At 64.7% G+C, this 56292-nt stretch carries 55 protein-coding genes and 1 pseudogene (2 of these 56 only partly in view); 18 read left to right on the forward strand and 38 right to left on the reverse strand.

Annotation, left to right across the window (positions count from 1 at the left end; genetic code table 11):
* Positions 1-651: the 3' portion of a SapC family protein gene (locus tag AC5P5W_RS16870; protein ID WP_032961063.1), read on the forward strand. Its footprint begins 105 nt before the window's first position; the window shows 651 of its 756 coding nt (coding positions 106-756); its start codon lies off the left edge, out of view; the stop codon is at positions 649-651.
* Here the strand turns inward: AC5P5W_RS16870 and AC5P5W_RS16875 are convergent, their stop codons facing one another.
* The 12 genes from AC5P5W_RS16875 to AC5P5W_RS16930 form a co-directional block, all read right to left on the reverse strand.
* Positions 652-2979 (reverse strand): ATP-binding protein, encoded by a 2328-nt coding sequence (locus tag AC5P5W_RS16875; RefSeq protein ID WP_495221292.1) that lies wholly within the window; start codon positions 2977-2979, stop codon positions 652-654.
* A complete protein-coding gene (locus tag AC5P5W_RS16880; RefSeq protein WP_495221293.1) occupies positions 2976-3626 on the reverse strand; it encodes a response regulator transcription factor in 651 nt (216 codons plus the stop codon). Before AC5P5W_RS16880 ends, AC5P5W_RS16875 begins: the two co-directional genes overlap by 4 nt.
* Positions 3627-3863: 237 nt before the next feature.
* Entirely contained in the window at positions 3864-7337 is a 3474-nt protein-coding gene (locus tag AC5P5W_RS16885) for a DEAD/DEAH box helicase (RefSeq protein WP_495221294.1), read from the reverse strand.
* A 310-nt stretch (positions 7338-7647) separates the two neighbouring features.
* Positions 7648-8181 (reverse strand): lipocalin family protein, encoded by a 534-nt coding sequence (locus AC5P5W_RS16890; protein WP_111206860.1) that lies wholly within the window; start codon positions 8179-8181, stop codon positions 7648-7650.
* An 8-nt stretch (positions 8182-8189) separates the two neighbouring features.
* On the reverse strand, positions 8190-9263 hold the full coding sequence (locus AC5P5W_RS16895) for an SAM-dependent methyltransferase (RefSeq protein WP_014647123.1): 1074 nt from the start codon (positions 9261-9263) through the stop codon (positions 8190-8192).
* Complete coding sequence (locus tag AC5P5W_RS16900) at positions 9260-10045, reverse strand: DUF1295 domain-containing protein (protein WP_126412147.1); 786 nt, start codon at positions 10043-10045, stop codon at positions 9260-9262. Before AC5P5W_RS16900 ends, AC5P5W_RS16895 begins: the two co-directional genes overlap by 4 nt.
* Positions 10042-10587: a DUF2878 family protein gene (locus AC5P5W_RS16905; RefSeq protein ID WP_197574268.1), complete on the reverse strand. Its 546-nt coding sequence runs from the start codon at positions 10585-10587 to the stop codon at positions 10042-10044. Before AC5P5W_RS16905 ends, AC5P5W_RS16900 begins: the two co-directional genes overlap by 4 nt.
* A 1-nt stretch (position 10588) precedes the next feature.
* On the reverse strand, positions 10589-11848 hold the full coding sequence (locus tag AC5P5W_RS16910) for an SAM-dependent methyltransferase (protein ID WP_041863424.1): 1260 nt from the start codon (positions 11846-11848) through the stop codon (positions 10589-10591).
* Complete coding sequence (locus AC5P5W_RS16915; RefSeq protein ID WP_197574267.1) at positions 11845-12612, reverse strand: DUF1365 family protein; 768 nt, start codon at positions 12610-12612, stop codon at positions 11845-11847. Before AC5P5W_RS16915 ends, AC5P5W_RS16910 begins: the two co-directional genes overlap by 4 nt.
* A complete protein-coding gene (locus tag AC5P5W_RS16920) occupies positions 12609-13886 on the reverse strand; it encodes an FAD-dependent oxidoreductase (protein WP_197574266.1) in 1278 nt (425 codons plus the stop codon). Before AC5P5W_RS16920 ends, AC5P5W_RS16915 begins: the two co-directional genes overlap by 4 nt.
* A gap of 1 nt (position 13887) precedes the next feature.
* Complete coding sequence (locus AC5P5W_RS16925) at positions 13888-14838, reverse strand: fatty acid desaturase (protein WP_197574265.1); 951 nt, start codon at positions 14836-14838, stop codon at positions 13888-13890.
* Positions 14839-14919: 81 nt separating this feature from the next.
* Positions 14920-15687, reverse strand: coding sequence for a hypothetical protein (locus AC5P5W_RS16930; RefSeq protein WP_069116848.1), 768 nt, complete (start codon positions 15685-15687; stop codon positions 14920-14922).
* A 134-nt stretch (positions 15688-15821) separates the two neighbouring features.
* On the opposite strand from AC5P5W_RS16930, the gene AC5P5W_RS16935 reads away from it, so the two are divergent.
* Genes AC5P5W_RS16935 through AC5P5W_RS16945 form a run of 3 tightly spaced genes read left to right on the forward strand, consistent with a single transcriptional unit; the run spans position 15822 to position 17822 of the window.
* Positions 15822-16445 (forward strand): sigma-70 family RNA polymerase sigma factor, encoded by a 624-nt coding sequence (locus AC5P5W_RS16935; RefSeq protein ID WP_142234702.1) that lies wholly within the window; start codon positions 15822-15824, stop codon positions 16443-16445.
* Entirely contained in the window at positions 16442-17116 is a 675-nt protein-coding gene (locus AC5P5W_RS16940) for a ChrR family anti-sigma-E factor (protein WP_075075968.1), read from the forward strand. The genes AC5P5W_RS16935 and AC5P5W_RS16940 overlap by 4 nt, the downstream gene beginning before the upstream one ends.
* Before the next feature lie 13 nt (positions 17117-17129).
* Positions 17130-17822: a Rossmann-fold NAD(P)-binding domain-containing protein gene (locus AC5P5W_RS16945; protein ID WP_032961090.1), complete on the forward strand. Its 693-nt coding sequence runs from the start codon at positions 17130-17132 to the stop codon at positions 17820-17822.
* Between the two features lie 2 nt (positions 17823-17824).
* Here the strand turns inward: AC5P5W_RS16945 and AC5P5W_RS16950 are convergent, their stop codons facing one another.
* The 3 genes from AC5P5W_RS16950 to AC5P5W_RS16960 are packed head-to-tail and all read right to left on the reverse strand — an operon-like array spanning position 17825 to position 22918.
* The gene (locus AC5P5W_RS16950; RefSeq protein ID WP_197574264.1) at positions 17825-20224 is read right to left on the reverse strand and encodes a response regulator; all 2400 of its coding nucleotides are present in this window, start codon (positions 20222-20224) and stop codon (positions 17825-17827) included.
* Positions 20217-20684, reverse strand: a complete 468-nt coding sequence (locus AC5P5W_RS16955; protein WP_014647135.1) for a response regulator — start codon at positions 20682-20684, stop codon at positions 20217-20219. The genes AC5P5W_RS16950 and AC5P5W_RS16955 overlap by 8 nt, the downstream gene beginning before the upstream one ends.
* Positions 20681-22918, reverse strand: a complete 2238-nt coding sequence (locus tag AC5P5W_RS16960; RefSeq protein WP_197574263.1) for an ATP-binding protein — start codon at positions 22916-22918, stop codon at positions 20681-20683. The genes AC5P5W_RS16955 and AC5P5W_RS16960 overlap by 4 nt, the downstream gene beginning before the upstream one ends.
* A 263-nt stretch (positions 22919-23181) precedes the next feature.
* Here AC5P5W_RS16960 and AC5P5W_RS16965 point away from each other — a divergent pair, with 263 nt between their 5' ends.
* Positions 23182-23475, forward strand: a complete 294-nt coding sequence (locus tag AC5P5W_RS16965; protein ID WP_197574262.1) for a hypothetical protein — start codon at positions 23182-23184, stop codon at positions 23473-23475.
* Between the two features lie 16 nt (positions 23476-23491).
* On the opposite strand, the gene AC5P5W_RS16970 is transcribed toward AC5P5W_RS16965, so the two are convergent.
* Positions 23492-23977, reverse strand: a complete 486-nt coding sequence (locus AC5P5W_RS16970; RefSeq protein WP_197574261.1) for a TspO/MBR family protein — start codon at positions 23975-23977, stop codon at positions 23492-23494.
* Between the two features lie 71 nt (positions 23978-24048).
* A complete protein-coding gene (locus AC5P5W_RS16975) occupies positions 24049-26244 on the reverse strand; it encodes a hypothetical protein (protein WP_197574260.1) in 2196 nt (731 codons plus the stop codon).
* Positions 26245-26377: 133 nt separating this feature from the next.
* On the opposite strand from AC5P5W_RS16975, the gene AC5P5W_RS16980 reads away from it, so the two are divergent.
* Complete coding sequence (locus AC5P5W_RS16980) at positions 26378-26857, forward strand: GNAT family N-acetyltransferase (RefSeq protein WP_197574259.1); 480 nt, start codon at positions 26378-26380, stop codon at positions 26855-26857.
* Between the two features lie 22 nt (positions 26858-26879).
* Here the strand turns inward: AC5P5W_RS16980 and AC5P5W_RS16985 are convergent, their stop codons facing one another.
* Complete coding sequence (locus AC5P5W_RS16985) at positions 26880-27998, reverse strand: ATP-binding protein (RefSeq protein WP_197574258.1); 1119 nt, start codon at positions 27996-27998, stop codon at positions 26880-26882.
* A 306-nt stretch (positions 27999-28304) separates the two neighbouring features.
* On the opposite strand from AC5P5W_RS16985, the gene AC5P5W_RS16990 reads away from it, so the two are divergent.
* Complete coding sequence (locus AC5P5W_RS16990; RefSeq protein ID WP_197574182.1) at positions 28305-28661, forward strand: DUF3653 domain-containing protein; 357 nt, start codon at positions 28305-28307, stop codon at positions 28659-28661.
* A 58-nt stretch (positions 28662-28719) separates the two neighbouring features.
* Here the strand turns inward: AC5P5W_RS16990 and AC5P5W_RS16995 are convergent, their stop codons facing one another.
* Positions 28720-29037 carry a hypothetical protein gene (locus AC5P5W_RS16995; protein WP_057495029.1) on the reverse strand — a complete coding sequence of 106 codons (318 nt, stop codon included), beginning with the start codon at positions 29035-29037 and terminating at the stop codon, positions 28720-28722.
* Positions 29038-29607: 570 nt separating this feature from the next.
* On the opposite strand from AC5P5W_RS16995, the gene AC5P5W_RS17000 reads away from it, so the two are divergent.
* Together AC5P5W_RS17000 and AC5P5W_RS17005 are read left to right on the forward strand one after the other, a co-directional pair.
* Positions 29608-29877 (forward strand): hypothetical protein, encoded by a 270-nt coding sequence (locus AC5P5W_RS17000; protein WP_495221296.1) that lies wholly within the window; start codon positions 29608-29610, stop codon positions 29875-29877.
* A 363-nt stretch (positions 29878-30240) separates the two neighbouring features.
* Complete coding sequence (locus tag AC5P5W_RS17005; RefSeq protein ID WP_057495028.1) at positions 30241-30900, forward strand: hypothetical protein; 660 nt, start codon at positions 30241-30243, stop codon at positions 30898-30900.
* Positions 30901-30976: 76 nt separating this feature from the next.
* Here AC5P5W_RS17005 and AC5P5W_RS17010 read toward each other — a convergent pair whose 3' ends face one another.
* Together AC5P5W_RS17010 and AC5P5W_RS17015 are read right to left on the reverse strand one after the other, a co-directional pair.
* Complete coding sequence (locus AC5P5W_RS17010) at positions 30977-31672, reverse strand: DUF4145 domain-containing protein (RefSeq protein ID WP_152983912.1); 696 nt, start codon at positions 31670-31672, stop codon at positions 30977-30979.
* Between the two features lie 157 nt (positions 31673-31829).
* Complete coding sequence (locus tag AC5P5W_RS17015) at positions 31830-32951, reverse strand: hypothetical protein (RefSeq protein ID WP_197574183.1); 1122 nt, start codon at positions 32949-32951, stop codon at positions 31830-31832.
* Positions 32952-33381: 430 nt separating this feature from the next.
* On the opposite strand from AC5P5W_RS17015, the gene AC5P5W_RS17020 reads away from it, so the two are divergent.
* From AC5P5W_RS17020 to AC5P5W_RS17030, 3 genes are all read left to right on the forward strand, one after another.
* Positions 33382-34137: a tetratricopeptide repeat protein gene (locus tag AC5P5W_RS17020; RefSeq protein ID WP_197574184.1), complete on the forward strand. Its 756-nt coding sequence runs from the start codon at positions 33382-33384 to the stop codon at positions 34135-34137.
* A gap of 457 nt (positions 34138-34594) precedes the next feature.
* The gene (locus AC5P5W_RS17025; RefSeq protein ID WP_075076887.1) at positions 34595-34951 is read left to right on the forward strand and encodes a hypothetical protein; all 357 of its coding nucleotides are present in this window, start codon (positions 34595-34597) and stop codon (positions 34949-34951) included.
* The gene (locus AC5P5W_RS17030; protein WP_197574185.1) at positions 34952-35422 is read left to right on the forward strand and encodes a hypothetical protein; all 471 of its coding nucleotides are present in this window, start codon (positions 34952-34954) and stop codon (positions 35420-35422) included.
* Positions 35423-35461: 39 nt separating this feature from the next.
* On the opposite strand, the gene AC5P5W_RS17035 is transcribed toward AC5P5W_RS17030, so the two are convergent.
* The 5 genes from AC5P5W_RS17035 to paoA are packed head-to-tail and all read right to left on the reverse strand — an operon-like array spanning position 35462 to position 40932.
* Positions 35462-36088: a nucleotidyltransferase family protein gene (locus AC5P5W_RS17035; RefSeq protein WP_046430646.1), complete on the reverse strand. Its 627-nt coding sequence runs from the start codon at positions 36086-36088 to the stop codon at positions 35462-35464.
* Positions 36064-37125, reverse strand: a complete 1062-nt coding sequence (locus AC5P5W_RS17040; protein ID WP_197574186.1) for an XdhC family protein — start codon at positions 37123-37125, stop codon at positions 36064-36066. The genes AC5P5W_RS17035 and AC5P5W_RS17040 overlap by 25 nt, the downstream gene beginning before the upstream one ends.
* An 8-nt stretch (positions 37126-37133) precedes the next feature.
* Positions 37134-39338, reverse strand: coding sequence for an aldehyde oxidoreductase molybdenum-binding subunit PaoC (gene paoC / locus AC5P5W_RS17045; RefSeq protein WP_197574187.1), 2205 nt, complete (start codon positions 39336-39338; stop codon positions 37134-37136).
* Positions 39338-40288: an FAD binding domain-containing protein gene (locus tag AC5P5W_RS17050; protein WP_197574188.1), complete on the reverse strand. Its 951-nt coding sequence runs from the start codon at positions 40286-40288 to the stop codon at positions 39338-39340. The genes paoC and AC5P5W_RS17050 overlap by 1 nt, the downstream gene beginning before the upstream one ends.
* Positions 40285-40932 (reverse strand): aldehyde dehydrogenase iron-sulfur subunit PaoA, encoded by a 648-nt coding sequence (gene paoA, locus AC5P5W_RS17055; RefSeq protein ID WP_046430654.1) that lies wholly within the window; start codon positions 40930-40932, stop codon positions 40285-40287. Before paoA ends, AC5P5W_RS17050 begins: the two co-directional genes overlap by 4 nt.
* Positions 40933-41166: 234 nt before the next feature.
* On the opposite strand from paoA, the gene AC5P5W_RS17060 reads away from it, so the two are divergent.
* Positions 41167-41409 carry a type 2 periplasmic-binding domain-containing protein gene (locus AC5P5W_RS17060; RefSeq protein ID WP_227863785.1) on the forward strand — a complete coding sequence of 81 codons (243 nt, stop codon included), beginning with the start codon at positions 41167-41169 and terminating at the stop codon, positions 41407-41409.
* Here the strand turns inward: AC5P5W_RS17060 and AC5P5W_RS17065 are convergent.
* The 4 genes from AC5P5W_RS17065 to AC5P5W_RS17080 form a co-directional block, all read right to left on the reverse strand.
* On the reverse strand, positions 41385-42053 hold the full coding sequence (locus tag AC5P5W_RS17065; RefSeq protein WP_169411876.1) for a carboxymuconolactone decarboxylase family protein: 669 nt from the start codon (positions 42051-42053) through the stop codon (positions 41385-41387). The genes AC5P5W_RS17060 and AC5P5W_RS17065 overlap by 25 nt on opposite strands.
* Before the next feature lie 106 nt (positions 42054-42159).
* Positions 42160-42507 carry a cyclophilin-like fold protein gene (locus AC5P5W_RS17070; protein WP_227863783.1) on the reverse strand — a complete coding sequence of 116 codons (348 nt, stop codon included), beginning with the start codon at positions 42505-42507 and terminating at the stop codon, positions 42160-42162.
* A gap of 134 nt (positions 42508-42641) precedes the next feature.
* Positions 42642-43853 carry an MFS transporter gene (locus AC5P5W_RS17075; RefSeq protein WP_180834670.1) on the reverse strand — a complete coding sequence of 404 codons (1212 nt, stop codon included), beginning with the start codon at positions 43851-43853 and terminating at the stop codon, positions 42642-42644.
* On the reverse strand, positions 43850-44908 hold the full coding sequence (locus AC5P5W_RS17080) for an alpha/beta hydrolase (protein ID WP_169411882.1): 1059 nt from the start codon (positions 44906-44908) through the stop codon (positions 43850-43852). Before AC5P5W_RS17080 ends, AC5P5W_RS17075 begins: the two co-directional genes overlap by 4 nt.
* Before the next feature lie 110 nt (positions 44909-45018).
* On the opposite strand from AC5P5W_RS17080, the gene AC5P5W_RS17085 reads away from it, so the two are divergent.
* The 3 genes from AC5P5W_RS17085 (at position 45019) to AC5P5W_RS17095 (ending at position 48354) form a co-directional block, all read left to right on the forward strand.
* A complete protein-coding gene (locus tag AC5P5W_RS17085; protein ID WP_197574189.1) occupies positions 45019-45912 on the forward strand; it encodes a LysR family transcriptional regulator in 894 nt (297 codons plus the stop codon).
* 250 nt (positions 45913-46162) lie between these two features.
* A complete protein-coding gene (locus AC5P5W_RS17090) occupies positions 46163-46324 on the forward strand; it encodes a hypothetical protein (RefSeq protein WP_197574190.1) in 162 nt (53 codons plus the stop codon).
* A gap of 701 nt (positions 46325-47025) precedes the next feature.
* Positions 47026-48354, forward strand: a complete 1329-nt coding sequence (locus AC5P5W_RS17095; protein WP_495221300.1) for a S9 family peptidase — start codon at positions 47026-47028, stop codon at positions 48352-48354.
* A gap of 84 nt (positions 48355-48438) precedes the next feature.
* Here AC5P5W_RS17095 and ku read toward each other — a convergent pair.
* The 6 genes and pseudogenes from ku to AC5P5W_RS17125 form a co-directional block, all read right to left on the reverse strand.
* Positions 48439-48950, reverse strand: a pseudogene (ku, locus tag AC5P5W_RS17100) (non-homologous end joining protein Ku); the annotation flags it as partial.
* An 85-nt stretch (positions 48951-49035) separates the two neighbouring features.
* Positions 49036-49545: a DUF892 family protein gene (locus AC5P5W_RS17105; RefSeq protein WP_197574192.1), complete on the reverse strand. Its 510-nt coding sequence runs from the start codon at positions 49543-49545 to the stop codon at positions 49036-49038.
* Between the two features lie 96 nt (positions 49546-49641).
* The gene (locus tag AC5P5W_RS17110; protein WP_197574193.1) at positions 49642-50559 is read right to left on the reverse strand and encodes an FAD-dependent oxidoreductase; all 918 of its coding nucleotides are present in this window, start codon (positions 50557-50559) and stop codon (positions 49642-49644) included.
* Between the two features lie 323 nt (positions 50560-50882).
* Positions 50883-51614: a hypothetical protein gene (locus AC5P5W_RS17115; RefSeq protein ID WP_197574194.1), complete on the reverse strand. Its 732-nt coding sequence runs from the start codon at positions 51612-51614 to the stop codon at positions 50883-50885.
* A 79-nt stretch (positions 51615-51693) separates the two neighbouring features.
* Positions 51694-52116 (reverse strand): nuclear transport factor 2 family protein, encoded by a 423-nt coding sequence (locus AC5P5W_RS17120; protein ID WP_495221338.1) that lies wholly within the window; start codon positions 52114-52116, stop codon positions 51694-51696.
* A gap of 116 nt (positions 52117-52232) precedes the next feature.
* Positions 52233-52802, reverse strand: a complete 570-nt coding sequence (locus AC5P5W_RS17125; protein ID WP_180834668.1) for a TetR family transcriptional regulator — start codon at positions 52800-52802, stop codon at positions 52233-52235.
* A gap of 168 nt (positions 52803-52970) precedes the next feature.
* Here AC5P5W_RS17125 and AC5P5W_RS17130 point away from each other — a divergent pair, with 168 nt between their 5' ends.
* Positions 52971-53924, forward strand: coding sequence for an alpha/beta fold hydrolase (locus AC5P5W_RS17130; protein ID WP_197574196.1), 954 nt, complete (start codon positions 52971-52973; stop codon positions 53922-53924).
* A 54-nt stretch (positions 53925-53978) separates the two neighbouring features.
* On the opposite strand, the gene AC5P5W_RS17135 is transcribed toward AC5P5W_RS17130, so the two are convergent.
* Complete coding sequence (locus AC5P5W_RS17135; protein ID WP_197574197.1) at positions 53979-55175, reverse strand: ATP-binding protein; 1197 nt, start codon at positions 55173-55175, stop codon at positions 53979-53981.
* Positions 55176-55229: 54 nt separating this feature from the next.
* Positions 55230-56129, reverse strand: coding sequence for a GlxA family transcriptional regulator (locus AC5P5W_RS17140; protein ID WP_229653766.1), 900 nt, complete (start codon positions 56127-56129; stop codon positions 55230-55232).
* 155 nt (positions 56130-56284) lie between these two features.
* On the opposite strand from AC5P5W_RS17140, the gene AC5P5W_RS17145 reads away from it, so the two are divergent.
* Positions 56285-56292, forward strand: the beginning of a protein-coding gene (locus AC5P5W_RS17145) for an SDR family NAD(P)-dependent oxidoreductase (RefSeq protein ID WP_032962419.1). Its footprint extends 796 nt past the window's final position; only the first 8 of its 804 coding nucleotides appear in the window; the start codon lies at positions 56285-56287; its stop codon lies beyond the right edge, outside the window.

Raw genomic sequence — 56292 nt, forward strand, 5'->3', positions numbered from 1 at the left:
ATCCTGCCGGGCAAGCTCGAGTTCGCCGCCGGCAACAACGCCATTCCGCTGGTGCTGGGCGAGTTCTCGCTGGCGCTGCATCATTTCCCGATCCTGTTCGCCGGCCCCGGTGCGGTTCCGATGGCTGCCGTCGGCGTGTCCGACCAGAACCTGTTCATCAAGGACGGCCTGTGGGAAGACGAGGCCTATATTCCGGCCTACCTGCGCCGCCACCCCTTCATCTTCATCGACACCGGCGCGGAGAATGACTTCCTGCTGGGCATCGACGAAGAGAGCCCGCGCGTGGTCAAGGGCGGCGAGGAAGGCCAGCCGCTGTTCGTTGACGGCAAGGCCACCGAAATGGTGCAGCAGGCGCTGGAGTTCTGCGGCCAGTACACCCGCGAGCACGAACAGACCTTGGCCTTCTCCAAGGCCCTGACCGACAACGGCCTGCTGGTCGAGCGTAACGCCACCGTGCGTACCCCGGATGGCCGCGAGTTCAACCTCAATGGCTTCCTGGTGGTGGACGTCGAGAAGTTCGTTGCGCTGCCGGAAGCCACCGTGGTCGAGTGGCACCGCAGCGGCTGGCTGGCACTGATCCACCAGCACCTGATGTCGCTGGGTCGCTTCAATGACCTGACCCGTCGCCAGGTCGAGCGCCTGGCCGCCTGATCAAGGCATTGGCAGGGTTCCCGCTGGGCGGGAGCCCTGTCCGGCCTTCAGCACGTCCAGCAGGCGCCGCGCATCGGCCCAGTCCGGCGCGGCGTCATGCGCCAGGTCGACCAGCTCCGCCGCGATGGCCGCATGCTCGCATTGGCCCAGCATCTGCAGCGTGCCCTGCAATCGGTGCGCGTGATGGCCCAGTGCCGATGCATCCGCTCGATCAATAACCCGCTCCATGTTGCCGAGCTCATCGTGGATGTCGGCGATGTAGGCCGCGTCCATGTCAATCGTCTGCGCGGCTGCGCCCAGGCCCTCTGGTCGCGCAATGTCGAGCGCAGGCAGCAGCTGGGCGGCGCGCAGCGGCTTGGCCAGCACCGCGTCGAAGCCCGAGCGGTGGCAGCGTGCGCGATGACGCCGTCCGGTGCGGGCAGACAATGCGATCAGGCGAACGGTGCGCCCGGCAGACCCGCGTAGCTCGCGCGCCAGCACGTGACCATCGGCGCCAGGCAACCCAATGTCGATCAGAGCAACGGAGCGGGGCTGTCGTGCCTGTTCGGCCAGGGCGCTGGCCGCATATTTCACGGCGCACACCTCTGCGCCCCAGCGCCGCAGCTGTTCGGCGATCACGTGGCGATTGAGCTCGTGGTCCTCGACCAGCAGCAGGTGCAGTCCGGCCAGTGGCGTATCGCCCACGGGCATGTCCTGGGCATCCACGCCGGTGCCAGCCGGGCACACCGGCAGGCGCAGGATGAAGCGACTGCCACGGCCCAGCACGCTGTGCACGGTGAGGTCGCCGCCCATTGCGCGGGCCAGCTCGCGCGCGATGGAAAGCCCCAGCCCACTTCCGCCACGCCGCTGTCCGCTGCTGCCTTGCTGGAAAGGCTGGAACAGGGTGGCTACCTGCGCCGGCGCGATGCCGATGCCGCTGTCGATCACCTCCAGCAGCAGCGCCCGAGGACGCGCCGCCGGCATCAGTTGCAGGCGCAGCTCGATGCGGCCGGAATCGCTGAACTTCACTGCGTTCGCCAACAGATTGCTGGCAATCTGGCGTAGCGCATCGGCGTCCACCAGGATGTTCGACGGGGATGCGCCCTGGGCATCGAGATGCAGCTGCAGGCCTTTCCGCTGGGCCTGTGGCCGGATCGCCTCCAGAGCCTGCCGGCACAGCTGGGTTGCATCGCAGGGTTGCGCATGCGGCTTGAAAGCGCCGCTCGCAAGGCGCGAAAAATCCAGTGCGCGATTCAACAGGCTGCGCAGGGATTGGCTGGCGCTGCTGGCAGCGGCGAGCAGGTCACGCTCGCCCTTGGGCAATGTCGATTGCCCCAGCAGCTCGATCGAGGTCAGCACGGCCTGCGCCGAGTTGCGCATCTCGTGGCTGATCACGCCGATGGCATGCGCGCTGCTTCGGTCACCGCGCGCCCGCAGGTGGCGCATTGCGAGCCACAGCAGCGGCAGGGCAATCAGCAGTGGGCCCAGCAGCAGCCACCCGCGCGGGGGCGACGCCTGCATCCAGTCCAGTGCATTCCCGGCCGCGGCAGGCAGGGTCTGGCCTGCCCATAGGTGGAGCAGGCCTGCGTGCTCTTCCAGTGTGATCTCCCGCAATGCCTGTTCGATGCGCCCAAGCAGTTGCTGGTCTTCCCGGCGAACCAGCAGGTAAAGGTCGGTGGAGAAACCGCTATCGAACGGCTGCAGGCGCAGGCTGCCATTGAAATGGCGTCGAACCAGGGGGCGCAGCGTGGGCTCCAGGCCAATCGCCACGTCCGCCAGCCCGCTTTCGACTGCCGCCAGTGCTGCATGCCGGTCTGGCAGCTGCCGCAGCCGGACCTGCGGGTGATGCGCGTGCAGCCAGCTGGCGTAGGGCCCGCCTTCAACGACGGCGATGACCCGGCCGTCGAGTTCGCGCATCTCCCGTGGCAGCCACTCGCCGGCGCGTCCGGCCAACAGGGTGGCGCCGCCACGGAATGCGGTGGACGCGGCAAGGCCGGGGCAGGGCAGCGGCTGGTGCCTTGCGCCGCCAAACACCATGACCAGGTCAGCCTCGTGATGGCATACAGCGAGGATTGATGCGGCGGTTGTCGGGTAGGGGTGTTCCAGGAAACGGAATTGGGCGTGCCGCGCCACCAGGTTGGCATAGCCATGGGCGAGCGTTGGCGGTGATGACGGATCGGCCAGGGCCGCGGGCAGGGGGCGCAGGGAGGGAGTCGTGGCGACCCGTACAGTGCTGCCCGGCAGCCAGCGTGGCGAGCGGATATCTTCGGCCGAGGCAGCCGGCAGGAGAAGGAGCGCCAGCAGCCCCGTGGACAGGAAGCGGCGGCGCAACGGCGGCTGGCGCCTCACGGTGTCTCCAGTCGTTCGCGCAGTGCGTAGATTTCCACGTCGCTGCGCAATCCCAGCTTGCGCAGCACAGCAACCTTCTGCGTGCTGACAGTCTTGATGCTGCGGTGCCGCCGCAATGTGATCTCGGAGACCGTCAAGCCTTCCAACAGCAGGCCGAGTACTTCGCGCTCGTTGCGGCTGAGCTCGCCGCGATCGCCGGCCAGCCTGACGTCCGGTGGAACCCGGGTCAGGCCCTGGGAAACACGTACGATGGCGTCGGACAATGCAGCAAGCGGTTCGGCCTTGCTGACGAATCCGTTGAGTCCGGCATCGATCAGGCTGTTGAGGTTGGTGGTGGGGCAGAGCGTGGCGAAGGCCAGCAATGGCGTGCGCGGAAATTCCCGGCGCAGCAGCGCAACCAGCTCGAGGCTACCCAGGTCGTCACGGGCAAGCGTGAGATCGATGATGGCCACATCCACTGGTGTGCGTTGCAGGCTGCAGAGCAGTTCGTTGCTGCAACCGTGGCTGGCGACGATGTCGAAGCGGAGATCGCCTGACAGGTGCAGGGCGGTGCCGCGACGGACGACTTCGTGATCGTCCAGGAGCGCCAGGCGAAGCCGACGCGGTGCAGGAAATCCATTCATGCGCGGGAGGTGGTCGGCGCCCATGGGCGTGGCCGCCATTCTGGCGCCGCTGTCGCGTCGAACATCGAATTCGTTGCGTTTTTACGACTATTCCTAAAGATCGATGGATGCAGTTGATCGGCCGGGGCTTACGCATTCGTGACGTAAATGGATGGGGTGCTGCAGGCGTCCCGTCGTGGCTGCCGGAACCATTAATGTGACGCGTCACGCTGGCGTGACCCTGCGCCCCTGACCTGAGTCGTTGACGCCGTCAGGGCAGGGCTATCGAGTCTGCACGCGGGGGATCGACATGCGACCCAGGAACTGCGCCGGGGTGATGCGGGGCAACTGTTTGGCATGGGCGTCTGAGAAGTGGCGCAGGCCGCCCCAGAGTGCGGTGTCTCCGATCAGGAAGCAGCGGTGCTGGGCACGGGTGACGGCGACGTTGAGCAGATTGGGCTTGCTGGAGGCCCAGTGCGCCGCGCCCACCGTGTCCGTGTCGCAGCCCAGGACCATCCAGACAATGCTTTCCTCCTTGCCCTGGAAGGTGTGCACGGTGCCGACGCGCTCCCTGCACCACGTGCGCAGTTCGGTGGTGCGTGGCGCCTGCGTGCCGGGTGGGGCATCCGGGCCAAGCCAGGCGTCCTGGCTCCGCAGTCGCTCGAGCAGGGCATTCTTGATGCGCTTGAAGGGCGAAATGATGTAGACCGGGGGAAGGCTTCCGGTGCTGTGGTAGAGCGCGGCCAACGCCTGCTGCACCAGGTCGATCTGGCACGGCACGACCTGCTTGTCGCTGGTGCGGCCGGGGGCGTGTACCCAGGCGCTGCTGCCGATGTCCAGGCTGTCGGTGGGTGGCCGCGCCGCACTGGGTTCCCAGGGGTTGGAGAAGATCATCTTCCCCTCGTAGGCAATCGTGTTGGCAATGGAGAACATCGGTTCGACGCAGCGACGATGCACGCGCAGCGGACTGCCGATCCAGAGCGGGGAGCCGCCGGACTCCATGCGGGCACCGAGCGGGTTGGCCTCGTCGGCCAGTACCTGTACGGAGGTCTTGTCGGGCGAGACGTTCACGCCTGCAGGCAGTGCGCTGGTTCGGCCCAGCGCCTGCAGCAACTTGACCGGCACGGTGAACACCGGCTCGATCTGCAGCGGATCACCCACCACGACCGCGCGCCTGGAGCGCAGCAGTGCACCGACCGCCGCCTGCGGCACGGCCTGGCCAGCTTCATCGATGAACAGCCAGCCGATCGAGTCCGGCCCCAGGTGGCGGAACTGGCGTGCGACCGAGGCGAACGTGCTGGAGACAACCGGCACGATCATGAACAGGCTCTGCCAGATGGCCAGCGCATCGCGTGGCTCCTGCAGCCGCTTGCCACTCAGCAGGTGGCACAGTGCAATGACGTTCTGGGCGAAGCCGCCGCCCTTCTGCACCACTTCGTGCAGCCAGGCCTGGTGAAGCTGCAGTGCCGCCACGAAGAGGTTGGCGCGCTGCTCGTTGAGCTGCTCGCTGTTCCAGACTCCCTTGATCTGCCAGTCCTGACCTTCCAGTTCGGCCGCGTTGGCGGGATGGGACGCGGTGCCGAATTCGGCTTTCAGTTGTTCGAGCTGTTGCGTCATTCCAGCCCATTGCTGCGCCCGTGCCTGCGCGGCGGCCGATGCCTCGGCCAGGGTGCTCGCGGTTCGGCCCAGGTGCTGTTGCGCCGTATCACATTGCGTCCCGAGTTCGAGCCCGCGCTGGGTCCATCGGTGCTGATGATCTGCGTTCTGCACCATTGCGGCCGCATGGCTGTGCGCGCGCTGCCGGTCAAAGATGCGGGCCCACCAGCCAGGCTTCTCTTCCTTGAGCAGGATGCGTTGCGCCTTGAGCAGGGCGAGCTGTTCATCGGATCTGCTGCGCTGGCCCTCGAGTGCACGGCACTGCTGTGCAGCTTCCTCATGCGCGCGCTGTGCATCGCGAAGCTGAGAAGTCGTTTTCCGGCAGAAGCTCTCCTCATCGTTGCCGCTGATTTCACGGCTGAGCGAGGCAAGCCGATCCAGCTTTTCGACCAGGCCATTGACGATCGCATCGGCCTTGCCGAACGCCTGCCTGGCCTGCTGGAAGCTCATGGCTGCTGGGTTGTCCCGCCACTCCCAGAGCGACTGGTGGCGGGCGCGGTCGTAGCCCTTCGGGGTTTTGCCATCTTTTGGGGCGCTCCTGCTGATGGCCCGCACAAGTGCCTCGCGGTTGGCCTTCCTGCCCAGCGCGCAGCTGATCAATCCCCAGGCATCGCTGTCTGCCGCCGGTCGTTCATAGGCGCCCCTGCCGTTCCATTCGAGCAGGTTGCAGGCCAGTGGCCGCAGGTAGTCGAAGGTCACGTCCCCTGTGCTGTTGCGCCAGCGCGACCCTCCGGGCTTGCCCAGTGACCGGCTCTTCGGCAGGTCACGCGAAATATTCTCCACGGCGGCATTGTTCGACGATGCGACCACCATCTCGAAGCCGGTCAGGTCGGCCTTCAGTGGCGAGACCCTGCACGGCTTCTCACCTTCGAAGTTCACTTCGCGGGCTGGGCCGAGCGCAGCGGCTGGCGTCGCGTACTGTGACAATGCACGTGCACGCCGCACGATGTTCTCAGCGAAGACCTCACGCAACAGCGTGGTCTTCCCGGTTCCGGGTGGGCCATTGACCGAGAAGATGCCTGAATCGCGCACCTGCTCGAAGATGCTGTTCACAGCGAACTGCTGCATCAGGCTCATCGTGTGTGCAGGATCGCCGGGCCAGTGGCCCCGATTGATGTGGCGCGGGCGCAGCCGGTCGGCAATCAGCGCATGGCCTTCTGGGGTGTAAAGGTCTTCGCGTCGGCTTTCAGGCAATGGGCTCAGATAGGCGCGTAGGGGCGCACTGGCCTTGCCCTGGTCGAGTGCGCCGATGGCCCGCGCGATATCCTCGACGAAGAAACTGTTGAGGATGCTGATCTCCGCGTCCTCTTCGGGCTGGGCCTCGTCGTCCTCGGCGTCGTCCGCTTCCGCCGTTGGCTCGTTGTCCGGCCCTGGGGGTGTGGCTTTTGCTGCCCGTCCCGGCTTCGGCTTGTCTTCAACGCTTTTCGCCCGGATGACCAGCAGCGGAGCGGACGCGTCGCCCGCGGAAGGGTCATGACCCGACCAGTTGCACAGGATGTCGAGCAGGCGCAACAGGTCGTCGGGGCTGCAGGGCGTTGGGCCCTCACCCTGTCCGGCGGGGGTGGCAGCGGCGCTGCGGAACGTTGCTACGTCGCGCTTGAGTGCTTCAAGGCTTGCCTGGAAGGCGTCGAAGTCCAGGCCCTGCAAGCCACGCCTGGAGATCGTGCCCAGTGCCCACGGAACGGTCGATACCGAGATTTCACCCAGCTGCAGCACGCCCTCGGCGCTTGCCCGCAGGCTGGCCGCGCAGGTCAGGCCTTCCAGTTCGGCCCGTTCGTCCTGTTCCAGCGACTCGTCTCCGCTTGGCGTCTCAGCCAGTACCCGCTGGGTGATATCGGCCAGCTGGGCTTTGTCGAATATGCCGAGGTAGACATCGAATCCGCTCAGCCTGCGACCGAATGGCAGGGGTGGGGACCACAGATCCTTCGGGTCCAATCGCTCGAGCTGATCCCTGGACAGCTGCCGTACGCTCCAGTCCGCGTCCTTCGACTCAAGGACCTGGCCCTGCAGATCGTAGGGTATGAAGAACTCAACCCTGTGCCAGAAGCTGAGGATCGCGCGATGACTGGCCTGCAACGCGTTGCGTCGTTCTTCCTTCAACTGCCTGTTCCTTCCATTGTGAAATCGGCTGCGGCCGGGATGCACCCATCGCCGGCCATTGTGGCCGGCGCGCACAGCCCTGCATTGGCCATTAGCGGCCGCCGCGGGCGAGTCTTGAGCGTTCGCGACCCCGGCGCCAGCTGCTGCAGGCAGGCCAAGGGCGGCGCCGCTGTCTGTACGCACGGTTCCGGCAGCGGCTGCGCGCGTGCCGGATGAACGATGTGGCAGCGGTGATGAATGCGACATCCGGCGCAAGCAGATGTCGACACGCCCTGCCGTCAGCAGGTGCTGCGTGGGGATGACCGATGGCTCAGCGCACCGACTGCGGCACGCGCCTCAGCTTTGCGGTGTCGTAACCCATGGCCGCGATGCGCTGCACGGCCTGCTGGTAGTCGCTCTCGGACACCTGTGGCGTGCGTGCCATGTACCACACGTAGTCGCGCTTGCTGCGCGCGACGATGGTCTGGCCGTAGTCATCGCGCAGCCAAGCAATCACATACTCGGCCTGGATCGGCCAGATGAACTGCATGCCCCAGATGGCGCCGTTGCCGTCCTTCTCGACCCGTCCCACAGGGTGCATCGACTTCTGGGGGGCGTCGAAGCTGCCCTTGCGATAGGTGAAGGTGGTCTGGATGCGCCCGTCGGGCTTCAATGCGTAGCTCTCCACCGCGTCGAAAGCTTTGCGCTCCGGCCATGAGGGGATGTGGGCGATCACATACCAGTCGCCCATGAAGCGTGGCACGTCCACTGAGGGCGGGCGGGGCAGGGGACGGGTATCGGTGGAACTGCAGCCGGAACCAAACAGGCTCAATGCCAGCAGGGGAAGCAGCGAGCGCATGCGCATGTCACACCTCAACGGGGGCGGAACAGATAGTGGGCGACCAGCCACTGCTGGCCGTCGTCGTAGCCGAACAGCTCGGCGCATGCCATCCAGAACATGCGCCAGCGCTGCCACCAGATCTTCGCGGCGGCCTGGCCGTAGGTCGCGACCAGCACCGGCATCACCGCCTCGCGTGCTGCATCCTGGTTGGCCAGCCAGTGGTCGGCCGTGCGCTGGTAGTGGGTGCCGTCCAGCAACCAGCGCTGGTCAAGCCGCAGGTCGCGCTGGAAATGCAGCAGCGTGTCGGCCGCCGGCATCAGGCCACCAGTGAAGAAATGGCGGCCCATCCAGTTGTCGCCGCCCTCGGTCTCGAACGGGTACATCAGCGTGCGGTGGGCGAAGATGTGCACGAACAGCGCGCCGTCGGGCTTCAGCCACTGGCTGATGCGCGCCAGCAGGCGCTCGTAGTTGCGCACATGCTCGAACATTTCCACCGAGACGCAGCGGTCGAAGCGTGCGGTTGGCAGCTCGAGCTGGTTGACGTCGCGGGTGATCACCTCGACGTTGTGCAGCCCCCGGGCCTGGCACTGCGCCATGATGTGCTGGCGCTGGCTGTGCGAATTGGACACGGCGGTGATCGCGGCGGTGGGATAGCGCTCGGCCATCCACAGGGTCAGCGAACCCCAGCCGCAGCCCAGTTCGAGGATCTGCTGGCCATCGGCCAGTCCGGCGCGCTGGCCGTACAGCTCCAGCATGGCGTCCTCCGCCTGGTCCAGCGTTTCGCGCCCGGTTGGGTAGTAGCAGCTGCTGTACTTCAGGCGCCTGCCCAGGCAGGCCTGGAAGAAGGCCGCCGGAACCTCATAGTGCTGGCGGTTGGCCGCGTCGGTATGCAGCGCGAGCGGGCTGTCGGCCAGCTCGGCGATGCGACGGCTGAAGCGTGCGGACTGTGCTTCGATACCGCCCAGCATTTCCTCGTGCAGGCGTTGCGCGCACAGGCGACGGATGCCGGCGCGCAGCGCGGCATCGGGAACCAGGCCGCGTTCGGCCCAGGCGATCAGCCCGGTTTCCGCGTCGTCGGCCGGGGTCAGTGACGGAATCGCGCTCATGCGGAATGCTCCTTGGAAGGACGAGGGAACCAGGGGAAGAACATCGGCGTGCTGCGCTGGTAGGCGCGGTAATCGTCGCCGCGGCTGCGCAGCGCCTGCTTTTCGGTGAACGGAATGCCGCTCAGGTAGCGCAGGAACACATACATCAGCAGCGGGCCGGACCACGCCAGCCACCACAGCGGCGAGCCGACCGCGAGCAGGACATAGCTGAACCAGTGCAGCCACTCGAAGAAGTAGTTCGGGTGGCGGGAGTAACGCCAGAGCCCGTCGCGGCAGGTGCGACCCTGGTTTGCAGGATCCGCGCGGAACCGGGCCAGCTGATGGTCGGCCAGGCTCTCGCCGCCGACGCTCAGCAGCCAGACGAGTGCGGCGGCCACGACCCACAACGTCATGCTGGTCTGTGGATTGGCAGCCACCGCGACGAAGGGCAGGGCGAACAGCACGACCAGCAGTGCCTGGGCCATGAAGAAACCGAAGATCTTGGCTTGATGCCCTTGCCAGTACTCGCGCAGATAACGGTAGCGACCGTCTTCCTGTTCATGGCGGACCCGATGCCACAGGTGCAGTGCCAGTCGGCTGCCCCACAGGCCACCGAGCACGCCCAGTGCAATGCGTGGCGCCGCCGCACCATCGCCGAGCCACGCCAGCAACAGGGCCGAAGCACCCACACCCTTGGCCCAGAGCACATCGACCACGCCGATGTTGCGGTGGCGCCGCTGCCAGGCCCAGCCCCAGCTCATCACAAGCACGGCATACAGCAGTACCCACACCAGATTGATCATGACGGCGCTCCGGCCAAAGGCGGTGGAATGGTGCGGGAGCCGCGACGAGCGGCCATGCACAGCAGCGAAAGCGCGATGCTCCAGCCCACCCCCAGTACCAGCAGGCCCTGCCACAGCGGCGTAGTGAATCGAACCGCATCGAAACCGCGCGCTGCGGAGAGATATGCCAGCGGGGCCAGCAGCAGGCCGAACGCGGCTGGCAGGGCAGGGTGGCGAAGCAGGAAGCGCATCGAAGTGGTCAGCGTCATCGCAAACGCGGCCCACAACGCCATGATCCAAAGGGGTGGCGTCCAGCCCAGCGGGGCCGCGGCGTAGCGTACGGTGCCGCTGGCGGCGGCACCGGCGTCGACCAGCCACGCGCAGGCCATCGCCAACAGCATCAGCCGAAGATCCAGCCGAGGTTGCGGCGAGGTCAGCAGCTGGCTGCCGATGTAGAGCGACGCTGCCAGCAGCGCCGGCCATTGCCAGCCGCGCCCGGCGCCGGCCACGGCGCACAGCCAGACCAGCTGGTTGCCAAGCAGATTGGCCCAGAACCGGCGCACCTCAGCCGCCTTGACCCGATGCGCCAGCGGGACGATGCCCGGGGCGCGCCAGCAGCAGATGCGAAACGCCGATCGAACGCTCCAGGAAGCCGCCCTCGCAATAGGCCAGGTAGAACTCCCACATCCGGCAGAAGCGCGTATCAAAGCCCTGTGCCTGCACAGCGGGCAGCTGGGCAAGGAAGCGTTGGCGCCAGGCGCGCAGGGTCAGTGCATAGGAGTGACCGAAATCCTGCTGGGCGACCAGCTGCAGGTCACTGGATCGGGTCTTGGCTGCCATGATCGCGTTGATCGACGGAATGAAGCTGCCCGGAAACACATAGCGCTTGATGTAGTCGACGCTGCGCCGTGCCTGCTCGTAGCGGTGATCTTCGATGGTGATGGCCTGCAGCAGGGCGACACCATCGGGCTTGAGCAGGCGCTGCAGCGTTGCCATGTAGGTGTCCAGGTATTCGGCGCCGATGGCTTCGATCATCTCGATCGATACCAGCTTGTCGAACTGGCCCTGCAGGTCGCGGTAGTCCTGCATCAACAGCGTGACCTTGTCCTGCAGCCCGGCGACGCGGACGCGCTCGCTGGCCAGTGCATGCTGCTCGGCGGAGATCGTGGTTGTGGTGACGTGGCAGCCGTAGTGCTGCGCCGCGTGCAGCGCAAAACCACCCCAGCCGGTACCGATCTCCACCACGCGGTCGCCCGGCTTGAGCTGCAGCTGTTGGCAGATGCGGTCCAGCTTGCGCCGCGAGGCGGATTCCAGCGACTCGCCCTCTTCGGCGAACAGGGCCGAGGAGTACATCAGGTCCGGTGACAGGAACAGGGCGAAGAAGTCGTTGCCGAGGTCGTAGTGCGCGGCGATGTTGCGGCGGCTGCCTTCACGGCTGTTGCGGCGCAGGCGGTTCCAGCCGCGCAGCAGCCAGCCTCCCACGCGCGCCGGGCCGTGTTCCATGCTGTCGAGCAGATCGCGGTTGCGCACGAGCAGCCGTATCAGGGCGACCAGGTCGTCACAGCGCCATTCGCCATGGATGTAGCTTTCGCCGGCGCCGACGCTGCCCTGGGCCGCCACCTTGCGATAGAACGCCGGGTCCTCGATGGTGACGGTGACATGCAGCTCACCGCGGGCATCGCCCAACCAGACTTCGCCCAGCGCGTCGCGCACGCACAGGCGGCCGTCGCGCATCGGGGCGAGCTGGGCCAGCAGGCGGCGGCGCAGGAAGGCATCCAATGCGCCGGGGCGCGGCAGCGCGACCGAAGGAATCATCGAATTCATCGCGGTTTCTCGGCAAGGGTAGGGTGGTCGTGTACGGGATTACGTTTCAGCCACAGCCGCAACGCATGCCAGTGGATGGCGGCCACCACCTGGGTGGTCATCAGTGGATAGCAGGCCAGGACGCGGGCCAGCCCGCGGCCATCCAGGGGGTGTCGTTGCATGACCTGGGTGGCATCAAACTGGCGCGCGCCGTCGCGCCAGACCTGCATGTGCACGCGCAGGTCCTCATCAGGGCAGTTGAACCGCCAGTCGTAATGACAATCCATCGGCATGAAGGGCGAGACATGGAAGCATTTGTCGAACCGCCAGCGCAGCGAGGTGCCTTCCTGCGTGGCCGTTGCGACCGGCAGCACGTAGGCGTGACGTTCCTTCCAGGGTGTGTTGGTGATCTCGGCGACGATGCAGTCCAGCGTGCTGCCATCGGCCCGGTAGCAGTAGTAGAAGCTGACCGGGTTGAACACGTGACCGGCGAAGCGCAGATGGGTGAGCAGGCGGACCGGGCCGGTGGGCCGGTAGCCCAGGGTTGATGCAACGTGGTCGCGCACTGCATCGGCCAAGGGCCGCGCGGGATCGCCGAAGTAGTCGCTGCGACGGAACTCGGCCAGATTGCGGCGATTGATCGACCACAGCCAGCGCCCGGCGAACACGCTGTCGAGTTCATCCAGGTCGAGCAGCAGCTGTGCGATCGGATAGCGGAACGCATGCGGGTGTGGCAGGTGCCTGCGGTGCGCCACCTGCCCGAAGTAGAGCGCACTGGCGCTCATGCGGCCACCTCGCCGGGAGCCGCCATGACGTGGTGCGGTTCACAGGTGCGCAGTGCATCGACCACGCGGCGGGCGCTTCGGATGCCGTCCTCATGGAAGCCCCAGCCCCAATAGGCGCCTGCGAACCAGGTGTGGCGGCGGCCCTGCAGCTCGGCCCAGCGCTGTTGCGCGCGCACTGCGGCATGGTCGTGCACCGGGTGCGCATAATGCAGGGTGCGCAGCACCTTGCCCGGGTCGATTGCCTCGCTGCGGTTGAGCGTTACCACCAGGGGCGTGCTGCCGGGCAGGCCCTGCAGCTGGTTCATGCAGTAGCTGACCGTGCAGGGCGCAGCAGGGTCGCGGGGCACATGGGCATTCCATGCCGCCCACGCCTTGCGGTTGCGCGGCAGCAATGACGCGTCGGTGTGCAGCACCGCTTCGTTGGCCTGGTAGCGGATGGCGCCGAGCACGTCGTGTTCGATGGGGTCGGCGTCACGCAGCAGCGCCAGGGCCTGGTCGCTGTGGCAGGCCAGGATGACCTCATCGAAGCCTTCCACGCCGGCCGCGCTGTGCACGCGAGCGCCCCACGGCATGCGCTCGACCGACTGTACCGGGCACTCCAGCCGCTCATGCACCCGCCAGCGGGCGCGCAGGGCGTCGACATAGCGGGCCGATCCACCGCTCACCACCCGCCAGGGTGCACGCCCGGTCATCTGCAGCATCTGGTGGTTGGCCATGAACTGGGCCAGATAGCGCGCCGGAAAGTCCATCACCGTGGCCGTCGGGGACGACCACAGCGCGGAGGCCATCGGCAGCAGGTGCTCGTCGATGAAGGCATCGCCGTAGCGCTGGCTGCGCAGGTACTGCCCCAACGTTGGGCCCTCGTCTTCTGCCAGCAACAGGGGGGCATCGCGGTAGAACCGGCGCAGGTCGGCCAGCATGCCCCAGAACCGCGGCGACACCAGGTTGCGGCGCTGGCAGAACAGGCCATCCAGCGAGGTGGCGTTGTACTCCACGCCGCTGCGCTCGCTGTGCATCGAGAAGCTCATCGTGGTCGGCTGCGAGGCTACGCCCAGTTCGTCGAACAGTGCGGTCAGCAGCGGGTAGTGCTGGGGATTGAACACGATGAAGCCGGTGTCCACCGCCATGCGGACGCCATCCACCTGCACGGCGTGGGTGTGGGTATGGCCGCCCAGATAGTCGTTGGCCTCGAACAGCGTGACGTCGTGTTCGCCGTCCAGCCACCAGGCGCTGGCCAGTCCTGCAATGCCCGAACCGATGATCGCGATGCGCATGTCAGTACCTCGCCTTGGCCAGCACCCACTCGGGAATCGGCTTGAGCCCTTTGACCAGCCCAAGCGCCGCCATCGCGCGCAGTCCATACCAGGTCAGGTCCACTTCCCACCAGCGGAAGCCCTGGCGGACGGTGCCCGGGAAGAAGTGGTGGTTGTTGTGCCAGCCTTCGCCGAAGGTGAGCAGCGCCAGCCAGAGATTGTTGCGGCTGTCATCGCGGGTCTCGAAGCGGCGGCGACCGAAGCGATGGGCCAGCGAATTGATGGTGACCGTGGCGTGGAACAGCACGATGGTGGAGATGAAGAAGCCCCACACCAGCAATTGCGAGCCGGAGGTATGCAAGCCTGGCGCCCAGCGCTCCAACCCGGCGCCCAGTGCATACAGCGCTGCGGCCAGCAGTACCGGCACAGCCGTATCGAAGCGGTCCAGCCAGCGCAGCTCCGGGTAGCTCGCCAGGTCGGGCACCCGCGACAGGTCGGTGGCAAAGGCCTCGCGGGTCAGGAACCAGCCCATGTGGCTGCGCCAGAAGCCGCCCTCACGGGGGGAGTGCGGGTCCAGCGGCTGGTCGGCGTGACGGTGGTGGTGGCGATGGTGGGCGGCCCACCACAGCGGCCCGCGCTGTACGCTGGAGGCGCCTATCACCGCGAACACGAACTGCACCGGCCGCGATGCCTGGAAGGTGCGATGCGAGAAGTAGCGGTGGTAGAACGCTGTGATGGCGAACATGCGCACCGCATAGAGTGCTGCAGCCACGATCACCGCTGTCCACGAGATGCCCACCCAGATCACTGCGATGCAGGCCAGGTGCATCAGCACGAAGGGCACGGCGCGCACCCAGTCGATCCGCCCCGGCCGCTCGCCGGTGGCCTCTGCGGCGTTGCCGGTATCGAACCAGCGCTGCAGCGTGCGCAGCAGGCGCCAGCGTCGACGGGGGAGGGGCGCTACAGAGGCCATGGCGGATCTCGGCGGGTTTCGTGTCTTCCTCTACGCGGCAGAAGGCCCACTGGATGCGGAGCGCGGCAGGAAATTTAGATTTCACCTGGCCGTAACGGTGCAGCGATCTGTCAGCGGCTGCGCCCAGGCCTGCTGCCATTCGCTGGCGGGGCGACCAGCCGCTGCGGCGATGAAGCGCACCGTCACCTGTGGATAGGCACCGCGTTGATCGCGCAGGTTGCTGGTGCCACGGAACTCCAGCAGGCGCTGGTCAGCGCTGGCATATACCAGCGCAAGGCGTGGCGCGATGCCGCCGTACCAGGTGTCCAGGCTGACCTCGATCGACTGCGCATCGATCCCCTGCCAGCGCTGCGGGCCGATGCGCCTTACCTGTACCGGGAAGTAGCGCTGCCGCGCTGGAACCAGGAAGGGCAGGGTCACACGCTCGCCGCGCATGAGCGCCTGCCAATGCAGGCGCACCGCCGCGTCGAACCCTGCGTCGATGACCGCGCCGGTCGGCAGGTCGAGCTCGCGCTGCACCGGTGGGCTGCCGGCATCCTCCTTCCACGCGATCGAGACCCTGCCGCTGGCGGCCTCGACGTCGGCCTTCTGGCCGCTGCGCCGGTCCTCCAGGGTATAGCCGCGCGCCTGTGGGTCCGCGCTGGCCGGCAGGTGCTTGCGGGCGAAAGGCCGCCCGTCCGCGCATTGGTACAGCACCCAGCGCTCGGCACCCTCGGCCGCATCGCGTCGCCAGTGCACCTCGCGGTAGAGCAGGTCGCCGCGCGACGACGTTGCTACCCCCTCGCTTCGCAGCCAGGGCGCGGCCAGCGCGACATGGGGCAGGCACAGCAGCAGCCAGGCGGTACGCATCGCGTTCATCCGGGAAAGGAGGGCTGAGGTCATACGGCGGGGATGGGCGGTTGGATGCGTCTGCAGCGGCTGCATCCAATCACGGCCCCTGCGCGTACAGAGGACAGACCTTCACCCGCCCGCCGCGAACGCCGATGTACCCTGACGCCGCCAGCAACCCCCTCAACTTCGATACCGCACGCATCGTGTCCAGTTCCCAGCAGCCGAGCAGCGAGCCGACGAACTGGGCCGGTGACATGGACGGCGTGGCACGGCTTCGTGACCGCGACTGTTTCATGCGGATCTATGATTACTTCATGCCGCGGCTGTGCGTATACCTGCGGGGCCTGGGCGTGCCTGACGCGGTGGCCGAGGAACTGGCGCAGGAGAGCCTGCTGCGGCTATGGCTGCGCGCGGCCGACTTCGATCCCGCGCAGGGTGCGCTGAGCACGTGGCTGTATCGCATCGCCCGTAACCTGCACATTGACCGCATCCGCCGCGAGCGCAGCTGGATGCAGGTGCAGGCTGCCGTCGAGGACGCAGCAACCCTGGATGTGATCGAACGCAGCAGCGCCGAACAGTTTGCCGACCAGGCCCGGCTGCGCCAGCGCATCAACGAACTGCCTGCCGTGCAGGCGCGCTTGCTGCGCATGTCCTATTTCGAGGCCAAGAGCCACAGCGAGATCGCCGAGGCGATCGGCATGCCCTTGGGCACGGTCAAGTCGCATCTGCGGCGCGCGTTCCTGCAGCTGCAGGCCAAAGTGGGAGGTGCGCTGTGAACCCGCGCCACCACCTGCACGAATCGACGTTGATGAGCTACGCCGCAGGCGCGCTGCCCGCGCCACTGAGCGTGGTCGCTGGTACGCATCTGGAGCAGTGCCCGCACTGCCGCCAGCGCCTGCGCGAGGCCGAGGCGATCGGCTCGGTGCTGCTCGAGCAGACCCAGCCGCCCGCGCCTGATCCACGCCGCGAACAGCTGCGCGAGGCCATGCTGATGCAGCTGGCTGCGGAAATGCCGATTGCCATGGACCAGGCCGCGCGTCCCGTGCCGAAGGAGCGGCCCGAGGCCGACCCGGACCATCTGCCTGCCTCGCTGCACCCCTACTTCGGGGCATCGCTCAGTGGGTTGCGTTGGCGCTGGATGGCACCCGGCGTGCACTGCATCCGTGCCGAGCAGATGCCTTCGCTGATCATGCTGAGGATCGCCCCGGGCAAATGCCTGCCCATGCACAGCCATGGCCGCAGCGAGCTGACCCAGATCCTGCGCGGTTCCTACAACGATGCGCTGGGGCTGTTCGCACCCGGCGACGTGGCGGACCTGGATGAAGACGTGGAGCATCAGCCGGTGACCGCGCCGGGGGTGCCGTGCATCTGCGTGTCGGCGCTGGATGCACCGCTGGTGTTCAGCGGGTGGCTGGCGCGCAAGATCCAGCGGTTCGTGAAACTCTAGTGCGGCCCTGGCCATGGCTCAGGCACGGACATTGCGGATTCTCCTGACCGGCGCTGCAGGCTTGGTGGGGCAGGGCGTTGCCCTGGCCTGCCAGCGTTCGCCGCAGGTTGCCGGCTTGACCGCGCTGGTGCGGCGCCCGGGCAGCCTGCGCGGACCCGGCAGCGAACGGGTGGTCCCGGACTTCCTGCATATCGACGCGCAGCGTGATGAACTGGCCGGGTACGACGCATGCTTCTACTGTGCCGGTGCGCCGCCGGTTGGCACTGCCGAGGCCGAGTACCGGCGCGTGACCCTGGACACCACACTGGCAGTGGCCCGCGCCTGGGCTGCGGTGAATCCGCAGGGGTCCTTCCTGTATGTCTCCGGCGCAGGCGCGGACCCGCAAAGCCGGCTGATGCCGCTGCGGGTGAAGGGCGAGACCGAGCGGGCGTTGCAGGCGCTGCCGCTGCGCGCGGTGATGCTGCGTCCGGGCGGGGTCCGGCCGGTGCCGGGGACAGGTACCCGGCATGCCCTGTTGAAACCCCTGTACTGGGGCGGCGCACCGTTGATGAAACTGGCCGGTGCGCTCGCGCCCTCGCTGATGACCAGCAACCTGGCGCTGGGCATGGCCATGATCGCCCTGGCCGGAAGAGAAAACCCGCCGGCCACGATCGAGTGCGCGGATATCAACCGGATTGCGGCAGGCATGCGCGATGCGTCCGCCTGACCTCAGCGCGGCGCAGCCTCCAGCGCGGTGCGCACTGCCAGCGCAAGGTCACTGCGGGTAAATGGCTTTGGCAGCAGGGCGGCTGCACGCCCCTGCGCGCCAACCGCATCGTGGTCGCGTGGATAGCCTGACGTGAACAGGACCGCGATTGTCGGCCAGCGTTCACGCACCTCACGCACCAGCTCCCAGCCGGACATGCCCGGCATCACCACGTCCGAGAACAGCAGGTCGACCTTGGTGTCCGGCCGTTCCAGCAGCCGCAACGCCGAGGGGCCGTCGTGCGCTTCCAGCACGCGGTAGCCCAGCAGGCGCAGCGCATCGACTGTATGCGCACGGACATCGTCGTTGTCCTCGGCCACCAGCACGGTTTCCTCGCGTGGCGAGTAGCCGGCCAGGCCCGTCTGCGGGACGCGAGCCTCGCAAGGCAGCGCCAGAGGCGAGCGCGGGAACATCATGGTGATGCTGGTACCGCCGCCTTCCACCGAATCGATCAGCACGTGGCCACCGGACTGCTTCACGAAGCCGTGCACCATCGACAGGCCGAGCCCGGTGCCGCGGCCGACCTGCTTGGTGGTGAAGAACGGCTCGAACACGCGCGCCAGGGTGGCCGCGTCCATGCCGTGGCCGTTGTCGCGCACCCGCAGCATCACATACTCGCCGGGGGAAGCATCCGGGAACAATGCGGCGTAGTCGTGGTCGAGGTGGCTGTTGTCGACTTCGATCACCAGGCGGCCGCCGTGCGGCATCGCGTCGCGCGCATTGACCGCCAGGTTCAGCACCGACGCTTCCAGTTGGCTGATGTCGATCTCCACGCACCAGATGTCCTCGGCGGTGCGGATGTCCAGTTGCACCAGTTCGCCCAGCGCCCGCCGCAGCATGTCCTGCATGTCCAGCAGGCACTCGTTGAGGTTGGCTGCCTGGCTGTGCAGCGGCTGGCGCCGGGCAAAGGCGAGCAGGCGCTGGGTAAGGCTGGCGGCACGGCCAACCCCCTTCAGGGCATTGTCCAGGGCACGGCTGGCCATCGCGCCGGCTTCGCCGGCTCGTTCGCTGAGCAGCATGGCGTGCTCGATGTTGCCCGAGATCACCGTCAGGATGTTGTTGAAATCATGCGCGATGCCGCCGGTGAGCTGGCCGACCGCCTCGATCTTCTGCGACTGGCGAAGCGCATGCTCGGCCTGCCGCCGCGCAGTAGTTTCCACCGCCTCCGATACCACGGCAGTGGCCACGCCGTCGGCGTCCAGCAGCGGGCGCAGCGAGACGTCGAAGCTGCGCCGGCCGGTGGGCAGCTCCAGCTCGAGGGAATGCAGCGAGTTGCGACCCTGCGCCGCCGCGGCGACGGCCTGGTCAACCACCGCGCCGACGCCGTTGGTGTTGGCGAACCACAGGGATTCGCCGAAGCGCTGGCCGACAATGTCCTTCTTGTCCGCCAGCACGGCGGCCAATGAGGCGTCATTGGCATCGACCACGCGCCCGGACAGATCCAGCAGCACCTGATGCTGGAAGCTGGATTCGAAGATCGCCTGCAGCCGCCGCTTGCTGGCCCGCAGTTCGGCGGTGCGCGCCTGCACCTGCTGCTCCAGGGCCTGGTTGTCCTCACGCAGGGCCAGTTCGGCCTGCTTCAACACCGATACGTCGCTGCCCATGCAGATGTAGCCGGCCACGCTGCCATCGGCGGCATGCTCCGGCACGCAGTCCATCTGCACGAATCGTGACTGGCCGCTGCGATGCACGAGCTCGACCTGGAAGCTGGTGCGCTCGCCCTGCAGCACGCGTTCCAGGCTGGGGAGGGCACGTTCGAAGGCGCTGATGCCGCTGACATCGCGGGCAAGGCGTCCCAGCAATTCGGCCTGGCTCACGCCATGCCAATCCAGGAACGCCTTGTTCGCGAAGCGGTAGCGGTGGTCCTTGTCGAGCCGGGCGATCAGCGCCGGAACGGCGTCGGTCACCTGCTGCAGCTGCGCCTGGCTCTCATTGAGCGCAGCCTGCGCCTGCACCAGCTGGTTGCGCTCGTGGGCTTCCTGCCGCGCGCGACGGATGGCATCCGGCAAGCGCTGCAGGCGCTGCTTCACCACATAGTCGCGTGCGCCGCGGGTCAAGGCCTGCACGGCCAGCTCTTCGGTCAGGGTGCCGGAGACGAAGATGAAAGGCGTGTGCGGGATGCGCTCGCGCGCCAGCGCAAGGGCGGCATCGCCATCGAATCCGGGCAGTACATGGTCGGCCAGGATGATGTCGAAGGGGCGATTGTCGATCGCCTCGATGAACGCATTGCGGGTCCACAGCCGCTCGGCCTCGAAGTCGAGGCCTGCGCGCTGCAGCTGTGCGCTGATCAGCTCCGCGTCAAGCGCGCTGTCCTCCAGCATGAGGATGCGCAGGCGCTCACTGCGGCGCGATCCATCACGCATGGTGCTGCCCCGAACCGTTGGGCCGGTGCGGCGGTGGCTGGTTGGTGATGCCCCAGAACATGCCCAGCCCCTGGATGGCATCGAAGAATTCCTTGAAATCGACCGGCTTGACCACGAATGCATTGACGCCCAGTTCGTAGCTCCGCACCAGATCCTGTTCCTCGCGCGAGGAGGTCAGCATCACGATCGGGGTGCTGCTCAGCTGCGCGTCGCCACGGACCTGTTCGAGCACTTCCAGGCCATTGACCTTGGGCAGCTTCAGGTCCAGCAGCACCACGACCGGGCCGCCGTGCATGGCGCCGGCGAACTTGCCTTCGCAGCGCAGGTAGTCCAGCGCCTCGGCGCCATCGCGCACGTGGATGACGTCGTTCAGCAGCTGGCAGCGTGACAACGCGGCCATCGTCAGCTCGGCGTCTTTGGGGCTGTCCTCGACCAGGAGGATCGGCCGCAGGTCCCTCATGGGTGATCTCCTGTGGAACGGGGTAGGGTGAAATGGATCGTGGCGCCCTTGCCGGGTTCGCCCTCGGCCCAGGTGCGGCCGCCGTGGCGGCCGATGATGCGGCGCACATTGGCCAGGCCGATGCCGGTGCCTTCGAATTCCTCGACGTGATGCAGGCGCTGGAACACGCCGAACAGCTTGTCCACGTAGCGCATGTCGAAGCCGCAGCCGTTGTCGCGCACGAAGAAATGGTCTTCGTCGTCGTTGCGTTCGTGGCCGACCTCGATAACCGCCTGCTCGCGCTCGCGGGTGAACTTGATCGCGTTGCCCAGCAGGTTCTGCCAGACCAGGCGCAGCATGGTCGGATCGGCCTCGACTTCCGGCAGCGGCGCCAGCGTCCACTGCACCTCGCGGCCGGCATAGTCCAGGGCCAACGTCCTGCGTACGTCCTCGGCCAGCGCAGCCATGTCCAGCCGCACCCTGCCCACCGTCGAGCGGCCCATCTGCGAGAAGCTGAGCAGGTCATCCACCAACGTGCCGGCCGATTTCGCCGATTCCACGATGGTGTCGAGGAAGCGGCGTTCGGTGTCGTTGAGGCGCTCGCCCGCAGAGCTGCCCAGCAGCTCCGAGTAGCCGACGATGTGGCGGAAGGGAGCGCGCAGGTCGTGGCTGACCGAATAGGAGAACGCTTCCAGTTCCTTGTTGCTGCGCACCAGCTGTTCGTTCAGCTCCGCCATTTCCTCGGCCTTGCGCAGCACGATGTCGACAATGGCGGTGCGCATTTCGTGCGCGGCATCGCAGTCGGCATCACTCCAGGGCAGGCTGCGCTGCTGCACGGTCTCCTTCCACGCCTCGAACGAGTTGCGCGGCGACAGGGCCACGCCGGGTGCCTCGGTCTTGCGCGGGTCGCCCCCCCAGCGCACGGTGCGCACGACCTCCGGCCGGAACCACATCAGGTAGCTGTGATGGAGCTGCGAGATCGACACCGCCAGCAGGCCACTGGCCACGTCGGTCAGGTGCGCGGCAGGCGACCAGTCGCCGGCGAGATGATCGGTGCAGTACATTTCCTGCCCGGCGTGCTGGTTGGCCAGCCAGTCGGCCAGGGCCAGCACCTCGCTGGGGGGCGGGCACTGCCCCACGCGCATGCAGTCCCCCTTGTGCACGATGGCCGCGCCGGCCGCGCCGGTCAGGGACAGCAGGCTGGCCTCATCGTGGCGCAGCGCCGCCATGAACTCTTCGTCCCCGGCCATGCGTGCCAGCAGCTTGACCAGCACCGAGCGACGGGCCACGCGTTCCTCGATCGCGCGCGCGCGCTCCTTCAGCGCGATCTGCAGCGACAGGATCTGGCCCATGAACTCACAGGCCGTACGCACGTGGTACGGCAGGCGGCGCGGCTGCACCGCGTGGCAGGACACCAGGCCCCACAGCCGCCCTTCGTGCACCAGCGACACCGACATTGATGCCCCGGTGCCCATGTTGCGCATGTACTGCAGGTGCACCGGCGAGACGCTGCGCAGCACGGCCAGGCTCAGGTCGGTGGGAGGCGCGTCGCGATGCGCTTCCGCGCGCAACAGCGGCGCAGGGGTGTAATGGCTGTCCGCAATCAGGCGCACCCGGTTGCGGCGGTACAGCTCACGCGCCTGGGCGGGGATGTCCGATTCGGGGAAGCGCAGGTCCAGATAGGACGGCAGCAGGCCGTTGCCGTCCTCGGCCACCACCGTGCCATTCCAGCCTGCATCGAACTGGTAGACCAGGGTGCGGTCGAAGCCGGTGAGGCGTCGCACATGCGCGGCGGCCAGCCTGCACAGGTCTTCCACCGTCGTGGCGGTCTCGATGCCGGACATCAGCTCGCGGATCGCCGGGTACAGCTCTTCCAGCGAACCGGGCTGGCCCGGAACCGGCGCCTCCAGTTCAACCAGAAGGTCGGTTGCAGACCGGTGCACGAGCAGCTGGTGGCGGCCATGGCCATCCAGATGCACCGCGCCCACGTGTGCGCTGCTGCCGACCGTGGCCTGCTGCAACACCGCCTGGAACGGCGCCAGCACGCCACCCAGCACCTCGGCGACGTGTTGCATCAATGGCTCGCCGAACTGCTGCAGCAGGGCGGGGTGGCTGATGGCGCGCTCACGCACCTGCAGCGAGTGCGGTTCCACCACCAGAAGCACACCGTACGGCTGGATCGCGCCGGGGGTATGGATCGGTTCGCGCGCGCAACGCGACAGGGCAGCGTCGTGCGTGGGCTCAGCAGAAGGCATCAAGGGCGGGACTCATGATTCGTGAAGGGCAGGAACGACCCAGCGGTGTATACGGTAACCATGGATGGTGAAGCAAAAGAGCGTATCCGCCTACCTCCCTGTGCATGTGGCGTGTCCTCCATCTGAAACTGAATTCTTCATACAAGCAGCGATGCGCATTCGGCAGGCGTCTCTGCCGGCTTCGCGGCCAGTGCATCTGCGCTGCACGCCGGCTCGACAGCGGCTGCCCTAGGGTGGTTCGACTTCCGTCGGATAACACGCCCGTGAACCTGCAGACCCTGCCTTCTACGCCGTACCGCATGCTGGCTGACAGTTGCCAGTTCGAACTGCTGGATGTGGATGCCCTGCAGGACCCCGCCAGTGGCCGGTTGCTGCACCTGTATTCGCTGGTGGCCCGTTGCCTGTCCTGCGAGACGGTGTTCAAGGCCGAAGAAGGAAAAGGCCTGGTCAGCCATTCGTCGGCGCGTGTGGTGCGTTGCCCCACCGGCTGCGGGCAGCAGGCGTTCAAGCCGGCACTGTTGAGGAACTGGCGCCCACAGGTCGTGGCCCAGGCGTAAGCGATGCGGCGCGCTATCACAGCAGCCCGGGGTTGGCACGCCAGACTGCGAAGTTGAGCGCCGAGGCGAAGCAAATCCAGGCCAGATAGGGCAGCAGCAGTACGCCTGCCATCGTGCGGACGCGCACGAACGCGAGCATCGTCGCGCACACCAGCGCCACCAGCACCAGGATGTCGGCGAAGGCGAGGGCGCCCAGCTTCCAGCCGAAGAACAGCCAGCTCCACAGTGCATTGATGGCCAGCTGCACCAGATAGAGCCACAGCGCAGGCCGCGCGCCGCGCCAGCCGCGCTCCCGCCAGACCAGCCACGCCGCAATCGCCATCATGGCGTACAGCAGGGTCCATGCCGGGCCAAACACACCGGCAGGCGGCGCCCATGCAGGCAGGACGAGGGTGGCATAGAAGCTGGCGGCGGACGTCGAGGCCCACGCGCCCAGTGCGGCGGCGGCGAAGGTGATCGCCACCCATCCCAGAAAGCCATAGGCCTGTGTTCGCTTGTTCATTGCGTGCAACTCGTCAATTGGGGCGTCGGTGTATACGCACCGGGGCCGGCAATGGATGCAGCCGCTTGCCTTCAGTGCGACGAGCCTGCAGCTCCCGTGCCCTGGCCCGCTGGCAGCAGCGAAGGCTGCTGGTCAAACCACTCGCGTGCCTTGGCCAGATGCCATTGGCGCTGGTCGCCGTCCAGCTCGATGCCCGCACCCAGCAGCCCCCACCGTAGATAGAGATCACCGCGCTTGCGCTGTTCCAGCAGATCCAGCCGCGCGCGTACCGACAGGCGGTCGTTCTCGGCCTGCAGGCCATCGATGACCAGATGGCCAGGGCGCCAGCGCAGCGTCGCCTGCGCCTGTACCTGTCCGGAATCCAGCAGGGACAAGGTCCAGCGCGGGTAGTCGGTGCGCTCTGCGAACAGCGCCAGCAACGGTCGCGCATCGCTGAGATCGAGGTCCGTGGTGGCATCCACCTGGAACGGCGACTGCGCATCGATGCGCCCACGCCTGAAGTCCACGCGGCCTTTCCATGCCGTCGAGCCCTGCGTGCCCGCCACCTGCACGTTGCGCAGCTCGACCTTGGTGCCGGACAGATCGAAATGACGCTGGTTGAAGTCTCCCCGGCGCAGTGTTGCGTTCACGTCGATATCGCCGCCCATGTCCAGCCCTGCCACCTTTGCACTGGCGTTGCGCCCCAACAGCCGGGCCGTGCCATGGCCAACGCGCCCGTCGGTATCGAGGGTCGCATCACCACTCACGGTGCCGGTGCCACGGAGCAGTCGCACCTGGGGCGAGCCCAGGTAACGGTTGTAGGCGGTCAGATCAGGGATGGTGGCTTCACTGAAGCGCAGCTGGGCGCGGACGCCTTTGCGCAGTTCCTGCAGGCGGCCATCGCCGGTCAGGTCCAGGGCCAGATCCCGGCCGTCGAACAGGCGTACGTCCTTGGCATCGCCTGGCCGCGCGGTGAAGCGGGGCAACCGGACGGCCAGCCGCGCCTGGCTGGGCGTGCCGGCCTTCAGTTCGCCGTGGGCACTGGCCGTGCCCGCCAAGCGCACACCCGCCACCTCGGCCACGGCTTCGGCTGCAGGAATGTCCACGGTGCTGCCTTCGGTCAGCTCGCCGTTGCGAAGGCGCAGGTCCGCCTTCAGCGTGCCGCCGCCATCCAGCTGCAGCCACGGCTTGCGCACGAACAGGGCAGGGATCCAGTTGAGCGAGGTGAACGTCCATTCGCCGCGCACTTTGCCAGAGCTGCGTTCCAGCAGCAGTGCGGGCTGTTGGAAGGGAATGTCCCGGCCACTGATATGCAGATCGGCATCCACCTCGCTGCCTGAACCGGACTTTGGCGGCAAGCGGGCCTGCAGGCGCAGATCCCGGGCCACATTGAGTTGCAGCGCCAGCATGCCGCGAGCGGGGGCGCCGTCGCCCAGGTAGAGCGGCACCTGCCACAGCGCGTGGTCGCCGGGCTGCAGTTGGCCATCGATCAGGTGGAGTGCGGCCTGCAGCCGTCCGGGCACTGGTGCGCTGGAGATCTTCGGCGTTGTGGCATTGGTGTCCATGCGCAGGCCCTGGCTGCGGGCATCGACCTCGAGCTGGGCATGCAGCAGCTTCAACTTGGCCAGGCCGGGCGCCTGGTCCCGATAATGGCGCGGATAGCTGAAGCGCGCGGTGAGATCCATGTCGCCCAACAGCTGCACGCCGTCAAAGCTGGTGTCGGCATCGCTGAATGCAACCTCGGATTCGAACAGTTCCGACGGCCCGCCGCGCAGCTGCTTGAGGAAGCCCACCGTGCCCTGGCCCTGGCCGATGATCAGCAGCTTGCCGAAACGTGCGCTGCGGATACTGTCGCTGTGGATGGCGTCGAAGCGCAGGGTCCAGCCCCGGTCGCTGCGCGGCGGTGGCGGGATGGCCTCTTCCACGCGGCTGATCTCGGCCGAAACCCCTGTGGCCTGCAGCCGGGGCACCCGCACCTCGCGCTGGAACAGGGGCAGCACCGCCAAGCGAGCGCTGGCGCGGTCGGCGTGCAGCACGTAGACCGTGTGGTTCACATGGCCGCGCATGTGCACGTTCCAGGCGATGACATGGCCTGGCAGCACGGTAATGGCCGGCCCAGTGGTCATCACGAACTTGTGCGGCTTGCGGTTGGTGACCTGGTCGAACAGCGGTGTGTTGAGGAAGATGTTGCCGGCCAGCAGGTACAGCAGGTAGATGCCCAGCAGGACGCAGGCAGGAACACGCCACCGTCGAAGCCGGTGCGGGATGTGCGCGGAAACAGGAGGCATCTACTGCTCTGAAGGCCGGAATATCTGCAACTATTGCCGAGCCGATGGCGGTGGCGCGTGAAGCAGCTACGGAGCAGGCGTTGGATTCTGGTAGTGTCCGGCCTGGTCACCACCACAGATCTGCAGGAGTCGCATGGATATCCGGCCCGCCCGTGCAGGCGATTTCGACGTGATGTGGGGCATGTTCGAGCAAGCCATTGCGACGCAGGATGCGCTGCCCTTTGCTGGCTCTTTCGCTGTCGAGACGTTTCGCGCGCATTGGTTCCGGGCCCAGGTGCCTCATGTAGCTGTGCTGGAGGGCCGGGTTGTGGGCATGTACAAGATGGGCCCGAATTTCCCTGACCTTGGGGCGCATGTGGCCAGCGCCACGTATGTGGTCGACGCCGCGACACAGGGGCGGGGCGTGGGCCGAGCCCTGGCGGAACACAGCCTGGAGCGGGCGAGGGCGGAAGGGTTCCTGGCCATGCAGTTCAATTACGTGGTCAGCACCAACGGCCCGGCGGTGGCGCTGTACCGGAAGCTGGGGTTTGCGGTGGTTGGAACGCTGCCAGAGGCCTTCCGGCATGGCAGGCGCGGGTTGGTCGATGTCTTCGTGATGCACAGGTTCCTGTAGTGCCGTCGCCAGGTCGGCCGCATCAATCAGCATTCTTCGGGAGTGTGATGACGAATGAGGTGCGGCCATCACGCCATCGTCCATGGACAGTGCCGCGGTGCGCGTGGCAGATTTCCCGCACCAGAAACAGGCCGAGGCCAAGGCTCGCGTGTTCTCCCTGTGACGCGTTGTGCGAGCCTCGGCGCAAGGGATCGAACAGGCTGTTGAACGCTTCGTCCGACAGTTCGGCCCCCGTGTTGCTCACCGTGATCAGGATCTGGTCGGCGAGGCCCTCAAGGCTGATCCGCACATCGGTGCCGTGTTCGCCGTACTTTGCGGCGTTGGTCGTGAGGTTGTGAACCGCCTCGCGCAACGAAGAGGCATCGAAGCAACCGCGGGCATCGCCTTCAACCTCATACGTGATAGGGACGTGGGGCAGGGCAGCGCGAAGCAATTCGACTTCCTCGCCAAGCGATTGGGCAAGATCGCAGTCCGCCGGATGAATGGCCATCCCATCGCCCAGCTTGCTGCGGCTGTAAGCCAGCAGGTCGTCCAGCAGCTTTTTCATGCGCATGCTGCCGTTGATGATCCGCTCGGCCTGCTTGGCCAAAGCTGGGTCCTGCAGCCCACTGGCCAGGGTGTCTGCCGAGAAGATGATCGCTGCCAAGGGGCCTCGGAGATCATGCCCGAGCGCCGCGAGGAAGATCTGCCGCCAGGATTCGACCTCGGCAGAGAACTGAGCAAGGGATTCGGCCACCGCCTGGTCGATGGCCTCATTGAAACGAAGGATGTCATCGATCGATGAAGTGACCAGCCGCTGGTCGGATGCCCATCGCCGAAGTACCGAAGCCCGAAGCGCTCGATACTCAGCCACCATCTGGTTGAGGCCAAAGCCGGCGATGGCGCGGGTTCGGCCATGATAGGACGCGGCGGACTCGGGACCGGGTTTCAACGGTGCAAGCCCGTGGGACTTTGCGAGCTGCTGGGAGTCTGTCTGCGGCGATCTGAGATCGTCTATGACCGCCTGAAGAATCTGGGGAAGATGATTCCGAAGTTGCTTTGCGCTGAACTCGACGGTATCGGGTGCCTGCGTTTCGGCAAATGCCACCGCGTCGTCGAGGATTTCCCGCGCATTCCGTTCGATAAAATCAGCCAGGCGCATCGCCAAACCCGTCCTTAAGTGGTGCGCCGAGCCTACACGACGGCGTTTGGATACGGGGTGAGAAAGGCTCGGCCTGTGGGGCGCGGTTCCGCCGGTGTTGGGGCGGCCATTTGAAGGGGGAGCCTGCAGCGCGGGTTGGGCCCGGGCGGCGGTCGCCCGGGCCAGTCTGGCTAGAACATAATATACATTATGCGAAATACTATATCGGTCAGCCGCAGCCTTTTTTGGCTCCGCATGGCAATGGTTGCAGCTCTGGCTTGGCTCTTTCCTGCCAGCTAGCTCCCCCAACAAGGATGAGCTGGCAGCATGATCGAGATTGATCCGCACGACCGTATTGACTTGGCCGGCCCCTGGGCAGGTTTTGGCTTCCAAGGTGGCCATATGTTCACCCCTGATGGCCATCAGCTGGAGTCTTGTGACATGGCTTGGTTGTCCCTGACCTGCAACATCGCGCGGGAATGGCGGTTGTTGATGGCCGAGGCTCGCGCCGGGATGGCCAATCGACCCGTACCCGCTGCCGTGGTTCATGTCTCGGCGAAATCTAGCGTGATCTACCTTGCCGAAGCTCTCAGAATTCGCCAGGAAAGGCGGTTCGGCATGGGCGAAAGCTACCCCGGCGCCGACGATACAAATGTCGTGGAGTTTCGGCCGGGGCCGAGGTAGCGATAGTGCTAGTGGAGCGTCTACGTAGGGGCGTCGCCCCTACACCCCCTGCTCGCCATCAGATCTGCACTTGGACATCTATGACATCAACGCACGTAGATGGCTTTGTGTGGTTGTCGGCGGTATGCCAGGGGCCTGGACGTGCCTGAATTTCAGTGAATTTACTCAGCTGCATGCATTTCCAGTTCTGGCGTGACGAAGGATCCAATATCGGCCCTTCACTCGTCTCACCTCCGAACTGGAAGAACAGTGCCTGTTCCCTGCCATTCTTGGTGCCAATCATGTGCGGACACAGCTCGCGGTAATGTCCGTCATAAACGCCGACGATTTGATGCTGATCGATGATTGCTTGCCGAACGATTGCGTACGTGCTCATTCAGAATCTCTCCTTGAAAATTGAATGGTCGATTTAGCGTCAATCTGTGACTGCGAGCATTGAATCCGCTCGATAGTCGAGTGGGACTTTAGGCGAGGCCGGCCGCCCGTGCAAATCTTTGGAACCAGCTCCCATTAGCGCGCCTCGCCAGAACATCGATTACTGCTCACGGCAGCGTAGCCATTCCCCGTTGCCATTTTGCAACTGCTCCCAACCATTGCTGAGTCGGCGCATTGCCGTGCCAGCCAGGCAAGCCGCGCCCAGCTTCTTTGCATCCACGCTGCCATACGCAGGCAGGCAGACAATCTCGCTAGATGGCGTCGGTATGCCTTGGCGCCGGGCTTCGGCTCGGATCAAAGGCAGCTCAACATCAGCGCAATAGATCCGAATGCGTGCAGCATGTCGATGGAGGCGGAAACCAGTCAATGCCGACCGTCAGGGTTCCATAGGCGTTCCTGAATTCACTGACTCCCCTGTTAGATGAGGGGAGTGCCGATGCACTTTCCTGCCCTCGCCTACCCATGGCAAACCTCCTGTAGCATCGAACCATCAACCAAGAAGGAGATCCTCATGCCTGAAAATCCTCCCGCTTCCCTCGCCCACCTGGGGGCGGCTGTAGATGCACTGATCGCATCGAACGCACTTCTATTCAGCATGCTGGCTTCTCCAAAAGACGTTGAAGCTGCCACTGCACTTCTTGAGCAGCTTGCTGCCAGCCCTCTCCAAAGTCCGGAAGATGGGTTGCGCATGGATATCTTTGGGGAGACAGCGAGTCAGCTGAGAGCGCTGCAATCGTCAGGCATATTGCCGCGCCGTACTGAGCTCGAATCGAGTTCCTGATGTCGTCGTTGCTCGTCATCACGCAGCCCTCCGCTGCTGAACCCGCGAGCACCGCCGGGCCAGGTCAACCAGCCAGGCTGCCAATGCGGCCGGCATGTGTTCGCGCTCGGCCTTGGTGACCTCTGGGCGCCATTCGGCATCGCCCTTGCGAATACGTGTGCCGTCCTTGCCCTTGCGGGTCGGCAACGAAGGCGGCTTCGCTAGACTGCTGCGCGGCGGTATGTTCACGCCGATCCAGTAGTCACGACATGATGCGAGCGAAGCCGATAGAGACAGCTGCGATCACCCCAAGCAGCGCGAAGGCAAGAACGGGTTCGGTCATGTCAAAATGCTCCAACTGCCAAGGACGCCGCGAGGAGTGGAATGGACACTAGGATCAAGTTGCGCCTGAGCCAAGAGGCGATTGCGTTTCTCTTCTTCTTCGGATTTTTGCTTGGAGTCGCAATTACATCTGCTGCTCTTCTTGGCAGCCAAATCCCATTGAAGTGCTTTGAAGCTGGGAACCTGGCAGATTGGGTCGCAGCTCTTGGCACCTGGGTAATTGGTGTCGCGGCAACATTTGTGGCGGTGGTCACGTTCCTCTACACGCGAGCGCAGGGGCGTGGCGTTCGATCGGCGCTGCTGAAGAGCGCTCGCTTCATTACAGCCGATGCGCTGTGGATCGAGATTGAGATCAGCGCTTTCCTCGATCGGCCTGAGGAGAGGCAAAAGTGGCGACATCTCAAGAAGATGCTGAAGGAATGCCATGTCCGTTCGGAGCCAATCAAGATCGACTCGGCAGCTTTGCCATACGTGCCAGATGAAGCAAACAAAACGCTGGCTTTTATTAACACCCGGCTTCGTGGGCTCCGAACTTTGATGGAATCTGACGCTTGGAAGGAGCCCGAGGGAAAGGGGGATGAGTTCATTGGCAAGGACTTGCTTGAAGCTCTTGGTGGGATCCACTCCTTCGCGAAAGAGATCGATGAGTACTGCGAGGACTTCTCGAACCTTCTGAGGAAGGCGGCCGCAACTAAAGGTTGAGTTCGTCTGAGTGGCCATTCGCGCCCTCCTTGTCCTAGGGGTAGCGCAACTGTAAGGGCGTTGCCCCTGCACCGGGCTATCTTGCCCGCGCTTCCTTTCGCTCCCGTGCAAGACGAACTCGCGCCTTCTCGGTGTAGCGACGTCGCAGTAGTTCGGTGGTGAAGTCAAGTAGATCTTCAGCCTCTGCAGAAGTTAGTGATCCCCGGTGGACGCCATCATTACCATCATCTTTGATGCAGACCGAAAGATCATGAAGATCCTCCGGTAACTTTCCATTCTCAAACAACCACGGGAGTCTCAATCCAAGCTCTCTTGCTGTTCGAGGATTGGGGCCGCCCTGGTCTGTGGCAGGAACAAGATCAACGGTCGCCAGGTCAACGCATAGCCGGAACATCGCAGCGGCGGCATTAACGCAACCTATTGCGAGACAAGACGCTCCTTCCGAGAATGCTGCTTCGATTGGTTCCGGAAGATGCTCGGGCGGTGCAACTGACGCAACATCCTTGATGTTGACCACCGCAATGACGTCTACGAAGTGATTGAGCACGCCCGGCACTTGACGCAGGCCGCCGATCATTTTTACTTGCGCGTATGACTCGCGGTCGTTCGTCTGAACGATAAGTATTGACCCCTTCTTACAGGAGCGGCAAACGCCGAAGACTTCATGCACGTCTTGCCATCCGGATCTCTGAGTCAGCCAGTTCATTCCGCCGACATCAAAGGTCGTATGCGGGGTGCGGCACCTAGAGCATTCATGCGTAATCTCAGCCATATAGGTTCCTAGCCAGCTATTGAGGTGTCAGTACTTTCGAGGTAATGCCAAAGAATACCTGGTCCTGAGTCGCTCTTTTTAAGCTGCCCAGACCTCCCATGCGGGGGCTCAATTCGAAAGGGCGCCGCATGCCAGCCGCTTCGTATACCTCCGCACGCTAATGATCCTGATTCTCTGAGCGCTGCGCAATCGAAGGCTCCTTTAGCTTGTGTCCGCCAGTTCGTTCAACGTGCCCGACTGCTTTGAGTACGGCTTCTTTGACGTCTTCAGATAGATTCGGGACCCTCTTCAAGGCCTCACGGAACGCCGGAGACGCGAAGAGCTCGGCATACGGGCTTCCATGGTCAACCTCCGCCATGAAGCGTAGCGGCTCTTGATCAAGGTGACGGAGAGCAGACCCAAAAAGATCTCTCTCAAAGTCCGGGTCAATACGTGAAGCCTCGCGCCTATAGCCCTCGTAGGCTGTGGCCAGGGATGCCTTAAACGAATAATCTTCAGCAAGGCGGAATCTCTGCGCTATTTGACGGGTCGCCAACCAAGCCACCAACAATGGCGCAGCCAAGGAAAGCGTCCCGAGGGCTACCTGAACCCAGATCAATGACATCAACTGCTGCGTCACAGGGCTACTTGTCAGCTCTGAAATTGCTTGGACTCGGAGATAGCCAAGATAGGCGCCAGTACCGAGAGCGCCTATCAAAAGGCCCACCCACCACCTGACTGAAATTCGGAGTGCGTTGGCTCGGCTGTTGAACGCTTCAGCTAGCGCGTGACTAGTCGTGGCTCGATAAACCGCTTCGATTCCGTCAAGAACTTTCCTGGCTTCTCCCTCCAGCGCCTCCATGCGTCCAAAGCATGATGCAGCTTCATCTGCCGCAGCTTTCGACTTCGATGCAGCTTCAGCTGCGGACTGATGTGCTGCGGCAACATCCTTCCGCGCATTCACAATCATCTCGGCATCGACCGGAAGATCCCCAATCATTTGGGCGCCTTGGCTGATCTCGGCCAACTGGCCTTCGAGAGCATCACGATCGACAATGATGGCGTCCAACGCGGTCTTGGTTAACTTTAGCTTGCGTCGCAAACGACTCGGCAGCGTCTCGGAATCAGGCTCGACCCAAACGCCGCTTGGAAACAGAATCCGCTCCCACTGATTGAACGTCTCAAAGTAAGCCCAGCCAGCCTGGCCTATACTGCTACTTAAGAGATTTCCTAGGTTGCCGGTTAGCATGGCGAGCCGGGATGGAATGCTATCGATTAATTCCGCCTGATACTGCTCCATGGGGTTACTGAAATCAAAGGAGAGATCTGCACCCCTAATTCGTTGGGCCAGGCGCGCTGGTACAACAGCAAGGTCGCGTGGTGTAAGTGCGGGCGCCAACCGCCCAATTTGCTGCAAAAAGGGGGTTAGTCACCCCGCTAAAGGTTCGTTCCACAGCAGACGTAAACTCATCCAAAGATGCGCAAGCCGCCTCGATTTTACCGTCCATTACCCCACCCTCCTTCGGCGCATTGTAGATGTAGATCCTGCCTCAGCCGCAAGAAGTCAGCCAGTTGCTTTGTAGTGCGACAATGGAAATCGCGGCGCATTGTTGTCGGTCAGAGCGTTCGGTCACAATTAATGTGACGCGTCACGCCCGGCCAGCACCCCCATTGGCGCTCCACCCCACGCACTCTATAGTGCCAGCCCTCACAAGGACGAGGCGGCACACATGCCCTATATCGGAATCGGACTCCACGTACTGGCGGCCATCTACTTCGCGGTGCACGCCATCCGCTCGGGCCAGAGCCTCTACTGGCTCATCCTGCTCTTCTCGTTCCCTTTGCTCGGCAGCGTCGTCTACTTCCTGGCGATCTACTTCCCGGAAGCCCGCAACTCGCGCGGCGCGCGGCAGGCAATCCGTTCCGCCAAGCAGCTCATGGACCCGGGCCAGGACCTGCGCAATGCCCGCGCCGAACTGGCGCGCACGCCCACCGTGCAGAACCGTGTTCGCCTGGGCATGGCGCTGCTCGATGCCGGCCAGGCGGAGGAAGCCAGAACCCTGCTTGAGCAGGCCGCAAGCTCGCCACTGGGCGACGATCCCTACATCCTGACCGGCCTTGCCCGTGCCCGCCTCGATTCCGGGCAGCCCGCGCTTGCGGCGGAGACGCTGGACGGCCTGTTCGCCCGCCATCCGGATGTGCGCCGCAAGCCGGAACAGACCCTGCTTTACGCGCAGGCACTGGCGGCTGCCCAAGCGCCCGGCACCCGTGCCGCGTTCGAGCGAGCCGTGGAATGCGGAAACGATGCCGCCGCCCGCTGCCTGTACGCCGAGTGGTTGATGGCACAGCCACAGCCCGCCGATCGTGAGCAGGCCCGCAGCCTGTTCGCCAGCATCATCGATGATGCCCAGCACTGGTCGCGTCACGCACGCAGCCACAATGCCGCATGGCTGGAGCGGACCAAGGTCGCGTTGAAGGGCTACTGACGCCTGGCGGCCTTTGGCAACCCTGTCGCATCCGCCTCGTTCACGGCCTCGCCGGGCGGATGCCGACACTCGTCAGGCGTGCACCACCGACATCGCCGATAGCCTTGCAGTGCAAGGCTCCGGCCTCATTGCGCGGTATACAACGATTCTGAAAATGTTGAATGTGGTGACGGCATCAGCCTTACTGCATTGGCATCGCGCACAACCGGGCGTATTCCTTTGCGTGCCACCGGAAACGGGTGGCCGGGATTCGAAACCCCGGTTCTACGCTGAAGTAAACGCTTGCCAGCCGGCATTACCCCTCAGGTGGTGCCGGCTGGCAATCCGTCGGCCGACTATGGCGGGCGGTGCGTGGAGGCCTTGTGCCTGCCGGTTTAGCGTAGACCGGGTTTCGAACCTCGCACCGCCCGCCACCTTTATCGGTGGCGGCTTCTGCATGCACGCAAGGAGCCCCGCCATGACCCAGCCCCACTCCCCTGCCCCGCACCCGATTCGCGACACGCCTGCGAATGGCCCTGCGCTGGACCCGAACACCCTCATCGCCCTGCTGCACAGTATCGGCGCCGGCGCCGCCTCCGATGGCCAGCCCTGGCCTGAGCGCCATCAGATGCCGGGCCGGCGCATCGCCTTGGCGGATACCGACTGCTCGCTGGCGGGTCTTCGGGTGGTGCTGGAGATCCTGCTGGCCGCACAGCGCGCCCGCGAAAATGGCGAACTGGAGCAGTACGTCGGCCCGCGCGTCATGGAGGGCCTGATCATGGCTGGCATCGGCCTTACCGCACACGCCAGTACGCGCCTGCATCCGGAGGGGTGAGTGGCGTGGTGCCGCTGGGCGGCCAACGCGCTCTGTCTTGTGGTGGTGGTTGCGGCACAGGCGCAGTGGCCGGCGACGCTAGTGCCCTCGCCTGTCGCGTTCCAAAACATCAACGACGATCGATTCTCACAACTGCGCCGCCAGGCGATGCAGTTCGTGGACTCTCGCCCACGACAGGGCTTCCAGTTCGTGGAGCGGCGCCGAGATGCCGAGTTCCAGGTTCATTGCCGGGGCATACCCGCGCTGTGGCTGGAGGGGCGCTCGCACCATCTGCTGTTGCAGGTCTCACTGGACGCGGAGCAGCGGGCGCCCGCCGTTGTGCAGCTTGGTACGTTGCTTCAATGGCAGCTGGAGCCGGTGGGCTATCTGGAGCAGGTGCTGGCTGACGTGCCGGAACCTGTTCTGTTGGATCGGGTGCTGCAGATGTTCGGGGGCGAGGTGCCTGAGGGCGCGCGATGTGGCCCACACTAGTCACCTGCGCGACAGGCATTGGCCCAGTGATCATGCGGGTCACCTCCCGGCATCGATCCAGCCCGCATCGCGCGCACGCGCAAGATCTTCTGGCGTATCAATATCCAGGCCCAGTTCCGGTGCCTGCAGGACATGCACCGTATCGACAGGAAGTTGCCGCAGGCGCGCTCCGAAGCCCCGGTCACCGGCTGCACCGACAGCGGTGAACCAGGCGCGCGGCACGACTGCGGGAACGCCAAGCGCATTTCCGTGGCGGGTGCCCGCGCACGTTGACGCTGCGGCGCGGGCACCGGAAAGCAGCGCCTGCAGGTGGGAGCGCTCGATTGCGGGCTGGTCGCATGCCACGATCATCACCGCGGTCACCGTGGGCAGCAGGTGTGCGCCGGCAACCTGCAGACTGCTCGCCAGGCCACGCTCCCAGTGGTGGTTGGTTACCGGAGTGGCATCCAGCCCGGCAACGCTGGATGTCACGGCCTGTGCGTTCGCGCCCACCACGACCAGTACCTGCGCTGGCGCAACCTCCCCCGCCAATCGCACCACGCGGTGTACCAGGGTCTCGCCCTGCCGGGTGAGAAGCTGCTTGGGCTGGCCAAGTCGGGTGCTCCCGCCGGCAGCAAGCACGACGACCGCATGCGCGTCAGTCACCTGCCGTGCGCGCTTCGCCATTGCTGCAGCTGTGCGGCGATGCTGAGCGAAATCGCCTCCGGCCCTCGGCCGCCGATGTTCAGGCCGACCGGTGATCGAAGTCTCGGGGAAAGCCGGTGGCGCTGATCCGGTGTCAGCAGCTTGAACAGGTCCTCGCGCCTTCGCCGCGGACCCAGCAGTCCAATGAACGCGACGTTGGTATCAGCCAGGGCCACCAGCGTCTCCCGGTCCAGTTCGAAATCGTGATGCATCACCAGTGCCGCGTCGCAACAGTCGCCATGAAGGGCCTCGGCCGGGCTGGTCTGAAGATGCGCATCCGCGCACTGCCCGGCTGAGGCCCAGCGCGCTCGCCGTTCGGCTACGCTGACCCGCCACCCCAGGCCGCGCAGCAGCGGAACCAGGAAGGGCGTTTCGGGACCGCCCCCCAACACCAGGGCCCGCGGAAGCCGGGGCAACGGCAAACGCCACGCGCCCTCGCCAAAGGGCTGTGTACCCTCCATCGGATGCAGCTGCCACGCCTGCTCGCGATGGCCGGCACGGAAAACGACCTGCCCCGACGTGCGAAGGTCGCGCTGGAGTGACACGCCCTCGCGGAGCCAGACCTCGATGACGTCGTCGATGCCGGACATGGCACGCGACGGCAGCAGCGCAATCCGAAGCCGGCCGCGGCAGCCGAGCGCGGACCCGCTCAACAGGTCGTCGTCACTGCGGGTGTCGATCTCGATCCAGTCGACCCGCCCTGCCGCGCTCACCTGCTCCGCGCGTCGCGCGAGCTCGGGCTCCAGGCATCCGCCGCTCAGCCAGCCGACCTGGCTGCCGTTGCAGAACAGCACCATGTCGCCGGCACCGGCGTAGGTGGAGCCATCGGTTTCCAGCACCAGCGCGAGCACGGCGTGCTCCCCCGCGCGCACGCGCGTCAAGGCCGTCTCGAGCACGCCGCGCGGGCTGCCTTCGGCGAGGAAGCCCGGCGCTGCGGACAGGTCCTCGGCAAGATCGCCGGGCTCCCCTCCGCCTGCGGCGGAGACCTCCAGAGTGGGCGAGGCTACGGGTCGGTCCATGCGCAACGTCAGCCTATGTCGGGCAAGCCGGGCAACAGCTTGTCCAGGGTGATGGGATAGCTGCGCACGCGCACGCCGGTTGCGTTGTAGATCGCATTGGCGATCGCGGCGCCAACCCCGCAGATGCCCAGTTCACCCACACCCTTGGCCTTCATCGGCGAGATCACCGGATCCAGCGTGTCGAGGAAGACCACTTCCTGGTACGGAATGTCGGCGTGCACGGGAACCTCGTAGCCGGCCAGGTCGTGGTTGATGAACAAACCAAGCCGTTTGTCGACCACCAGCTCCTCCATCAGGGTCGCGCCCGCACCCATCACCATCCCGCCGATGACCTGGCTGCGTGCGGAGAGCGGATTGAGGATCCGGCCGCCATCGCATACGGCAAGCATGCGGCGAATGCGCGTTTCTCCAGTGTAGGCATGCACGGCGACCTCGCAGAAATGTCCTGCATAGGTGCCGACGTCGTAGCCTTGTTTGAAGTCGCCGAAGGCAATGCCGTCCTCCGCCGACAGGGTTCCCGCCTCCGCCAGCGTGATGGTCCGCCCATCCGCCTGGATGCGGCCATTGGCGAAGTTTGCGGTGTCGCCGTCGAAGCCGAGTTTCTCGCCCACCTTGCGGCGCAGGCTGACGCACGCCGCGTACACGCCCGCGGTGGAGCTTGCCGCGCCCCACTGGCCGCCGGAACCGGCGGAGGCGGGATGACGGGAGTCACCGAGGGTGACCTGGACCTGGTCCAGCGGCACGCCCATGGTCTCGGCTGCCGTCTGCGCGATGATCGTGTAGGAGCCGGTGCCGATGTCGGTCATGTCGGTCTCGACAACCACCCCGCCCTGGCCGTCAAGCCGGACCCGCGCCGCCGACTTCATCGTCGGTGCGCCGCGATAGCCCGCGGACACGCCCATGCCGACCAGCCAATGCCCTTCCCTGACCTGCGCCGGCCGGGCGTTGCGCTTGTTCCAGTTGAAGCGCTCCGCGCCTTCGCGCAGGCAGCGCACCAGGTTGCGGTCGGAGAATTTCTTGGACGGATCGCCGGGCACGACCTCGGGCTCGTTGAGGATGCGGAACGCGATCGGATCGAGGCCCAGCTTCTCGGCCATTTCGTCCATCGCCACTTCCAGCGCCATGTGGCCCGGTGCTTCACCCGGTGCGCGCATCGCATTGCCTTCGGGCATGTCGAGCGTGGCGATGTAGTTGGCCACCAGGCGGTTGGCGCCTGCATAGAGCTTGGGCGTCTGCAGGGTGCCGTTTTCGCCATCCTCGCCGTTGATGTTGCCCGACCAGTTCTCATGGGCGATGGCGGAGATCCGGCCATCCTTTCCGCAGCCGATCCGCACGCGCTGGAGGGTGGCGTGCCGGTGGGTGGTGTTGTTGGGCATCAACGGGCGTTGCAGCGCGATCTTCACCGGTCGCCCGACCTGCTTGGCCGCCAACGCGGCCAGCACCGCGTCGGCACGGATGAACAGCTTGCCGCCGAAGCCGCCGCCGATATAGGGCGAGTCCACGCGCACCTTGGCAGGATCGATGCCGAGGATCGCCGCCATGCCCTGCCTGGCCCAGTCGATCATCTGGTTCGCCGTCCACAGCGTGAGCGTGTCACCCTCCCAGGCGGCGATGGTGGCGTGCGGCTCCATCATCGAATGACTTTCGTCGGAGGTGTGATAGGTCTCGTCGAGCTTGACCGCGGCGCTCGCGTAGGCGGTGTCGAAATCGCCCAGCGCCTGCCGGTCGGGCTTGCCGTCACGCCCCTTTGCCAACGGCGCGGACGGTGCCAGGGCCGGGAAATCGAAGCGGCCCTTGCTGCGCTCGTAGCGGGTGCGGATCAGCGCCGCGGCGGCGCGGGCCTGCTCGAAGGTCTCTGCCACCACGCAGGCGATGGCCTGGTGGTAGTGGGCCACTTCGGGTCCGCCGAACAACGGCGCGTTGTTCCAGTTCGATTTGCCGACCGGCTTGGTTTCCGGTGCGGTGATGACCGCCAGTACGCCGGGCGCGGCACGTGCGCGGGAGGCATCCATCGAAATGATGCGCCCCTTGCCGATACCCGCACCGACGATGTAGCCGTAGGCCTGGTTCGGCGCCACCTCGTGGCGCTCGTACGCATAGGGGGCGGTGCCGGTGGTCTTGCGTGGACCGTCGATGCGCGGCGTCGGTTTGCCGACGACCTTGGCCTTGTCGAACAGGTTGTCGCCGGCGGGGGCGTTGAATTCAAGGGGCATCAGCGCTCTCCTTCCACCAGCACGGCCGCGAGGGTGCGCTCGGCGAGCGCGATCTTGAACGCATTCTCCCGCGTCGGACGGGCACCGGCGAACACCTGCCGGGCCGCGGCCTTTACGCCGTCGCGCAGCAGTGGTTCGGCTGCCTCGACGCGCCACGGCTTCGGCGCAACTCCACCGAAGGCGAACCGCGCCGAACCGTCTCGCTGCACGACCGCAGCGACCGACACCAGTGCGAACGCATAGGACGCGCGGTCACGTACCTTGTGGTACACGTGCCGACCGCCCAGGGGCTTCGGCAGCGTGACGTGGGTGATCAGCTCGCCGCGCTGCAGCACGTTGTCCTGCTGCGGCCTGTCGCCGGGGGAACGATGGAAATCGGCAATCGGGATGCTGCGCGTACTGCCGTCACCGCTGACGGTCTGGATCGAGGCGTCCAGCACCCGCAGGGCCACCGCCATGTCGCCCGGATAGGTCGCGATGCAGCTGTCCGAGGTGCCGATCACGCCCATCTGCCGGGAGAACCCCTCGAGTGCGCCGCACCCTGATCCGGGCAGGCGCTTGTTGCAGGGCAGATGGGGATCGTAGAAATACGGGCAGCGCGTGCGCTGCAGCAGGTTGCCGCCGGTGGTGGCTTTGTTGCGCAGCTGCCCGGAGGCGCCTGCCACGATCGCGCGGGTCAGCACCGCGTAGTCGCGGCGCACGCGCTCATGCGAGGCCAGCGCGGTATTGGTGACCAGCGTGCCGATGCGCAGGCCGCCCTCGTCGGTGGGTTCGATCCTGTCCAGGCCGATGTCCTGCACATCGACCAGGTGCGCTGGCGTCTCGACCTCCAGCTTCATCAGGTCGAGCAGGTTGGTCCCTCCGGCCAGGAACTTCGCGCCCTCGATACCGGCGACGGCCTTGGCGGCCTCGGCCGGGGATTTCGCGCGTTCGTAACTGAAGGCCCTCATGCGCGCCTCCCTGCAGGGGTCACGCCTGCAACCTCTTCCATCGCCTCGGCAATATTGGAATAGGCTCCGCAGCGGCAGAGGTTGCCGCTCATGCGTTCGCGCATCTCCATGTTGGTGGCCCGGGGCCGTGCGCTGACGTCTGCCTGCACATGACTGGGGACACCCCGCTTGATCTCGTCCAGTACCGCCACCGCCGAGCAGATCTGCCCCGGCGTGCAGTACCCGCACTGGTAGCCGTCATGCTTGATGAAGGCGGCCTGCAGCGGATGCAGGTCATCGGGGGTTCCGAGGCCTTCGATGGTGGTGATGGCATCGCCCTGGTGCTGCACCGCCAGGCTGAGGCAGGCATTGATGCGCTCACCGTTGACCAGCACGGTACAGGCACCGCATTGACCGTGGTCGCAGCCCTTCTTGGTCCCGGTCAGCTTCAGATGTTCGCGCAGGGCATCGAGCAGCGTAGTCCGCGTGTCGAGCTCAAGCTCCCGCCGCTTGCCGTTGACGGTCAACGCCACCGTGCTGATGACCGGCGGCCTGGGCGGCGGGGGCGTCGCCAGTTCGGCGGCGAGCGATGACGCCCCCGGTGCGGCGGACATTGCCACGGTCGTGACGCCGCCGGCGATCACCTGGCGACGCGTCAACTTCATTCCTTCATCACAACTTGGCACAGTGACCTCCTGGCGTTCGGGACAATCCCGTGGCTGGATGGACGCGCTCACACTACTCAAGGGGCACTATGCCCATCTGCGGGGTACAGGTCTGTGAAGTCGGTCGGAGGCGCGCCGGCATCATTGGCCGAGCCTACTGGCCGGTCATCTTCAACGCCGCCTCTGGCAAGAGTGCGCCACTGACACTGATCTGCGCCACTTCCTCACTGATGCGTGCACATCCGACATCGCCCAAACGGTGCCATCTATGCGTGGGGGTTCGAAGAGAAGGGCAAGGAACTCACCGTGCGCGGCGACGGGCCGTTGGTCTTCAACAGCATGACCCACGTTATCAATGCCGCACTGGATGGCTTGGGCTTGGCAAACGCACCGGAACCGCTGGTGGCCGAGCACATCGCGCAAGGCAAGCCGAAGGAGCATCTTCCCGACCGTCATTCTTTCCGAACCTCAAGCTGACGTTGAATCGCGACGCGAACACGTTCGGCAGCCTCGAGGCTGACGCGCTCCTCAAGTACATCGGCCAGCTCGTATAGCTGCTCTGGCCGCAGGCCGATGTTCATGCTGATTCCAATATGGGACTGCAATTGGGGCTCCACTCCGTACATGGCGGCCAGCATGCTGACCGTAGCCAATTCGCGGCTTTGCCAATCAAGATTGTCGCGCTCGAAGATGTCGCCGAAGAGGTGCGTACGGAGGTATTGATTTGCTTGCGGGGCAAAATCGAACAAAGGCCCTGAGACAGGAGCGCCGGCCAGCTTGGTCTGGTTTGCCGTGCCTGCAGCGAGCAAGGCGTCGCCTGTGGGAATCGGCTTGCGGGGCTCGTGGCCGGCGTCATCCTGGATGCCCTGCTGTCTACGCGCATCCGCCACCTTCATCAGTTCGCCCAGCGCGTTCAGGCTCCGAGGAAACCCCGCATAGGCGTAGAGCTGCACCAGCAGCTCTCGCGTTTCGGCCAAACTTAGCCCCGCATCCAGGCCTTGGTTCAACGCCTGGCGGAGGCCATCCAAGTTGCCGGCCGCTGCGAAGGCGCCGATCGGAATGATGGCTTGCCGGCGCGGATCCAGTTCGGTTGTGGGAGCTTGATTTGATTTGGTGTGCATGATTATTCCTCCGTGTGCGAAAGCCATCTGACCAGGGACGGTAGCCAGCATCGCCGTACCCAGCAGAATGGCGAGATGGCTGAACCCCAAGGTGTGCAGCCAGCCTCTAGAAAGACTCAATGCGGACCTCCATGGGCCCCTCCTTGCGAAGGATCTGCAGCCCTCCTTCGATGCGACCCAGCCTTATGAGACCTTTCGAGTAGCCAAATGGCCTGTGGAAAATCGCCAGGTTTCCCCAAGGTGCATAAAAAGCCATATCGCCTGCCGAGGGCGTGATTCCTTCCGGCTCACCCGCCACGTTTAGATTGCGCGGGAGCTGCGCAATCTTCTCAGTCGCGGCGTAGTCTTCAAGCTGAAGGGTCAGTGGCAACTGGGCGATGAACTCGCGTGCAGGAAGGCTGTCCTCCAGGGTGGCCGACAGCACTTGATCATTGATGATCAGTCGAATTTTCATAGGATGAATCTCCGGGTTGGCCCCAGTACTGGTGGCTGCGACGGCTTGATGATCGGGCGCGACTGAGCATGCCGCTACCGCCCCAAAGCCAACTAGGAGCACGAGCAGCTTCGCCGTTATCGAAGTGAGGCGTGTCATCGCTTCGGAGCCCCTGTGGCAATCGCCGCGGCTGACGTGTGCACCTCTTCAGTCGCGGTGGCGTAGGCAAGCAGCGCGGCAAACAAGAGGATGCCCGCACTCGCCAAGAACGTACTGGCAAAGCCAAGGCTGTCGAACAGCAGTCCGCCGAGGGTGGCGCCCAGCGCAATGGAGCACTGAACCACCGCAACCATCAGCCCGCCGCCAGCCTCGGCATTGTCGGTGAAGGTGCGCGCCAGCCAGCTCCACCAGCCGACCGGCGCGGACGTGGCCAGCAGACCCCACGCCGAGAGCAGTGCGGCGGTCGGCCAAAGGTGGGGCCCGAGTGGAACCAGAGTGACGGCAATCAGCGCCATGAGGGCGGGAAGAATCACCAGCGTGCGGTAGAGCCCGCGCCTGATGAATGCCCCGATGGCAAGTGTGCCCACGAAACCACTCACTCCGATCGCCAGCAGAACCCACGGAACGGCAGATACCCCAGCATGCGTGACACGCTCCAGGAACGGCCGCACGTAGGTGAACAGGGCAAACTGCCCCATGAAGAACGCAGCGCAGGCCATCATGCCCAGTGCCACCACGCGTCGTCGCAACAACACGACGACCCCGCCGCGTGATCGGCCCTCCTCCGCTTCCATGGACGGCAGACAAACCCACTGCCAGGCCAGGGCGACAGCTGCCACGGGCAGAAGACAGAGGAATGCGCCGCGCCATCCGATCATGCTGCCGAGATAGCTGCCCAGTGGTGCCGCAATGACCGTTGCAAGGGCGTTGCCACTGTTGAATATCGCCAAGGCTCGCGGGACCTCGGCCTCCGGTACCAGCCGCATCGCGGTTGCGGCGGACAATGACCAGAAACCGCCGATCACTACGCCGATCAGCGCACGGCCTGTCATGTAGACCGGATAGTTCTGGGCCAGCGCTACCACCAGTCCCGACACCGCCATCAACGCCGTGAGGGACAACAGCAACGTTCGGCGGTTCACGCTACCCGCCAATCGCGAGATAGACAGGCTGGTCAACACCGCAAACACACCCGAAATCGCAATGCCGTAGCCGGCAAGGCCTTCGCTCACGCCCAGGTCTGCTGCCAAGGGAGTGAGCAGACTCACGGGCATGAATTCCGAGGCGATCAACGCGAAGACGCACAGCGTCATTGCGAGCACGCCGCCCCAGTTGGCGCGATGTGCGGGGGCGTCGGTGCGGCTCATTTCCCGGCCAGGCCGCGCTGGAAGAACGTGGCCAGCTTGTCAAAGGGAATTAGCTGGATGCGGTCGTACAGATCCACGTGGCCGGCACCCTTTACCCAGTAGATCTCCTTCGGCTGCCCTGCCCTTCGGTAGGCGTCCTCGCTGAACTCGCGGGAATGCGCGACGTCGCCGGAGACGAAGAGCATTGGTCGGGGCGAGATCGTCTCGATGTCGTTGAAGGGATAGAAGTTCATGAACTTGACCAGGCTGCTGAAGAGCGGCTGGGTTGTCAGTTCGGCCTTGTCACCCTTTGGCGTATAGGCGCCGCGCGGGGTGCGGTAGAAGTCGAAGAACTCACGCTGGATGGCGGGCGTGTCAGCATCGAGGTGGTTCACGGTGCCAGGCACGAACACCGGCGCCCCGCCCTTGAATTCGGCCAGACGCTGATCTGCCGCGGACTGGATCACCGCCTTGCGCTGCTCCAGCGACTGGCCACTGTTCAGCCCCTGCCGTGCCGCCGCACCCATGTCGTACATGCTGACCGTGGCGATGGCCTTGATGCGTGGGTCGATCTTGGCGGCACTGATTACAAAGCTGCCGCTGCCACAGATGCCCAAGCCGCCGATGCGGTCCGGGTCCACAAATGACTGCGTGCTCAGGAAATCCACGGCCGCACTGATGTCGTCCGAATAGATTTCCGGCGCCACCAGGTGTCGCGGTGCGCCGCCACTCTCGCCCCAGAAGGAAAGATCGATCGCCAGCGTGACGAAGCCCTGCTCGGCCAGCTTCTGCGCGTAGAGCTGGGAACTCTGCTCCTTCACTGCGCCCATCGGGTGGCCAACGACCACTGCGGGGGCGCGGCTGCCGTCGGGCAGGCCTTGAGGGCGGTAAAGCGTACCCACCACCTGCATCTCGTACTGGTTGTGGAAGCTCACGCGCTCCCCCTTGACCGTGGGGCTGCGGTAGAAGTTGTCGGATCCATGGCGCGGGGCCGGCACCGGTGCGTCAGCGGCCATGGCCGAAGCTGGAACGTAGAGGCTGGCGAGCAGCGCCAGTAACAGCGTGGTGCGTTTCATGGGCGTATGGCCTCGGTTGGGGACACGGGTCGCCACGATAGGCCCCAGCCCCTATATCGATAAGCCGGTTGAAAGTTGATGCATTACTGAGTTGCGCTCACAATTGACCCATGAGCACCGTGAAGACCCATGACCTGCAAGCGTTCCTGGTAGTGGCGCAGGAGCAGAGTTTCACCAAGGCGGCGGTTCGTCTTGGGGTAACGCCCTCTGCGCTGAGCCATTCGATGCGCCTGCTGGAAGAGCGCCTGGGAATTCGCCTGCTCGCGCGGACCACGCGCAATGTCTCTCCCACTGAAGCGGGCGAGCGCCTGATGCGCTCCATCGCACCACATTTCGAGGCCATCGGTGCCAGCGTGGAGGCGCTGGGTGACCTGCGCGACCGCCCAGCTGGAACGCTACGAATCTCCTGCACGGATGATTCCATGGAGACTATCATCCGTCCGCGGCTTGCCGGATTCCTGGACGCATACCCGGACATTACGCTTGAGTTCTACGTAGATTACGGCTTTACCAATGTGGTGGAGCAGCGCTTCGATGCGGGCATCCGGCTCGGAGAGGCACTGAGCAAGGACATGGTTGCTGTCAGGGTCGGCCCCGATTGGCGTCTGGTCGTGGTGGGCTCACCCGACTACTTCGAGAAGTATCCGAAGCCGAAGAAGCCTGCCGACATTACGCGCCACCGCTGCATCCACATCCGACATCGCCCCAACGGTGCCATCTATGCGTGGGAGTTCGAAGAGAAGGGCAAGGAATTCACCGTGCGCGGCGACGGGCCGTTAGTCTTCAACAGCATGACCCACGTTATCAATGCCGCAGTGGATGGCTTGGGCTTGGCATATGCACCGGAACCGCTGGTGGCCGAGCACATCGCGCAAGGCAGGTTGGTGGCAGTGCTGGACAGGTGGTGCGTCCCGTTCCCCGGCTATCACCTTTACTACCCGAACCGTCGGCAGCCGTCGCCGGCGTTTGCGGCACTGGTTGCGTGGTTGAAGCTGGATAGGTGAAGCGGGCCGCAGTGTAGTTCCCCGTAAGTATCCTGTATGGGCTGGAAATCGGCCCCCGCCTTTTCCCGGTAAACACCCTGATCAGTACTGACCTCTAGTCCCACTGTGACCAATCCGCATCTAGAGCTTGTCAAAGCGACGGGCAAGTCGAGTCACGCTGCGGTGACAGAAGGCACACGCCGCTTCAGGCTGCGCTGGCGCATGTTGAGCCCGCAGCCGAGGATGCTCCTTGGCGCTACCGGAGATCGACATGGCACAGAACAATCAGAACCAGCAGAACCAGCAGAACCAGCAGAACCAGCAGAACCAGGATCAGCGCAATGAGCGCAATGAGCAGAACCAGCAGGAACAGCGCAACGAGCGCAATGAGCAGAACCAGCAGGAACAGCGCGACGAGCGCAATCAGCGCTGAGTTACGCCGGGGGCGGGTCGACTGACCCGCCCTTTCCCAATCTGGTGGAGGGTGCCATGAACTTCTCGATTGATAGTCTCTTCAAGCACCGAAAGGTGCTTTCTTTGTCTTCGCACCACCGAAATGCGGGCCTTGCCTACGTAGTGTCTGCGCCTGACGCTGGGACAGACGACTATCGGTCCTCGCTCTGGTTTACCCCCTCTGCCGGTTCAGTCGCCCCGGTGTTGCTGGCGTCCCAGGGGGGTGTCAGCTCCCCGCAGCTAAGCCCCGACGGTCAATCAATCGCCTTCCTATCCAGCCGCGGCTCCGCCGGTCGCCCAGAACCCCATTTGATTGGCACCACTGGCGGGGAGGCTCAAGCGCTGGCGGGTGTGTCCGAGTTGAATGTATCCAGTCTCCTGCAATGGCACCCCGACGGCCGTCGCCTCCTTGCCTTGGTCTCCCTTCCCCATGCCGAGGACCCCGACGATGATGTCGCGCATGCTCAGCGCCCACTGGTAATCAACCACTTGCCCTGCAAGCTGGATGGAACGGGGTATACAGTCGGCACCCGAACCCATTTGTTCTGCTTGGACGCACAAGGCTGCACGAGGCCGCTTCCCCTGACCGCAGGAGATTACGACGTGCGGTCGGGATCTTGGTCGCCAGACGGACGAACGTTGGCCTATGCACGAACATCTTCTGGTTGCCTTCGTCATCGCGTGAACCTGTGGCTGGTTGGGCCAGAATCGAACCATGGGCAGATCACCGGGGACTTTGCGACTGTGGCCAGCGCGTGCTGGTCACCGGATGGGTCGCGCCTTGCATTTGCCGGCAACAAGCGGGAAGGCGACTCAGCGACGTTTCTCTACATCTGGTCCCACGAGGAAGGCGTGGTTGGCCCCGTCCTGCCCTTCACTTTGGAAGGCATGCAGATTGCGTGGGCTCCCGATGGCCGATCAATTGCCGCCGTGATCACGCATCGAGGCTGCTTTGAAGTGGCCGTTGTCGCTCTCGAATCCGGAGAACACTATTTGCTTCCGGGGCATCAGGACCAGGTTTCAACGATGCATCCATGCGGTGAATCGTTGGTGCTCGGTGGATCTGGTTACACACAGCTGGACGAACTCTACCTCTCAGCGTGGGCACCGGAAGCAGAACGTCGCCGCCTGACTTCGCTCAATACGGAGTTAAGCGCAACCCTGCCGGTGTCCTGCACCCGGCGCTCCTTTGAGGTGCCGAGTGGGAACGGGTCGGCGGAGTCCGTGGACGCCTGGATTCTACAGCCTACAAAGCAGCAGAAGGGCCCGTTACCCCTCTTGGTAGATTTCCATGGCGGCCCCCACAGCGTTGCACTTATGGACTTCGCTGCGCACGTCTACGTTTATCAGGCAGTGGCGGAAGGCTGGACCGTGGTGGCGCCCAATCCGGTCGGTTCAAACGGATACGGCAAGGACTTCGAGAAGCGCCTGATCGGTCGGTGGGGTGAACTGGACCTCCCTCAAGTCGAATCCATCGTTGAGCAACTGCGCCTGGAGGGGATCGCTGGCGAAACGGTGGCCTGTGCAGGGAAATCCTACGGAGGTTTTCTCAGCGCTTGGGCAATATGCCACAGCGACACCTTCTCTGCGGCCGTGGTCAGCGCGCCCGTAGCCAACATGCAGTCACATGCCGGCACCTCAGATTCGGGCTACTACGTCACCCCGTATGCGATGGATGGCCAACCGGACGCGTGCCCTGACCGCTACCGCAGTCTTTCTCCTCTGTCCCATGTGTCGTCCGCCAGAGGGCCAGTACTGTTGCTCAACGGAGCGGAAGATCAGCGTTGCCCCACGGGGCAGTGTGAAGAGCTCATGGCTGGCCTGGCATGTCGATCGAGGCAACCGGTGCAGATGGTCGTATACCCGGGAGGCAACCATTCGTTGGCAGCCACAGGCCGACCCAGCCATCGTCGCGACTACCACCAGCGCATCGTCCGATTCCTAAACCGCGCTCGAAAAGCAGAACAAGAACAGGGGAAGGAAGTGGCCCAGGAGACAGCGTTGACGTAGTCGACCCGCGCCGTTGACGGACTCGGTCTCAGCGGACGGCTATCGTGAGCCAAAGAACAAGCGAAGAGGAATCCATGGGCGCCCCACCAGCTCCTGCGGAAAGCGCAGCAGAATCATCACCAGCGCATCGTCCTCAGGCATCACCGCACAGATGTATTCGCGGGTGCGGATGACTACCCTGGCGATGCCAACCTTGCCCGTTTCCTTTAGGGTGTCTCGCAGAAGCACATAACCTTTTTCGGCCTTCTTGCCGGGCACCAGGATGTAGGGCTTTTCGAAGAGCCGCAGGCCAATGCTCTCGGCGTCGACAAACGCTCTACGTCGATGGATCCGTGCGTCTCGGCCGCGGCTGCAGCGATGTCTTCCTTCTCTATGACGACGTAACTGCCCTTGTCATATTCGAACGCTTTGACGATGTCCTTCCACGGCACCTCTTCGCCGGTCTCAGCATTGACGCGCTCGTATCGGATGGGCTTCTTGTTGCGAGCGTCCAGCATTCGGAAACTGAGGTCCATGCGTCGCTCGCCGGACATCAATGAAACTGGGACATTGAGCAGACCAAACGAGAGGGATCCGCTCCAGATGGGCCTGGGCATGCCAGCCGCCTCCCATCCAAGGGCCTTTCGTTGCAGGCCCGGCCCCGTCGGCCGGGCGTGAACCCAGCCGACGGGACTCAATGGCTCACTTCTTTGCTTCAACGCCAGGGGTGGCATCGCGGACCATGAATTCTTCGGTGACCTCTGGCAGATGGGCCGCCAGCCAGTCGGCCATGGCCTCTTCCTGAACCAGAATCTCTTCACAGACCCTCACGGTTTCCGCATCACCGGCGGTCTTGGCAGCAGCGATAAGCGCCGTGTAGGACGCGATTTCGAAGTGCTCGAAGACGTAGCCGGCCATGGCGCCTTTGACGATCTCATCAGAAGCAGTCATGCCGCCGACGGCCTGACCGAAGGCGGCCATCTTGCCCATCACATCCTTAAGGGCCGACGGGGAACCGCCCAGCCGCTTGATGCAGCCTTCCAGCAGTTCGCGCTGGCCGATGGTCTCTTGGATGTGTTCTTCAATGCGAGCCTTCAGCACCGGGTAGTGCTCGATCCGGGACGCTTGGCCCTTGAGCATGGTTTCCGCCTGCTGCTCCATCGCGTGTGCGTCGCGCAGCCAATCCAACAGGTTCTCTTTGAGCTCTGCCATGGTGATCTCCGTCAGGGAATGGACCTCCACCCTACCGAGGCGCCCATGGCAGCAAGGCGACGCCACCGTGAAGGCATGGCGAACGCCCGTGCTTGCTTAGTCAAGCAACCCCAACAACGAGCGATGCGCCGCCACGCCAGCGAGCGCGCCTTCTCCGATGGCCAGGGCGATGTTGCCTGCGAACCGGGCTGCATCCCCGCAGGCGAACACCCCTTCCACGGTGGTCTGCTTCGCCGAGTCGGTTGAAATGCAGCCCACAGATTCGGTTTCACACCCCAGTTGGTGTGCGATCGGGGAGCTTAGTTTCGTTTCGGGGTGTAAAAAGAGGGCCCGTAGCTTTAGCCGGCGCCCGTCGGCGAGGTCCGCCGTGGCTTCTTCAGAAACGCCGACCAACGGTGTTCGCTCCAAGGCCGCGTCAATGCCGTTAAGCTGATTCTCCAGAGCGTTCAACGCCTCCTCCGTCCGATCCCCCCGGTGGAAGATCATGATTTCCCCCCATTGCTGCAGTGCCTTGGCATGCGCCAATGCATCGTCGTCCGCGGCGACCAGAAGCCCAAGCGACCCTCCGCAGATCTCGTAGCCATGACAGTAGGGGCAATGGAGGACGCTTTTGCCCCACCGATCTTCTAAGCCTGGGACATCCGGGAGCTCATCTGTGACGCCGTACGCCAAGACCAGTCGATCCGCTGACACTGTCTTGCCTGGCGCACAGCTGACGTTGAACCCGGTGCAGATCGAGCCCTGCGCACCCACGGCCTCGTCTGTGATCCAGCGCACGTGGCTGTAGGCTCCAAGTTGATGCCGAGCGGTCCTAAGAAGATCGGCGGGGACGCAGCCATCCCAGCCGAGGCAGCCGTGTGCTCGGCTGGCGGTTCGATTGCGCGGATTGCCATGATCGATGATCGCCACTGATCGACAGGCCCGAGCAAGCTGAAGCGCGGCGAACATGCCAGCGTAACTTCCGCCGATCACGACGGCGTCTACAGGATTGGGAGCGACGGCGTCGTTTTTCATGGGTATACATCTGGGGGCAAGAGTCGTTCCAGTTGCCCTTGACGCCGGCGTATCGATTGAAGCGAGCTGCGTCGCCCACTAGCTCGACCTATTTTCGCGCCGTAACGCCAGATCTTCTCCCGTCGGCGGACCCGAGGAGCTGCTGAAAGACATCGCCGCCCTAACGAACATTGCGTGCTCCTCGCCTATGCCCTCGACGCACGGTAGCAAATATGAATAGGTTTGCCGGAGCCAGTTCTGATGGATCGGGCACGCCGAGCTCTTGCTGGAGAGGTGCCTGATGGGGCACGGTGCGGTATGCAGTAGTCGAGCATGGCTCGACTCTACATCGGCGCTGGCGGCGCGGACTCGGGTTCGTGGATGGAGCCTTCAAGCAGGGCGACGTAGGTATCCAGGCGCGAACGCAGCCCGATCAATAGCCATCCTGTGAGGTATAGCAGTACGAGGGCGTAGATGATGAAAGCCCCCAGCGCGCCAACATCAAAGGCGCTGCTCCAGTCACCCCATCTCCATTGGCGGAACTGCAGATAGAGGGCAATCAAGAGTGGGAATGGCCCAAGGCGCTGCAGCCCTCCGTACATTAATCCCATGCGCTCGATCATGCTGGATCGCAAGTGGCTGACATACTTGAGGCGGCGCTCACGCTCGACTCTGGGAAACTTCCGAAGCTCGGCGATCACCGCTTGCCACTGTGTAAATTCGCCATCCATTTCCTGCGCGTGCGACAGCCGTGGCTGTACGAACTGCCGGAGTCCGCGGCGGGCTGCGAGAAACCCGCCGATGACAAAACCTCCGATTTCCACCGCCAGGCAGACCCTGACCAAAACCAGTGCAGCCGCAAGCGGAAGCCATCGATCAGGCAGCTGGCTACCGAGAATGCCGATGGCGGCCGCCAGTGCGCCCACCCGGAACGCCCACGTCTCCACCCTGCCCGCTTTCGGGTAGATGCTGTGCTCAACCAGCCCCTGCACCCGCTGGTAGAGCCAGTGGAATGTCAGTTCCTGCGAATCGGTCGTTGCCGGCGGATCGACGCCGCCCCCTGCCTGCATGTCCATTGCACCCCTGCCCCGGCCGGCGCAGATGCCGGCCGCCCCATCGTACCTGAGCACGCTTCGGAAGGCGCCTCAGCGGGAATCACATGCCCAGCTCCGACAACCCCGGGTGATCATCCGGGCGACGCCCCAGCGGCCAATGGAACCTGCGGTCGCTCTCCTTGATCGGCAGGTCGTTGATGCACGAGAAGCGGCGCTGCATTAGGCCATCGGCGCCGAATTCCCAGTTTTCGTTGCCATAGGAACGGAACCAGTTGCCGGAGTCGTCGCGCCATTCGTACGCGTAGCGGACAGCAATGCGGTTTTCGGTAAAAGCCCAGAGCTCCTTGATCAGGCGGTACTCGAGTTCCTTGTTCCATTTGCGTGCCAGGAACTGCCGGGCTTCCTCCCGGCCGTTGGTGAATTCGGCACGGTTACGCCACTGGGTGTCGAGCGAATAGGCAAGCGACACCTTGTCGGCATCGCGGGAATTCCAGCCATCCTCGGCAAGACGCACCTTCTGCATGGCCGATTCAAGGGTGAACGGAGGAAGCGGCGGACGGGGCTGTTCTGCGGACACGGGGAGACCTCCAATCGAAATGGATATACGGGTTGCTTCAAAGGATCTGGCGTACCCAGGCGCTAACGCTTGGCCTGTTCCAACAACAGCTTCGCAACGTCCTTCGCGGTGTCTGCGGCGCCGTAATCACCCATCACACGCGACAGGGTGATGGCGCCTTCCATCAGGATCAGCAGCTGACGGGCCAGGTCCGCCGGCTGCTCCACATCCAGTTGTTCGGTAAGTTCCCGCGTGTAATCGAGCAGCTTCTGCTTGTGATTCCGCGCGATTTCCCGGATCGGATCGGCAGGGTCGCCGACCTCCCCTGCGGTATTGATGAAGGCGCAACCGCGATAGCCCTCGGACTGGAACCAGTTCTTGAGCACGGTGAACATGCCGAGGATGCGTGCTTCCGGGCTGTCCGCCTTCTCGCACTCATGCCGGAACCAGGCGAGCCAGCGCACGTCGCGCGCCTTCAATGCAGCGGCGGCCACGTCGTCCTTGTTCTCGAAGTGGCGGTAGATGCTCTTCCGCGCCACGCCCGAGGTCTTCACCAGCAGGTCCATGCCGGTGGCGTGGATCCCGTTCTGGTAGATCAGGGCCTCGGCCGTGGCCAGGATCTTCTGTTGGGTGTCGGTGGTGAGCTTGCTCATGGCTGCAAGGTAGAACGATCGTTCTACTCTGTCAACAGGCGATCGCGAGCGATTGGTGTGCGCACATCCATGCAAGACGATCTATCAAGAAATCCGGACACTTCATCACCCGGACGCCTGATTGCAGGCGCAAAGTACGTCTCACCACCCACCCATGAGAGTTTCCGCATGAACACCTTCGCCCGTACCCTGGCCGTTGCCGCCCTCGCCCTCTCGGTCCAGGCCGGCCTGTCCGCGCAGGCCGCCGAACCGGCCAAGCCGGCTCCGGTCACCGCCATCGCGCGCACTGCCAGCTACATCACCACCGCCGACGGCGTGCAGCTGTACTACAAGGACTGGGGCCCGAAGGACGGCCCGGTCGTGACCTTCAGCCATGGCTGGCCGTTGAATTCGGACAGCTGGGAGTCGCAGATGATCTTCCTGGCCAACCACGGCTACCGCGTCATCGCGCATGACCGTCGCGGTCACGGGCGCTCCAGCCAGCCGTGGGACGGCAACGACATGGATCACTACGCCGATGACCTGGCCACGGTGATCAACACACTGGACCTGCACGATGTGACCCTGGTGGGCTTCTCCACCGGTGGTGGCGAAGTGGCGCGCTACATCGGCCGGCATGGCACCGGCCGGGTCAAGAAGGCCGTGCTGATCAGCTCGGTGCCGCCGTTCATGCTGAAGACCGCCGACAACCCCAACGGCCTGCCGATCGAAGTGTTCGATGGCATCCGCAAGGCGCAGATGGATAACCGCGCGCAGCTGTATCGGGACATTCCGTCGGGCCCGTTCTATGGCTTCAACCGCCCCGGTGCGAAGGTGTCGCAGGGGCTGATCGATGCGTGGTGGGCGCAGGGCATGCAGGGCGGCCACAAGAACACCTACGATTCGATCGCCGCGTTCTCGGCCACCGATTTCCGCGCCGACCTGAAGAAGTTCGATTTCCCCACCCTGGTGATCCACGGTGACGACGACCAGATCGTGCCGATCGATATCTCTGGCCGCCAGTCAGCGAAACTGATCAAGGGCGCCAGGCTGATTGTCTACCCGGGTGCGCCGCATGGCCTGACCGACACCCACAAGGACAAGGTCAACCAGGACCTGCTGACGTTCCTGCAGGAAAAGTGAGTGGCCAGGGCTCCGGCGCGGTGCCGGAGCCCTTCTGTTGCCTGGCGCCCACCTTCATGGACGCGCCGCGGTCGGCATCTGGAATGTGAACACGGTGCCGTCGCTCTCACTCGACTGCACGTCCAGTGTTCCGCCGTGGGACTTGGCAATTTCCGATGCAATGTAGATGCCCAGGCCAAGCCCTGGCCTGGGCAGCTCGCCCTGCTCACGCGAAAACGGGCTGAAAATCGTCCCTAGCCGCTCAGGCGCAATGCAGCCGGCGTTATGCACATCCAGCGTGAGGCGATGGGATGCGGCCTGAACCCTCAGCGTGACTGGGGCGGAGCGCTCGCCGTGCTGGGCTGCGTTGGTCAGCAGGTTGGCCAGCAGCTGCGACAGCCTGCCGGTGTCGCAGACCACGCCACCTTCGATCCGCATCTGGACGTTGATGTCCTGCCGACCGGTAGCGATCGCCACTTCTTCTGCAACCTGTTCAAGCGCCGCCTGCAAGGTGTGGCTTTCCTGGAGCGAGACCGGAATGCCTCCTCCCAGCCGCCCCCTGGCGAAATCAAGCACATCACCGATGAGGCCATCCATCCGGGTGACGCTGGCGGCGATGTGCGCGAGCATCCGCTGCTGGCGCTCGGATGTTGCCTCAAGTTCCAGTGAATCGGCGGCCACGCTGATGGCCTGCAGCGGGCTGCGGAGGTCATGGCCCAGCACCGCGATGAACTGATCGCGCAGATCGGAAACACGCTGTGCCGTTGAAAGGGCTGTCTCTGCCTCCAGCAGCTGATCCTCTTTGTCGAGGTAGTTGCCAACGAGGTCGGCAAGCAGCTCCATGGATCGTTGGACATGCGCCTCATCGAAGTTGCCCGGCGACGAATCAATGGCACACAGGGTGCCGAAGAAACTGCCATCCGGCCGATGGATCGGCACGGAGGCGTAACTCTCCAGCCCATAGATCCTGGGCGTATGGTGTTTGGAATACAGCGGATGTGCACTGGCGTGCGCGAACACCACGGAGGTCGATGACTGCCTGATCTCGTCACATAGGGTGGTTTCGAGGACCAGCTGCCCGCCCGGAACGAGCCCGAACCCCAAGGTGTCCAGGGTGGCGCAGGCGGTCCACGTGGTTTCTGTCACCCTGGCAATCGCGGTGAATCTTGAGCCTGTGATATGGGCGACAGTTTCAAGGATGCGCGGCACTGCTTCAATACGGCCGATCTCAGCGATGTCATTCAGCAGGTGGGGATCGGTCAGTGTGTGCATGTAGTGGCAGTCGGGCGCAGTGGTGCATCATCCCATGAATCCAGCCATGAACACTCAGTCCGCCCCGCCCCGTGCGTTGCGCCGCAGCGATTGCGGCGGCTGGCCGAAGGCGCGCAGGAAGGCACGTCGCATGCGTTCGGTATCACCGAAGCCCGTTTCAGTCGCCACTTCATCCATCGTGTAGCGGCTCTGCTCGATCAACACGCGAGCGGCCTCCACCCGCAGGCCCTCCACTGCCTTGGCGGGGGATTGCCCGGTTTCCTCGCGGAACGCGCGACTGAACTGGCGGGTGCTCAGATGCGCGGCCTGCGCCAGTTCTTCAACCGACAAGGTGGCGCGCAGATTGCGGCGTGCAAAGGTCAGCGCGTTCTGGATGCGATCAGACCGGGCATCCAGCTCGAGCAGCACCGAATGCTGGGACTGCCCGCCTCCGCGCCGATGGTAGATCACCAGCTTCCGGGCCACCGCCCTGCACAGATCCGCACCGAAGTCCTGCTCGATCATGCCAAGCGCCAGGTCCAGCCCCGCGCTCATGCCGGCGGAGGTCCAGATCGGGCCATCGGTGATGAAGATGCGGTCTTCCTCCACCTGCGCGGCGGGAAAGCGCTGCCTGAGCGCACGTGCGTGGAACCAGTGCGTAGTGGCGCGGCGCCCGTCCAGCAACCCCGCTTCGCCGAGAAGGAACGCGCCGGTGCACACCGACGCGGTCCTGCGCGTGCGTGCGGCCGCGTGACGGATCGGATCGATCAGCGCGCCGCTGGACGGGGCTGGCTCCAGCAGGCCGGCCACGATCATGGTATCCAGCGGCTGCTGCGCAAGCGGCGCTGTCTGCATGGCCATGCCAAGCGAGCTGGGCACCAGCCCGCCCTGTTCGGACAGCATGTGCAGATCGTAAAGGCGCGCGCCTTCGGTGGCATTGGCCAGTTCGAAGGCGGACGCCGCGGCGATCGCCATGGTCTGGAATCCGGCGGGCAGGACAAATCCAACACTGAGCATGACGGTTTTTCAGGGGTGGCCGTAAACGAGGTATATACGACATTTACGACACGTACAAGCCGGCCTAGATTTCCCCTGACCCCGGCGACGTTCGCCGGTTCGGACTGACCTCTGTGAACGA

Source organism: Stenotrophomonas sp. YJH_SMC_123, assembly GCF_059368215.1.

Coding starts and splice junctions, on each gene's coding strand:
- AC5P5W_RS17075 (WP_180834670.1), bottom strand. CDS start 43,853: ATGAGCCGCACCGACGCCCCCGCACATCGCGCCAACTGGGGCGGCGTG.
- AC5P5W_RS17125 (WP_180834668.1), bottom strand. CDS start 52,802: ATGAGCAAGCTCACCACCGACACCCAACAGAAGATCCTGGCCACGGCC.
- AC5P5W_RS16975 (WP_197574260.1), bottom strand. CDS start 26,244: ATGCCTCCTGTTTCCGCGCACATCCCGCACCGGCTTCGACGGTGGCGT.
- AC5P5W_RS16910 (WP_041863424.1), bottom strand. CDS start 11,848: ATGAATTCGATGATTCCTTCGGTCGCGCTGCCGCGCCCCGGCGCATTG.
- AC5P5W_RS17025 (WP_075076887.1), top strand. CDS start 34,595: ATGACCCAGCCCCACTCCCCTGCCCCGCACCCGATTCGCGACACGCCT.
- AC5P5W_RS17035 (WP_046430646.1), bottom strand. CDS start 36,088: ATGGCGAAGCGCGCACGGCAGGTGACTGACGCGCATGCGGTCGTCGTG.
- AC5P5W_RS16900 (WP_126412147.1), bottom strand. CDS start 10,045: ATGATCAATCTGGTGTGGGTACTGCTGTATGCCGTGCTTGTGATGAGC.
- AC5P5W_RS17050 (WP_197574188.1), bottom strand. CDS start 40,288: ATGAGGGCCTTCAGTTACGAACGCGCGAAATCCCCGGCCGAGGCCGCC.
- AC5P5W_RS16950 (WP_197574264.1), bottom strand. CDS start 20,224: ATGCGTGATGGATCGCGCCGCAGTGAGCGCCTGCGCATCCTCATGCTG.
- AC5P5W_RS17085 (WP_197574189.1), top strand. CDS start 45,019: ATGAGCACCGTGAAGACCCATGACCTGCAAGCGTTCCTGGTAGTGGCG.
- AC5P5W_RS17130 (WP_197574196.1), top strand. CDS start 52,971: ATGAACACCTTCGCCCGTACCCTGGCCGTTGCCGCCCTCGCCCTCTCG.
- AC5P5W_RS17110 (WP_197574193.1), bottom strand. CDS start 50,559: ATGAAAAACGACGCCGTCGCTCCCAATCCTGTAGACGCCGTCGTGATC.
- AC5P5W_RS17070 (WP_227863783.1), bottom strand. CDS start 42,507: ATGAAAATTCGACTGATCATCAATGATCAAGTGCTGTCGGCCACCCTG.
- AC5P5W_RS17000 (WP_495221296.1), top strand. CDS start 29,608: ATGCCTGAAAATCCTCCCGCTTCCCTCGCCCACCTGGGGGCGGCTGTA.
- AC5P5W_RS16915 (WP_197574267.1), bottom strand. CDS start 12,612: ATGAGCGCCAGTGCGCTCTACTTCGGGCAGGTGGCGCACCGCAGGCAC.
- AC5P5W_RS17090 (WP_197574190.1), top strand. CDS start 46,163: ATGGCACAGAACAATCAGAACCAGCAGAACCAGCAGAACCAGCAGAAC.
- AC5P5W_RS16895 (WP_014647123.1), bottom strand. CDS start 9,263: ATGAGCGCGATTCCGTCACTGACCCCGGCCGACGACGCGGAAACCGGG.
- AC5P5W_RS17115 (WP_197574194.1), bottom strand. CDS start 51,614: ATGGACATGCAGGCAGGGGGCGGCGTCGATCCGCCGGCAACGACCGAT.
- AC5P5W_RS17010 (WP_152983912.1), bottom strand. CDS start 31,672: ATGGCTGAGATTACGCATGAATGCTCTAGGTGCCGCACCCCGCATACG.
- AC5P5W_RS16955 (WP_014647135.1), bottom strand. CDS start 20,684: ATGAGGGACCTGCGGCCGATCCTCCTGGTCGAGGACAGCCCCAAAGAC.
- paoC (WP_197574187.1), bottom strand. CDS start 39,338: ATGCCCCTTGAATTCAACGCCCCCGCCGGCGACAACCTGTTCGACAAG.
- AC5P5W_RS16920 (WP_197574266.1), bottom strand. CDS start 13,886: ATGCGCATCGCGATCATCGGTTCGGGCATTGCAGGACTGGCCAGCGCC.
- AC5P5W_RS17015 (WP_197574183.1), bottom strand. CDS start 32,951: ATGGAGCAGTATCAGGCGGAATTAATCGATAGCATTCCATCCCGGCTC.
- AC5P5W_RS16995 (WP_057495029.1), bottom strand. CDS start 29,037: ATGAGCACGTACGCAATCGTTCGGCAAGCAATCATCGATCAGCATCAA.
- AC5P5W_RS16985 (WP_197574258.1), bottom strand. CDS start 27,998: ATGCGCCTGGCTGATTTTATCGAACGGAATGCGCGGGAAATCCTCGAC.
- AC5P5W_RS17040 (WP_197574186.1), bottom strand. CDS start 37,125: ATGGACCGACCCGTAGCCTCGCCCACTCTGGAGGTCTCCGCCGCAGGC.
- AC5P5W_RS16990 (WP_197574182.1), top strand. CDS start 28,305: ATGATCGAGATTGATCCGCACGACCGTATTGACTTGGCCGGCCCCTGG.
- AC5P5W_RS16970 (WP_197574261.1), bottom strand. CDS start 23,977: ATGAACAAGCGAACACAGGCCTATGGCTTTCTGGGATGGGTGGCGATC.
- AC5P5W_RS16980 (WP_197574259.1), top strand. CDS start 26,378: ATGGATATCCGGCCCGCCCGTGCAGGCGATTTCGACGTGATGTGGGGC.
- AC5P5W_RS16925 (WP_197574265.1), bottom strand. CDS start 14,838: ATGGCCTCTGTAGCGCCCCTCCCCCGTCGACGCTGGCGCCTGCTGCGC.
- AC5P5W_RS17080 (WP_169411882.1), bottom strand. CDS start 44,908: ATGAAACGCACCACGCTGTTACTGGCGCTGCTCGCCAGCCTCTACGTT.
- AC5P5W_RS17120 (WP_495221338.1), bottom strand. CDS start 52,116: ATGCAGAAGGTGCGTCTTGCCGAGGATGGCTGGAATTCCCGCGATGCC.
- AC5P5W_RS16960 (WP_197574263.1), bottom strand. CDS start 22,918: ATGCCTTCTGCTGAGCCCACGCACGACGCTGCCCTGTCGCGTTGCGCG.
- AC5P5W_RS17020 (WP_197574184.1), top strand. CDS start 33,382: ATGCCCTATATCGGAATCGGACTCCACGTACTGGCGGCCATCTACTTC.
- AC5P5W_RS17105 (WP_197574192.1), bottom strand. CDS start 49,545: ATGGCAGAGCTCAAAGAGAACCTGTTGGATTGGCTGCGCGACGCACAC.
- AC5P5W_RS16880 (WP_495221293.1), bottom strand. CDS start 3,626: ATGGGCGCCGACCACCTCCCGCGCATGAATGGATTTCCTGCACCGCGT.
- AC5P5W_RS17135 (WP_197574197.1), bottom strand. CDS start 55,175: ATGCACACACTGACCGATCCCCACCTGCTGAATGACATCGCTGAGATC.
- AC5P5W_RS16930 (WP_069116848.1), bottom strand. CDS start 15,687: ATGCGTACCGCCTGGCTGCTGCTGTGCCTGCCCCATGTCGCGCTGGCC.
- AC5P5W_RS16935 (WP_142234702.1), top strand. CDS start 15,822: ATGTACCCTGACGCCGCCAGCAACCCCCTCAACTTCGATACCGCACGC.
- AC5P5W_RS17140 (WP_229653766.1), bottom strand. CDS start 56,129: ATGGCGATCGCCGCGGCGTCCGCCTTCGAACTGGCCAATGCCACCGAA.
- paoA (WP_046430654.1), bottom strand. CDS start 40,932: ATGAAGTTGACGCGTCGCCAGGTGATCGCCGGCGGCGTCACGACCGTG.
- AC5P5W_RS16890 (WP_111206860.1), bottom strand. CDS start 8,181: ATGCGCATGCGCTCGCTGCTTCCCCTGCTGGCATTGAGCCTGTTTGGT.
- AC5P5W_RS17005 (WP_057495028.1), top strand. CDS start 30,241: ATGGACACTAGGATCAAGTTGCGCCTGAGCCAAGAGGCGATTGCGTTT.
- AC5P5W_RS16945 (WP_032961090.1), top strand. CDS start 17,130: ATGGCTCAGGCACGGACATTGCGGATTCTCCTGACCGGCGCTGCAGGC.
- AC5P5W_RS17065 (WP_169411876.1), bottom strand. CDS start 42,053: ATGCACACCAAATCAAATCAAGCTCCCACAACCGAACTGGATCCGCGC.